Annotated in this window: 55 protein-coding genes (2 of these 55 running past the window's edge); 22 read left to right on the top strand and 33 right to left on the bottom strand. The window is 62.1% G+C overall.

From position 1 onward, the window contains the following. Positions 1 to 282: the final stretch of a DUF2332 family protein gene (locus WI754_RS01625; protein WP_349435879.1), read on the top strand. 789 nt of this gene lie to the left of the window's left edge; 282 of the gene's 1,071 nt are visible here — the last part of the coding sequence; its start codon lies off the left edge, out of view; it ends in the stop codon at positions 280 to 282. Between the two features lie 19 nt (positions 283 to 301). On the opposite strand, the gene WI754_RS01630 is transcribed toward WI754_RS01625, so the two are convergent. Genes WI754_RS01630 through WI754_RS01645 form a run of 4 tightly spaced genes read right to left on the bottom strand, consistent with a single transcriptional unit; the run spans position 302 to position 5,443 of the window. Then, a complete protein-coding gene (locus tag WI754_RS01630; protein ID WP_349435881.1) occupies positions 302 to 850 on the bottom strand; it encodes a sarcosine oxidase subunit gamma in 549 nt (182 codons plus the stop codon). Then, positions 843 to 3,836, bottom strand: a complete 2,994-nt coding sequence (locus WI754_RS01635; RefSeq protein WP_349435882.1) for a sarcosine oxidase subunit alpha — start codon at positions 3,834 to 3,836, stop codon at positions 843 to 845. The genes WI754_RS01630 and WI754_RS01635 overlap by 8 nt, the downstream gene beginning before the upstream one ends. Then, on the bottom strand, positions 3,833 to 4,177 hold the full coding sequence (locus tag WI754_RS01640; protein WP_349435883.1) for a sarcosine oxidase subunit delta: 345 nt from the start codon (positions 4,175 to 4,177) through the stop codon (positions 3,833 to 3,835). The genes WI754_RS01635 and WI754_RS01640 overlap by 4 nt, the downstream gene beginning before the upstream one ends. A 12-nt stretch (positions 4,178 to 4,189) precedes the next feature. Continuing rightward, on the bottom strand, positions 4,190 to 5,443 hold the full coding sequence (locus WI754_RS01645; protein WP_349435884.1) for a sarcosine oxidase subunit beta: 1,254 nt from the start codon (positions 5,441 to 5,443) through the stop codon (positions 4,190 to 4,192). Positions 5,444 to 5,859: 416 nt separating this feature from the next. Here WI754_RS01645 and rpsU point away from each other — a divergent pair, with 416 nt between their 5' ends. From rpsU to WI754_RS01660, 3 genes are all read left to right on the top strand, one after another. After that, a complete protein-coding gene (rpsU, locus tag WI754_RS01650; RefSeq protein WP_037120916.1) occupies positions 5,860 to 6,096 on the top strand; it encodes a 30S ribosomal protein S21 in 237 nt (78 codons plus the stop codon). Between the two features lie 254 nt (positions 6,097 to 6,350). Then, positions 6,351 to 7,277, top strand: coding sequence for a tetratricopeptide repeat protein (locus WI754_RS01655; protein WP_349435885.1), 927 nt, complete (start codon positions 6,351 to 6,353; stop codon positions 7,275 to 7,277). A 78-nt stretch (positions 7,278 to 7,355) separates the two neighbouring features. Next, positions 7,356 to 8,417, top strand: a complete 1,062-nt coding sequence (locus WI754_RS01660) for an FAD-binding oxidoreductase (RefSeq protein WP_349435887.1) — start codon at positions 7,356 to 7,358, stop codon at positions 8,415 to 8,417. Between the two features lie 89 nt (positions 8,418 to 8,506). On the opposite strand, the gene WI754_RS01665 is transcribed toward WI754_RS01660, so the two are convergent. From WI754_RS01665 to WI754_RS01680, 4 genes are all read right to left on the bottom strand, one after another. Beyond that, positions 8,507 to 9,907 carry an NAD(P)(+) transhydrogenase (Re/Si-specific) subunit beta gene (locus tag WI754_RS01665; RefSeq protein WP_349435889.1) on the bottom strand — a complete coding sequence of 467 codons (1,401 nt, stop codon included), beginning with the start codon at positions 9,905 to 9,907 and terminating at the stop codon, positions 8,507 to 8,509. Positions 9,908 to 9,917: 10 nt separating this feature from the next. Further along, on the bottom strand, positions 9,918 to 10,328 hold the full coding sequence (locus WI754_RS01670) for a proton-translocating transhydrogenase family protein (RefSeq protein WP_349435890.1): 411 nt from the start codon (positions 10,326 to 10,328) through the stop codon (positions 9,918 to 9,920). Between the two features lie 61 nt (positions 10,329 to 10,389). Further along, positions 10,390 to 11,547 (bottom strand): Re/Si-specific NAD(P)(+) transhydrogenase subunit alpha, encoded by a 1,158-nt coding sequence (locus tag WI754_RS01675; protein ID WP_349435892.1) that lies wholly within the window; start codon positions 11,545 to 11,547, stop codon positions 10,390 to 10,392. A gap of 194 nt (positions 11,548 to 11,741) precedes the next feature. Then, positions 11,742 to 11,966: an aa3-type cytochrome c oxidase subunit IV gene (locus WI754_RS01680; RefSeq protein WP_349435893.1), complete on the bottom strand. Its 225-nt coding sequence runs from the start codon at positions 11,964 to 11,966 to the stop codon at positions 11,742 to 11,744. Positions 11,967 to 12,513: 547 nt separating this feature from the next. Here WI754_RS01680 and WI754_RS01685 point away from each other — a divergent pair. The 3 genes from WI754_RS01685 to WI754_RS01695 all read left to right on the top strand — a co-directional run bounded on the left by WI754_RS01685 (position 12,514) and on the right by WI754_RS01695 (position 14,752). Then, positions 12,514 to 12,933: a hypothetical protein gene (locus WI754_RS01685; protein WP_349435894.1), complete on the top strand. Its 420-nt coding sequence runs from the start codon at positions 12,514 to 12,516 to the stop codon at positions 12,931 to 12,933. Continuing rightward, the gene (locus WI754_RS01690) at positions 12,930 to 13,616 is read left to right on the top strand and encodes a hypothetical protein (RefSeq protein WP_349435895.1); all 687 of its coding nucleotides are present in this window, start codon (positions 12,930 to 12,932) and stop codon (positions 13,614 to 13,616) included. The genes WI754_RS01685 and WI754_RS01690 overlap by 4 nt, the downstream gene beginning before the upstream one ends. A 377-nt stretch (positions 13,617 to 13,993) precedes the next feature. After that, the gene (locus tag WI754_RS01695; protein WP_349435897.1) at positions 13,994 to 14,752 is read left to right on the top strand and encodes a gamma-glutamyl-gamma-aminobutyrate hydrolase family protein; all 759 of its coding nucleotides are present in this window, start codon (positions 13,994 to 13,996) and stop codon (positions 14,750 to 14,752) included. Positions 14,753 to 14,765: 13 nt separating this feature from the next. Here WI754_RS01695 and WI754_RS01700 read toward each other — a convergent pair whose 3' ends face one another. From WI754_RS01700 to WI754_RS01710, 3 genes are all read right to left on the bottom strand, one after another. Next, entirely contained in the window at positions 14,766 to 15,737 is a 972-nt protein-coding gene (locus WI754_RS01700) for a 2-hydroxyacid dehydrogenase (protein WP_349435898.1), read from the bottom strand. A gap of 28 nt (positions 15,738 to 15,765) precedes the next feature. Next, the gene (locus WI754_RS01705) at positions 15,766 to 16,794 is read right to left on the bottom strand and encodes a LacI family DNA-binding transcriptional regulator (RefSeq protein WP_349435900.1); all 1,029 of its coding nucleotides are present in this window, start codon (positions 16,792 to 16,794) and stop codon (positions 15,766 to 15,768) included. A gap of 103 nt (positions 16,795 to 16,897) precedes the next feature. Beyond that, complete coding sequence (locus tag WI754_RS01710) at positions 16,898 to 17,398, bottom strand: MarR family transcriptional regulator (protein WP_349435903.1); 501 nt, start codon at positions 17,396 to 17,398, stop codon at positions 16,898 to 16,900. Positions 17,399 to 17,493: 95 nt separating this feature from the next. Here WI754_RS01710 and WI754_RS01715 point away from each other — a divergent pair, with 95 nt between their 5' ends. From WI754_RS01715 to WI754_RS01725, 3 genes are all read left to right on the top strand, one after another. Continuing rightward, positions 17,494 to 18,285, top strand: a complete 792-nt coding sequence (locus WI754_RS01715) for a creatininase family protein (protein WP_349435904.1) — start codon at positions 17,494 to 17,496, stop codon at positions 18,283 to 18,285. Positions 18,286 to 18,428: 143 nt separating this feature from the next. Next, positions 18,429 to 19,535 carry a GTP-binding protein gene (locus WI754_RS01720; protein ID WP_349435906.1) on the top strand — a complete coding sequence of 369 codons (1,107 nt, stop codon included), beginning with the start codon at positions 18,429 to 18,431 and terminating at the stop codon, positions 19,533 to 19,535. Next, positions 19,535 to 20,524: a WD40 repeat domain-containing protein gene (locus WI754_RS01725; protein WP_349435907.1), complete on the top strand. Its 990-nt coding sequence runs from the start codon at positions 19,535 to 19,537 to the stop codon at positions 20,522 to 20,524. The genes WI754_RS01720 and WI754_RS01725 overlap by 1 nt, the downstream gene beginning before the upstream one ends. A 46-nt stretch (positions 20,525 to 20,570) precedes the next feature. Here the strand turns inward: WI754_RS01725 and WI754_RS01730 are convergent, their stop codons facing one another. The 3 genes from WI754_RS01730 to odc2 form a co-directional block, all read right to left on the bottom strand. Next, a complete protein-coding gene (locus WI754_RS01730; protein WP_349435909.1) occupies positions 20,571 to 21,014 on the bottom strand; it encodes a glyoxalase superfamily protein in 444 nt (147 codons plus the stop codon). Between the two features lie 438 nt (positions 21,015 to 21,452). After that, positions 21,453 to 22,043, bottom strand: a complete 591-nt coding sequence (locus tag WI754_RS01735) for an N-acetyltransferase (protein ID WP_349435911.1) — start codon at positions 22,041 to 22,043, stop codon at positions 21,453 to 21,455. 90 nt (positions 22,044 to 22,133) lie between these two features. Further along, positions 22,134 to 23,267, bottom strand: coding sequence for an ornithine/lysine decarboxylase (gene odc2 / locus WI754_RS01740; RefSeq protein ID WP_349435913.1), 1,134 nt, complete (start codon positions 23,265 to 23,267; stop codon positions 22,134 to 22,136). Between the two features lie 696 nt (positions 23,268 to 23,963). Between odc2 and WI754_RS01745 the strand changes: the two genes are divergently transcribed. The 3 genes from WI754_RS01745 to WI754_RS01755 all read left to right on the top strand — a co-directional run bounded on the left by WI754_RS01745 (position 23,964) and on the right by WI754_RS01755 (position 26,652). Further along, positions 23,964 to 24,863, top strand: coding sequence for a LysR family transcriptional regulator (locus WI754_RS01745; protein WP_349435914.1), 900 nt, complete (start codon positions 23,964 to 23,966; stop codon positions 24,861 to 24,863). Positions 24,864 to 24,961: 98 nt separating this feature from the next. Next, the gene (locus WI754_RS01750) at positions 24,962 to 25,603 is read left to right on the top strand and encodes a DUF1007 family protein (RefSeq protein WP_349435915.1); all 642 of its coding nucleotides are present in this window, start codon (positions 24,962 to 24,964) and stop codon (positions 25,601 to 25,603) included. Between the two features lie 2 nt (positions 25,604 to 25,605). Continuing rightward, positions 25,606 to 26,652 carry a nickel/cobalt transporter gene (locus tag WI754_RS01755; protein ID WP_349437691.1) on the top strand — a complete coding sequence of 349 codons (1,047 nt, stop codon included), beginning with the start codon at positions 25,606 to 25,608 and terminating at the stop codon, positions 26,650 to 26,652. A 10-nt stretch (positions 26,653 to 26,662) separates the two neighbouring features. Here the strand turns inward: WI754_RS01755 and WI754_RS01760 are convergent, their stop codons facing one another. The 4 genes from WI754_RS01760 to WI754_RS01775 all read right to left on the bottom strand — a co-directional run bounded on the left by WI754_RS01760 (position 26,663) and on the right by WI754_RS01775 (position 29,231). Next, a complete protein-coding gene (locus tag WI754_RS01760; protein ID WP_349435916.1) occupies positions 26,663 to 26,878 on the bottom strand; it encodes a hypothetical protein in 216 nt (71 codons plus the stop codon). After that, positions 26,875 to 27,567: a GNAT family protein gene (locus tag WI754_RS01765; RefSeq protein WP_349435917.1), complete on the bottom strand. Its 693-nt coding sequence runs from the start codon at positions 27,565 to 27,567 to the stop codon at positions 26,875 to 26,877. The genes WI754_RS01760 and WI754_RS01765 overlap by 4 nt, the downstream gene beginning before the upstream one ends. A gap of 131 nt (positions 27,568 to 27,698) precedes the next feature. Next, entirely contained in the window at positions 27,699 to 28,463 is a 765-nt protein-coding gene (locus tag WI754_RS01770) for a tellurite resistance TerB family protein (RefSeq protein WP_349435918.1), read from the bottom strand. Between the two features lie 129 nt (positions 28,464 to 28,592). Then, entirely contained in the window at positions 28,593 to 29,231 is a 639-nt protein-coding gene (locus WI754_RS01775; protein ID WP_349435920.1) for a 2-dehydro-3-deoxy-phosphogluconate aldolase, read from the bottom strand. 235 nt (positions 29,232 to 29,466) lie between these two features. On the opposite strand from WI754_RS01775, the gene WI754_RS01780 reads away from it, so the two are divergent. The 5 genes from WI754_RS01780 (at position 29,467) to WI754_RS01800 (ending at position 33,132) form a co-directional block, all read left to right on the top strand. Further along, entirely contained in the window at positions 29,467 to 29,964 is a 498-nt protein-coding gene (locus WI754_RS01780) for a CYTH domain-containing protein (protein WP_349435921.1), read from the top strand. Further along, positions 29,939 to 30,844 carry a CHAD domain-containing protein gene (locus WI754_RS01785; RefSeq protein WP_349435922.1) on the top strand — a complete coding sequence of 302 codons (906 nt, stop codon included), beginning with the start codon at positions 29,939 to 29,941 and terminating at the stop codon, positions 30,842 to 30,844. Before WI754_RS01780 ends, WI754_RS01785 begins: the two co-directional genes overlap by 26 nt. A gap of 121 nt (positions 30,845 to 30,965) precedes the next feature. Continuing rightward, the gene (locus WI754_RS01790; protein WP_349435923.1) at positions 30,966 to 31,655 is read left to right on the top strand and encodes a YafY family protein; all 690 of its coding nucleotides are present in this window, start codon (positions 30,966 to 30,968) and stop codon (positions 31,653 to 31,655) included. 66 nt (positions 31,656 to 31,721) lie between these two features. Next, positions 31,722 to 32,090 carry a VOC family protein gene (locus WI754_RS01795; RefSeq protein ID WP_349435925.1) on the top strand — a complete coding sequence of 123 codons (369 nt, stop codon included), beginning with the start codon at positions 31,722 to 31,724 and terminating at the stop codon, positions 32,088 to 32,090. A gap of 82 nt (positions 32,091 to 32,172) precedes the next feature. Then, positions 32,173 to 33,132 (top strand): rhodanese-related sulfurtransferase, encoded by a 960-nt coding sequence (locus tag WI754_RS01800; RefSeq protein ID WP_349435926.1) that lies wholly within the window; start codon positions 32,173 to 32,175, stop codon positions 33,130 to 33,132. 7 nt (positions 33,133 to 33,139) lie between these two features. Here WI754_RS01800 and WI754_RS01805 read toward each other — a convergent pair whose 3' ends face one another. The 4 genes from WI754_RS01805 to WI754_RS01820 all read right to left on the bottom strand — a co-directional run bounded on the left by WI754_RS01805 (position 33,140) and on the right by WI754_RS01820 (position 38,526). Beyond that, complete coding sequence (locus tag WI754_RS01805; RefSeq protein WP_349435928.1) at positions 33,140 to 35,329, bottom strand: EAL domain-containing protein; 2,190 nt, start codon at positions 35,327 to 35,329, stop codon at positions 33,140 to 33,142. Between the two features lie 75 nt (positions 35,330 to 35,404). Next, positions 35,405 to 35,842 carry a DUF126 domain-containing protein gene (locus tag WI754_RS01810; protein ID WP_349435930.1) on the bottom strand — a complete coding sequence of 146 codons (438 nt, stop codon included), beginning with the start codon at positions 35,840 to 35,842 and terminating at the stop codon, positions 35,405 to 35,407. Further along, on the bottom strand, positions 35,839 to 37,083 hold the full coding sequence (locus WI754_RS01815) for an aconitase X catalytic domain-containing protein (protein WP_349435931.1): 1,245 nt from the start codon (positions 37,081 to 37,083) through the stop codon (positions 35,839 to 35,841). Before WI754_RS01815 ends, WI754_RS01810 begins: the two co-directional genes overlap by 4 nt. A gap of 69 nt (positions 37,084 to 37,152) precedes the next feature. Then, positions 37,153 to 38,526 carry a GH1 family beta-glucosidase gene (locus WI754_RS01820; protein ID WP_349435932.1) on the bottom strand — a complete coding sequence of 458 codons (1,374 nt, stop codon included), beginning with the start codon at positions 38,524 to 38,526 and terminating at the stop codon, positions 37,153 to 37,155. Between the two features lie 225 nt (positions 38,527 to 38,751). Here WI754_RS01820 and WI754_RS01825 point away from each other — a divergent pair, with 225 nt between their 5' ends. The 3 genes from WI754_RS01825 to WI754_RS01835 are packed head-to-tail and all read left to right on the top strand — an operon-like array spanning position 38,752 to position 40,098. Next, complete coding sequence (locus WI754_RS01825; protein WP_349435933.1) at positions 38,752 to 39,339, top strand: TetR/AcrR family transcriptional regulator; 588 nt, start codon at positions 38,752 to 38,754, stop codon at positions 39,337 to 39,339. After that, positions 39,329 to 39,694: a nuclear transport factor 2 family protein gene (locus tag WI754_RS01830; protein ID WP_349435935.1), complete on the top strand. Its 366-nt coding sequence runs from the start codon at positions 39,329 to 39,331 to the stop codon at positions 39,692 to 39,694. Before WI754_RS01825 ends, WI754_RS01830 begins: the two co-directional genes overlap by 11 nt. Then, positions 39,691 to 40,098 (top strand): TfoX/Sxy family protein, encoded by a 408-nt coding sequence (locus WI754_RS01835; RefSeq protein WP_349435936.1) that lies wholly within the window; start codon positions 39,691 to 39,693, stop codon positions 40,096 to 40,098. Before WI754_RS01830 ends, WI754_RS01835 begins: the two co-directional genes overlap by 4 nt. On the opposite strand, the gene WI754_RS01840 is transcribed toward WI754_RS01835, so the two are convergent. From WI754_RS01840 to WI754_RS01860, 5 genes are all read right to left on the bottom strand, one after another. Continuing rightward, positions 40,095 to 41,276, bottom strand: coding sequence for a Gfo/Idh/MocA family oxidoreductase (locus WI754_RS01840; protein ID WP_349435937.1), 1,182 nt, complete (start codon positions 41,274 to 41,276; stop codon positions 40,095 to 40,097). The two genes, WI754_RS01835 and WI754_RS01840, sit on opposite strands and share 4 nt — an antisense overlap. A gap of 228 nt (positions 41,277 to 41,504) precedes the next feature. Further along, complete coding sequence (locus tag WI754_RS01845) at positions 41,505 to 42,557, bottom strand: sugar phosphate isomerase/epimerase (protein ID WP_349435938.1); 1,053 nt, start codon at positions 42,555 to 42,557, stop codon at positions 41,505 to 41,507. A 255-nt stretch (positions 42,558 to 42,812) separates the two neighbouring features. Further along, complete coding sequence (locus WI754_RS01850; RefSeq protein WP_349435939.1) at positions 42,813 to 43,766, bottom strand: substrate-binding domain-containing protein; 954 nt, start codon at positions 43,764 to 43,766, stop codon at positions 42,813 to 42,815. Positions 43,767 to 43,834: 68 nt separating this feature from the next. Beyond that, on the bottom strand, positions 43,835 to 44,839 hold the full coding sequence (locus WI754_RS01855) for an ABC transporter permease (RefSeq protein WP_349435940.1): 1,005 nt from the start codon (positions 44,837 to 44,839) through the stop codon (positions 43,835 to 43,837). Between the two features lie 66 nt (positions 44,840 to 44,905). After that, complete coding sequence (locus tag WI754_RS01860; protein ID WP_349435943.1) at positions 44,906 to 46,432, bottom strand: sugar ABC transporter ATP-binding protein; 1,527 nt, start codon at positions 46,430 to 46,432, stop codon at positions 44,906 to 44,908. A gap of 162 nt (positions 46,433 to 46,594) precedes the next feature. Here WI754_RS01860 and WI754_RS01865 point away from each other — a divergent pair, with 162 nt between their 5' ends. Next, positions 46,595 to 47,626, top strand: coding sequence for a LacI family DNA-binding transcriptional regulator (locus WI754_RS01865; RefSeq protein ID WP_349435945.1), 1,032 nt, complete (start codon positions 46,595 to 46,597; stop codon positions 47,624 to 47,626). Between the two features lie 180 nt (positions 47,627 to 47,806). Here WI754_RS01865 and WI754_RS01870 read toward each other — a convergent pair whose 3' ends face one another. The 6 genes from WI754_RS01870 to WI754_RS01895 all read right to left on the bottom strand — a co-directional run. After that, positions 47,807 to 48,781 (bottom strand): HAD family hydrolase, encoded by a 975-nt coding sequence (locus WI754_RS01870; RefSeq protein WP_349437692.1) that lies wholly within the window; start codon positions 48,779 to 48,781, stop codon positions 47,807 to 47,809. Positions 48,782 to 48,988: 207 nt separating this feature from the next. Further along, the gene (locus WI754_RS01875) at positions 48,989 to 50,674 is read right to left on the bottom strand and encodes an arylsulfatase (RefSeq protein ID WP_349435947.1); all 1,686 of its coding nucleotides are present in this window, start codon (positions 50,672 to 50,674) and stop codon (positions 48,989 to 48,991) included. 625 nt (positions 50,675 to 51,299) lie between these two features. Further along, positions 51,300 to 52,610 (bottom strand): xylose isomerase, encoded by a 1,311-nt coding sequence (gene xylA, locus WI754_RS01880; RefSeq protein ID WP_349435949.1) that lies wholly within the window; start codon positions 52,608 to 52,610, stop codon positions 51,300 to 51,302. A gap of 34 nt (positions 52,611 to 52,644) precedes the next feature. After that, positions 52,645 to 54,096, bottom strand: coding sequence for a xylulokinase (gene xylB, locus WI754_RS01885; RefSeq protein WP_349435951.1), 1,452 nt, complete (start codon positions 54,094 to 54,096; stop codon positions 52,645 to 52,647). Positions 54,097 to 54,106: 10 nt separating this feature from the next. After that, positions 54,107 to 55,180: a LacI family DNA-binding transcriptional regulator gene (locus WI754_RS01890; protein WP_349435953.1), complete on the bottom strand. Its 1,074-nt coding sequence runs from the start codon at positions 55,178 to 55,180 to the stop codon at positions 54,107 to 54,109. A gap of 101 nt (positions 55,181 to 55,281) precedes the next feature. Beyond that, positions 55,282 to 56,270, bottom strand: partial view of a metallophosphoesterase gene (locus tag WI754_RS01895; protein ID WP_349435955.1) — the 3' portion only. It continues 145 nt past the right edge of the window; 989 of the gene's 1,134 nt are visible here — the last part of the coding sequence; its start codon lies beyond the right edge, outside the window; the stop codon is at positions 55,282 to 55,284.

Below are 56,270 nucleotides of genomic sequence, written 5' to 3' on the forward strand. Positions count from 1 at the left end.
GGCACCGTTCAGGAGGATCAGGTGCACGTGATCTACCACACGATCGCCTGGCAATACCTGCCGAAATCGTCACAGCAAAAGGGTGAAGCGCTGATCGCCGCAGCCGGCGAGCGAGCGACGGAGAGAGCACCACTCGCACGCCTGCAGATGGAAGCGGATGGCCAGAAGAACGGCGCCGCGCTGACGCTGCAGATTTGGCCTTCAGGTGAAAAACACCTGATCGGCCGCGCCGATTTTCATGGCCGCTGGGTGGATTGGATCGGCTGGCCCGGCCTGCATTGAGGCCGGGCGTATTGCAAGGTCAGTTGCCCGCATCCTCGGCAGCCTCATTCAGAAGCCCCGAAACGTAAGGTGCGAACGAGCGCCAGCACTCGACCCGGAATGTATCCTCGGCGGTGCGCAGAAGCACGACTTCCGCCTTGCCGAGAACGGTGCGCGAGCAGGCGCCGACCGGGAAGACGCCGAGCGACAGATCCTGCGGGCAGCCGCCATTGACCGCCACGGCCGCGCCGCGGCCCTTGACGAGAATGGCGGTGTTGCGGTGGGAAATATCGGTCGCCGAATGCAGCACGCCGCTCGATGCGACGGCCGCCATCAGGTCGGCCCCGTTCTCGTCGATGATCAGCCACTCATCGGGACCGAGCCACAGCGCATGGCGGCCGTTCGTCGAGGCCGAGGTCTTGGCCTTGGTGGGCAGCGTAACCCCGAGAACGCCCGAAAGCGCCGAGACGGCATCCGGCTTCGCCCGCAGCGAAAGCCGGGTTGCCGGTGCGGCGACCGAGAGCGCGGCGGCGCCGGAGCCGCCATGGAAGCCGGAGAGCGGCAGAGTGCGGGTTGCCAGATCAGCCATTGATGCGGCCTCCTTCCTTGTCAAAGAACACCATGTCGCTCACCTCGACGGCAATCGTCCTGTCGGGCATCGGCACATAAAGCGTCTGCCCGATCTTTTCTTTGCCGCCGGCTACCAGAGCCAGCGCGATCGACCGGCCGCAGTTTTCCGACCAGTAGGACGAGGTCACATGCCCGATCATCGTCATCGGCAGTGCCTGGTTCGGATCGGCAACGATCTGCGCGCCCTCTTCCAGCACGACCTTCGGATCCTTGGTGAGCACACCGACGAGCTGCTTGCGGCCATCGGCCACCAGGTCGGGACGGCGCAGGCCGCGGATACCGACAAAGTCCGGCTTCTTCTTGCCGACCGCCCAGCTGAGCGACGCATCATCCGGCGTCACCGTGCCGTCGGTGTCCTGGCCGACGATGATGTAGCCCTTCTCGGCGCGCAGGATGTGCATCGCCTCGGTGCCGTAGGCGCAAGCGCCCATCGGCTCTGCCTGTGCCCAGATCGCCGCCCAGACGGCCGGGCCGAAATCGGCGGGGACGTTGACTTCGAAGCCGGTTTCGCCGGTGAACGACATGCGGAACAGCCGGGTCGGCACGCCGCAGATCTTGCCCTCGCGAACGCTCATATGCGGAAACGCTTCGTTCGACAGATCGATGCCTTCCACCAGCGGCGCGATGATCTCGCGCGCCTTCGGACCCTGAACCGCGATGACGGCCCACTGTTCGGTGGCAGAGGTCAGCCAGACGTTCAGATGCGGGAACTCGGTCTGGAGATAGTCCTCCATGTGGTTCATGACACGGGCAGCACCGCCCGTCGTCGTCGTCACATGGAAGCGGTCCTCCGCCATGCGGCCGACGACGCCGTCGTCATAGATGAAGCCGTCTTCGCGCAGCATGATGCCGTAGCGGCAACGGCCGGGTTTCAGCGTGTCCCAGCTGTTGGTGTAGATGAGGTTCAGGAACTGCGCCGCATCCGGGCCGACGACCTCGATCTTGCCGAGCGTCGAGGCATCGAAGATGCCGGCAACATCACGCACCGTCTTGCATTCGCGGTTGACCGCCTGATGCATGTCTTCGCCGGCGCGCGGATAGTACCAGGCGCGTTTCCACTGGCCGACATCCTCGAACACCGCGCCCTGGGCTTCTTCCAAAGCATGCATCGGCGTCTTGCGGGTCGGGTCGAACAGTTCGCCGCGCGAGTGGTTGATCAGCGTTCCAAACGTGACTGGCGTATAGGGGGCGCGGAAGGTGGTGAGGCCGACCTTCGGGATTTCGCGGCCAAGCGTTTCGGCAGCAATCGCCAGACCATGGATGTTGGACAGCTTGCCCTGATCGGTTGCCATGCCATTGGTCGTGAAGCGCTTGATATGCTCGATCGAGTGCATGCCTTCGCGCACGGCAAGGCGAATGTCCTTGGCGCAGACGTCGTTCTGGAAATCGATGAAGGCCTTGACGGTCGTGTCCGGTCCGGCTCCTTCAGCCGCCCCTGCCATGCCGCCGGTCCAGGCAAAGGCATTGCCGCCATGAACGTCGATCTTCTGCGCGGCGGTAAAGCCGGATGCATTCGACATCAGTTCGCCGGCCGCCAGCGATTCCTCGATGGTCGCCTGCAGATCGTTGGTCCCGTTGCAGGCGCCGACGGACAGGCAATCCTGCGCGTAGGTGCCGGGCAGGAAGCGCTGGCTTTCGAAGTCGTAGGACACCTTGCCGCGCGACTGAGAGAACATATGGACGGATGGCGTCCAGCCGGCCGAGACCAGGAGGGCGTCGATGGCTATCGAACGGGCACGTCCGCCGCCATTGCGCGCAACGGACATCGACGAGACGCGCAGCTTGCCGGCGGTATCGACGACGGCGTGGCCGGCGAGAACCTCGATGCCGAGCTTGCGCGCCTCGGCCAGAACCGCCTCGCCCGGCTTCTCGCGACTGTCGACGATGGCAGCGACGGTGATGCCGGCACGCTTCAGATCGAAGGCAGCCTCATAGGCGCTGTCGTTCGCCGTATAAACGCCGATCTTCTTGCCGACGGCGACGCCGAAGTGATTGAGGAAGGTGCGGGCGGCAGACGCCAGCATGATGCCGGGACGATCATTGTTGGCGAACACCATGTGGCGCTCGATGGCACCGGTGGCGATGATGACGCGTTTCGCCCGAACCTGCCAGAGACGCTCGCGCGGCAGCTTGCGGTCCGGCTTTGCCAGATGCTCGGTGACACGTTCGCTTAGCGCCACGAAATTCTGGGCGTAGTAACCGAAGGCGGTCGTGCGCGGCAGAACGGTGACGTTCTCCATCTGCGCCAGATCAGCGGCGGTCGCTTGAGCCCAGGTGAAGCCCTCAAGCCCGTTGACGGTAACGCTCCTGTCGTAATGCAGCGCACCGCCGACTTCCGCTTGTTCGTCGCAGATGATGACCCGTGCACCGGTCTTGGCGGCAGCCAGCGCTGCCGAGAGGCCGGCAACACCGGCGCCTATCACGAGCACGTCGCAGTGGGCGTAGCGGCTCGAATAATGGTCGGTATCGTCCTCGGTCGGCGAGACGCCCAGACCGGCAGCGGCGCGGATCCGCGGCTCGTAGACATGCTTCCAGGCCTGCTTCGGCCACATGAAGGTCTTGTAGTAGAATCCGGCGGCAAAGAAAGGCGACAACAGGTTGTTGACCGCGCCGACATCGAAAACGAGCGACGGCCAGCGGTTCTGCGAAATCACTTTCATGCCGTCGAAGACTTCCTGAACCGTGGCGCGCACGTTCGGCTGCTTGCGGGCGGCATCGCGCTCGACGCCGATCAGGGCATTCGGCTCCTCTGCGCCGGCCGAGACGATGCCGCGCGGACGATGATACTTGAACGAACGGCCAACGAGATGGACGCCGTTGGCGAGAAGTGCGGAGGCGACGGTGTCGCCTTCGAGCGCAGCGTAGCTCTTGCCGTCGAAGAAGAAACGCGCGGTCTTTGCAGGGGTGAGACGGCCTGCACCGGGGATACGATTGGCGCCGCTCATTTCGCGTTCGACTCCGTGGCTTCATAGGTTTCGACTATCGCTTCCGTCGCCGGGCGCTGCGTGCTGATATCGGGCTTCGGCTGACCCGCCTTGTAGGTCGTCACGAACTTGTCGCTGACCGTGTCGCGAGCCGCGTTGAAGAAGCGGCCGCAGCCATTCAGGTGCCGCCAGCGCTCGAAGGTCAGGCCCTTCACATTGTCGCGCAGGAAGAAGAATGCCTCGAATTCCTCGTCGGTCATCTCAGTCATGTTGGTCGGCCGGGCGATATGGGCGTCGCCGGCCTGGCGGAATTCGAGCTCGGAACGCTCTTCCTCGCAATAGGGGCAATAGATCAGAAGCATGGTGTTTTCCCCTTAGTGCGCAACGGCCGCGGCGGCCGCTTCGTCGATCAGGCGGCCGGTGCGGAAACGTTCCAGCGTGAACGGCGCGTTGATCTTGTGCGGCGCGTCGTTGGCGATGGTGTGGGCAAAGACATTGGCCGAGCCCGGCGTTGCCTTGAAGCCGCCGGTGCCCCAGCCGCAGTTGACGTAGAGGCCGGGAACCGGCGTCTTGGCCAGGATCGGCGAACGGTCCGGCGTCACGTCGACGATGCCGCCCCAGGAGCGCATCATCTTCATCCGGCGGAAGATCGGGAAGAGTTCGCAGATCGCGTCCAGCGTATGGGTGATGATCTGCAGGCCGCCGGTCTGGGAATAGGAGGAATACTGGTCGGTGCCGGCGCCGATGACCAGTTCGCCCTTGTCGGACTGCGAGATATAGGCGTGAACCGTGTTCGACATGACGACACAGGGGAAGATCGGCTTGACCGGTTCAGACACCAGCGCCTGCAGCGGATAGCTGACCAGCGGCATGCGCACATCGGCCATTTCCATCAGCACCGAGGTATGGCCGGCGGCAACGACGCCGACCTTCTTCGCACCGATATAACCGCGATTGGTCTCGACCCCGGCGATCGCGCCATTGGCGTGGCGGCGAAGGCCGGTAACTTCGCAATTCTGGATGATGTGCACGCCGCGGTCGGCGGCAGCGCGGGCATAGCCCCAGGCGACGGCATCGTGGCGGGCGGTACCGCCGCGGCGCTGCAGGGCGGCACCGTTGATGGGGTAGCGGGCGGTGCGGGAAATATCGAGCGGCGGGCAGAATTCCTTGGCCTGCTCCGGCGTCAGCCATTCATTGTCGATGCCGTTCAGCCGGTTGGCGTGAATGTGGCGCTTGAACACCTGCTGGTCATGGATGTTGTGCGACAGCATCATCACGCCGCGCGCCGAATACATGACGTTGTAGTTCAGGTCCTGGCTGAGGCCATCCCAGAGCTTCAGCGCATGGTCATAGATGCCGGCACTTTCGTCATAGAGATAGTTGGAGCGGATGATGGTAGTGTTGCGCCCGGTATTGCCGCCGCCGAGCCAGCCCTTTTCGAGCACGGCGATATTGGTGATGCCGTGCTCCTTGGCAAGGTAATAGGCGGTGCCGAGGCCATGGCCGCCGGCGCCGATGATGATGACATCATACTCCTTGCGCGGCTCGGGCGAGGTCCACTGCGCCTCCCATCCCCTGTGGCCGCGCATCGCTTCGCGAGCGACAGCAAAAACCGAATATTTGCGCATCCGCCTTCACACTCCGTAGGTCCCGCCAAAAGGCCGGTGAATTTCCTTGGTCGACGCTAGAAATCGCAAATCCCGAACTTCCGCAACGTTTCTTTTGCGACGCGAGACGGCGCGAGTCGCACGAGTTGCGACATGCCGCAATTTGATTTCCGATCACACGATCCTATCGCTCCGACGGACCGTACCAGACACGAGGTGAATGGCACCGCTGTGACCAAAGAGCGGGCTTTGCCGGAAAAGCACGGTCTTTCCCGCAAAATTCATAGGCCGGCGCAACTCGTGTCTGGACTTTGACGGATCGATCTGGTATCCGCTCTTTTCAATCGTAGGGCCTTCTGGCTCAGCGAACCTATTTTTTTGCCTCGTTGACCTGACTTCATGAGGCGATCACTCGAAACCAAAGGAACGGGATTAACGTGCAGGTACTAGTCCGCGACAACAACGTCGATCAAGCGCTTCGCGCACTCAAGAAGAAGATGCAGCGCGAAGGCATTTTCCGCGAAATGAAGATGCGCGATTACTACGAGAAGCCGTCCCAGAAGCGCGCCCGCGAAAAGGCTGAAGCCGTTCGCCGCGTTCGCAAGCTGGCTCGCAAGCGCGCACAGCGCGAAGGCTTGGTTTCGGGCGGCCGCACTGCGGCTCCGGCACGCTGATCCGCGCTTCCCGCGCATCAGACGCGTAGTTCCGGCGGGGGCGACATGGTCGCCGCCGCCTTTTCTGTTTGAACCGCCGCTTCAGGCAGCCCGTTCGAACCTTGTGTGTCCGGAATATCCGGACACATGCCGCGAGTGCGCCTGGCGCGCTAAAATGTCTGCGGACATGGAGCCGGCATCCACGGAGATGCATTTGAGTTGCTCCTCGTTGAAACTGCGCATGGCGATCCGGGAAGCCACTGCAGGCTCGGACCATGCGCCCGAGGCTTCGCTTAACTGAGGGATCACGCTTGACATTGACTGCCAAGACTGCGGATTTTTCCGATCATTCCGGCCCGCGCGCCGCGCCTGCCAACCGTAGCGGCTTTGCTCTTGCCTCCATGCTGACCGTTGCCGCGGCGCTGACGCTCTCCGGCTGCACGACGGCGGATACATCCGGCGACATGATGCGCGTCGAGCGGGCTCAGGGATCCGAGGAAAACATCGCCTCCCTGTCCGGCGTAATCTCGGCCAATCCGAGCGATCCGGAAGGCTACAATGTCCGCGGCTCGGCCTATGGCCGCGCGGGTGAATTCCGCCGGGCTCTCGCCGACTTCAACAAGGCGATCGAACTCAATCCGCGATTCTACCAAGCCTACGCCAACCGGGCGCTGGTCGAACGCAACATGGGCGACCAGGCGGCAGCGCAGGCGGACTACAACGCGGCCCTGCAGATCAATCCGCGCTACGACGTCGCCTTCATCGGCCGCGGCAATCTGTATCGCCAGGCCGGCCAGCTCGATCAGGCCTTCAACGATTTCAACAAGGCGATCGAGCTCGACACCACCGATCCCCGCGCCTACCACAATCGCGGCCTGATCTACCAGGCACGCAAGCAGCATGCGCAGGCGATCGAGGATTTCTCGACCGCGATCTCGCTAGCGCCGAATTCGCCGGAGCCCTATAACGGCCGCGGCATCTCCTATGTCGCCATGAACGATGACGACAACGCGTTCTCGGACTTCAACACCGCAATCACGCTAAACGGCAAGATCGCCGAATCCTGGGCCAACCAGGGGTTGGTCTACGAGCGCCGCGGCGACAAGGCGAAGGCGGCGAAGTCCTACTCGTACGCGCTGTCGCTCGACACCAAATACGAACCGGCCCGCGCCGGTCTCGCCCGCGTCAAGGCCGGGGGCTGACCTCCTCCCGGTTTGACTTGCTACAGGCCGGCTGAATATCGTCCCGGAGTGTGATTCATTCTCCGGGATTTTTGTATCATGGCCTCAGAACCCGTCATCGTCGTCGGCGCCGGAATCATCGGAGCTTCGATTGCCTGGCATCTGACCGAGGCGGGCGCCAGTGTCGTGGCTCTCAGCAGCAAGCAGGGCGGCGTCGCGACACCGTCTTCCTTCGGCTGGATCAACGCGAGTTGGGGCAATCCCGAATTCTACTGTCGCTTTCGCATCCACGCGATGAATGAGTGGGGTCGTTTGGCGCAGGCCGTTCCAGGCGTCCAGTTTTCACGATGCGGCGGCATCTGCTGGGATTTGCCGCCGCCGAAGCTGGAGGACTATGCCCGTGAGCACAGCGCGTGGGGCTACAACATCAGGAGAATCGATCGGGAGGAAATCGCCCGCCTGGAACCAAACCTTACCGGTCTGCCGGACTTCGCGCTGCACGCAGTCGAGGAAGGAGCCGCCGAGCCTATGGCCGCCGCCATCGCACTGATCGCCGATGCCGAACGCAGGGGTGCGACGATCCTGACTGGCGTTCACGCAACCGCCCTTGTCAGCAAGGGCGGCCGCATGGCTGGCGTCGTCACCACGGCGGGCGAGATCGCCGCCAGTCGCGTCGTGCTTGCTGCCGGCACGGACACCGCACGGCTCGCTTCCTCCGTTGGAATAGACATCCCGCTTGAAGCGCCCCCGGGCCTGCTCGTCCACTCCCGCCCGGCACCAAAGGCGCTAAACGGCCTCGTCATGGCGGACAAGGCGCATATCCGGCAGACACGGGAGGGGCGCATCGTCGCCGGCAGCGACTTTGGCGGCACAGATCCGGGAGGGGAGGCGAACAAGGCAGCGGCGGAACTGTTTGCTGCCGTCCAGGCATTGCTGCCGAATGTCTACCTTGAAATGGACTTCCACACTGTTGGTTACCGACCCACACCCAAGGACGGCTTCCCCATCGTCGGTCCGACGGACTGCGCCGGGCTCTACGTTGCCGCGCTGCATTCCGGCGTGACGCTTGCACCGCTCGTGGGACGCCTTGCGGCTGCGGAAATCCTCACTGGTGAAAGTGAGCTGATGCTTGATCCCTACCGGCTCTCGCGCTTCGCCTGAGGACTGCGGTCTGCGTCAAACCGGCCCCCCAACAAAAATGCCCGCTCGCCGGCGGGCATTTTTTGTTCCTCAACGCGTCGTTCGAGGCCTCAGTGGTTCATGGCCTTGACGATATCGTCGGTCATTTTCTTGGCGTCGCCGAGCAGCATCATGGTGCCGTCCTTGTAGAACAGGGTGTTGTCGATGCCGGCATAGCCGGAGCCGAGCGAGCGCTTGACGAACAGGCAGGTCTTGGCCTTGTCGACGTCAAGGATCGGCATGCCGTAGATCGGCGAGGTCTTGTCGTCGCGGGCGGCCGGGTTGGTGACGTCGTTGGCGCCGATGACGTAGGCGACGTCGGCCTGGGCGAACTGCGAGTTGATGTCCTCGAGCTCGAACACCTCGTCATAGGGCACGTTGGCCTCGGCCAGCAGCACGTTCATGTGGCCGGGCATGCGGCCGGCGACCGGATGGATGGCGTAGGTCACCTCGACGCCGGCAGCCTTCAGCGCGTCGGCCAGCTCGCGCACCGCATGCTGCGCCTGGGCGACGGCCATGCCGTAACCCGGCACGATGATCACCTTGGAGGCATTGGCCATCAGGAAGGCGGCATCGTCGGCCGAGCCCTGCTTGACCGTGCGGCTGACGCCGTCATCGCTGGCGACCGCGCCGTTGTCGCCGCCGAAGCCGCCGAGAATGACCGAGACGAACGAGCGGTTCATGCCCTTGCACATGATGTAGGAGAGGATCGCACCCGACGAGCCGACCAGCGCGCCGGTGACGATCAGCGCCAGGTTGCCGAGCGTGAAGCCGATGCCGGCGGCGGCCCAGCCGGAATAGGAGTTGAGCATCGACACGACCACAGGCATATCGGCGCCGCCGATCGGCACGATCAACAGCACGCCGAGCGCCAGCGACAACGCGACGATCGCCCAGAAGTCGAAACGGCTTTCGGACGCGGCGAGGCCGACGATGAAGAAGACGATCAGCACCAAAAGCGCGATGTTGATGAGATGCCGATAGGGCAGCAGGATCGGCTTGCCCGACATGCGGCCATCGAGCTTCAGGAAGGCGATGATCGAGCCAGTGAAGGTGATGGCGCCGATGGCGACGCCGAGCGCCATTTCGACCAGCGCCTGGGCATGGATATGGCCGATCTCGCCGATGCCGAAGGAGGACGGCGTATAGAGCGCCGAGGCGGCGACCAGGACGGCGGCAAGCCCGACCAGCGAATGGAAGCCGGCGACCAGCTGCGGCATCGAGGTCATGGCGATCGAGCGGGCGATATAGGCGCCGGCGCCGCCGCCGATGGCCAGGCCGACGACGATCAGGACAAAACCACCGAGCGACGGCGTCGCCAGCAAAAGCGTCGTCAGAATGGCGATGGCCATGCCGGTCATGCCGAGGATATTGCCGCGGCGCGAGGTGGTCGGGTGCGACAGGCCGCGCAGCGCCATGATGAACAGCACGCCGGAGACGAGGTAGAGGAAGGCTGCGATATTGGGTGACATCAGGGCCGCCTCACTTGTCTTTGCGTCTGTACATGGCGAGCATGCGCTGGGTGACCAGGAAGCCGCCGAAGATGTTGACCGAGGCGAGGATCAGCGCCACGAAGCCGAAGCCGGTGGCAAGGCCGGAGGCCGAGATGCCGACCGCCAGCAGCGCGCCGACGACGATGACCGAGGAAATCGCGTTGGTGACGGCCATCAGCGGCGTGTGCAGGGCCGGCGTCACCGACCAGACGACGTAATAGCCGACGAAGATCGACAGCACGAAGATCGCCAGCTGGAAGACGAACGGGTCGATCGCGCCGCCGCTCAATCCGTGGGCGGCAGCCCCCGCCGCATCCGGCACGTATTCGGCTGCCGTGCGCACCGCTTCGACCGCCCGGTCGAGGTCGCCGATCGCCTTGTCGAGAAGGTCATTGGCCATCAAACATCTCCCTGGGACGGCCGCACTTCCCCCGAAGCGCCAGAGCCGTCCTCTCCAATCTTCAAGCTGTTGCGGTGACTGCGGCCGCAGCCGGGGCAAAATGCGGATGCACGATCGCGCCGTCATGCGTCAGCATCGTCGCCTTGACGAGTTCATCCTCGACATTCAGCGCCAGCGCCTTCGTCTCCTTACCGACCATGGTCTCGAGGAAGGTGACGAGGTTCTTGGCGTAGAGCGCCGAGGCCGAGGCGGCGATGCGGCCGGGCACGTTCAGATAACCGACGACCTTGACGCCCTCGACCTCGACCACCTGGTCGGCCACCGCACCCTCGACATTGCCGCCGCGCTCGACGGCGAGATCGACGGCGACCGAGCCGGGCTTCATGCTTTTAAGCATCTCGCGGCTGATCAGCCGCGGCGCCGGGCGGCCGGGGATCAGCGCCGTGGTGATGACGATGTCCTGCTTGGCGAGATGCTCGGCGGTCAGCGCCGCCTGCTTGGCCTTGTACTCCGCCGACATTTCCTTGGCATAACCGCCTGATGTTTCGGCCGCCTTGAATTCCTCGTCCTCGACGGCGATGAACTTGGCGCCGAGCGAGGCAACCTGTTCCTTCGAGGCGGGACGCACGTCGGTGGCCGAGACCACCGCGCCGAGACGCCGCGCCGTGGCGATCGCCTGCAGGCCGGCGACACCGGCGCCCATGACGAACACCTTGGCCGCCGGCACCGTGCCCGCCGCCGTCATCATCATCGGCATCGCCCGGTCGAATTCGCAGGCCGCGTCGATCACCGCCTGGTAGCCGGCAAGATTGGCCTGGCTCGACAAGACGTCCATCGACTGCGCCCTTGTGATGCGCGGCATCAGCTCCATCGCAAAGGCGGAAATGCCGGCCCGCGCCATCTCGGCCAGCGCCTCACCGTTGCCATAGGGATCCATGATCGCCAGCACGATGGCGCCGGGCTTGTAGGCGGCAATCTCGAACGACGTCGGCCGGCGCACCTTCAAGACCACATCGGCGCCGCCCGCATCCGCAGCAGAGCCGATCCGCGCGCCGGCCTTCTCGAACTCGCCATCCGGAATCCGCGACAAGGCCCCGGCACCCGCTTGAACGACAACCTCGAAACCAAGCGCCTTCAGCTTCTTGACGCTCTCAGGCGACCCGCCGACACGCCCTTCGCCACCCACGGTTTCCAACGGTATGAATACGGTATCTGCCACAGGTTCCTCCCTGAAACGGGTTTTCAGGTGCCTGGCAATCGCCAGACCTCCAATCCCGTACACTCGATGTCCGCGCGCCGATCGCGTTTGGCGGCTGGCGCGCATGCTCTTCCGGGCCGGAAACTCGCCGGGCCACGGGAAAACAGGCACCTCACTCCCAAGTGCCCGTCTTCGTCAAAACTTTGGAAAGCCGATCAGCGCAGAAGCACGAAGCCGGCGACGTTGAGGAGGATGAACAGCACGAGCGCGGTGAAGAAGCCAGCCGTGGTGAAGAAAGCGGCCGCCATGGCGATCAGCAGCGCCGCACAGAAAAGCGTTCCAAATTTCGCTGCTTCGAGGAAGAACGTGTAGGTCTTCTCGTGTTCGGAGTAATCCATCGGAGCGCCCGTTTCGACCGGTCCGGAATGATGTTCAGCCATGATGCATGTCTCCCTGGATACCATGGCGCCGCACCTAACAGGCCCGCGGGCACCATGCCTCGTCTCAAAATTCATTGCATGCGCATCTACGCGCCGCAAGCTGCCAATTACGCATAGCTGCCCTTACACAATGTGACGGCTGAGCGCAACGGAAACCGAGAACCGAGCCTGTGGGCCAGGGGTGGAGCGAGAGCAGGGATAGGGTTAAGCTTCAAACCCGACAAGGGAGAACCATCGCAGCAGGCGCCACGGAAACGCGGCGAACTCGGCAACCGGATCCCTCCCCTACATGGCGCGGCGTACCAAGCGTTGCGCTCGCGCAGCCCCCCGCTCGAAGAGTTATTGCCGAAGGCACAAGGATAGATCCACGGACCGATCGGAAAAAACGCCGCTATATTGCGCACGACAGACGAAATTCGACCTGTTGGAAGCTTTAAACTCGGCAACGAAGCATATCTTAAAACGCTGCTGAGTATTGATTGTTATTACAAATCGTAATTAGGTGTCGCAACAACGTTCATATGGATCTCAATGTGGGAGAACCACAATGCTGACGGCAGCCGAGCTTAGTTTTTTTGCCCGAAACGGCTTCCTTCATGTCAAAAACTTTGTCGATCCTGTCACCTGCGAGAAGCTCGTTGATCATACATGGACACGCTTCCCGCCGGAGTGGTCTCGAGATGATTCGGCGACGTGGAGTGGCGACCTGGCAGATTCCTGCCATATCGCAGACTTGAAGGCGCGTCGCGGTTTAACGCAGTTCCAAAAGGGGGACCTTCTCGATCATCCAGTCGTCGACGGCTTCTTTTCGTCTGATGGTCCCGGCGGCCAGCTGGCGAAGGAGCTTATCGGCTCTCCCTTGTCTAAGTTTCATGTTCGCGGCCTCTACGCGATCGTGCCATTGCCGTCATCCATAACCTACAAGGTTGGCGGCAGGCCGCATATTGAGGCCACCCCGCGCAATTGATTTCCCTGCACTATCTGGAGGATGTCGTGCCCGGCGGCGGCGGTCTGCACGTATGGCCGGGAAGCCATCGGGAGATTTATCCCAATATGGGTTCGAAGCTCGAACATGTGACGACACCCGAGTACGAAGAGATTTTCAACCGATGGGTTCGATTGCAGCCGCTTGAACTCCATGGCGAACGCGGCGATGTCGTGATCATCCATCATCGGCTGCTTTTGTGCGACTATCAAAGAAGCGACTGTAAGACGCTAATTGCACAAAGACCTTCTCCTGATGTGTGGGAAGACTGGCCAGCCATCGCCGCATTGCCCGCGCACCTGAGAGATGCACCCTCGGACTACACTTTGAGCCCGCTTCCTGACGACCAGCTCGTGCCCGCATCATGGAGCGCAAAAGACCGCCTGTCCGGCGCAAATTCGAGTACGGGCGACCCGTCCAGCATAAGGAAATCCGACGCGTCGATACTTGCGCGGGGTCGACAAGTTGGTGATGTCTGGATCGCGCTGTCTGATGACCCGAAGACTGCTAACGCATCGAGTTGTTTCCGCGAGGTTCGGACTTGGACGCACAGGGCGTTAGGGTCAGCGTCAATGGCGAGAGGATTTCTTCTCTATGCCGCTTTGACATTATTTCCAGACTCCCAAACGAGCCGGGCGAATACGAGATCGAAGTCCAAGGCGTAACGCGCGAAACCTGGATCCGGGTGCTTCGCATCCAACTGCCGTTTCAAAACACAGAGTTTCTCCTGAGCGGTACCCTCACACCCGGAAAGAATAGCCTACGCTTCAGCGCATCATGAAAATCCTTGCAACAAGCCGTTGGAGCACGACGCAATGGTTCAGCGGTACCATGCCTGCGACACGTCGTCTCCTTGCGCGGCCTGCCAAGTCGTCTCCACATAGCTGAGAGGGCTCGATCCCCCATTCCCAATCCGCATATTGCTCGCCACCCGACGAGCAGAGTTGACTTTGCCCGGCGCCTGAGAGCAATGGCAAGAGGACGCAAAACGAGGCTTCGAGTCGGCGAGACCACGGACCGAAGCCGCAGATGGAGACCCGCAATGCGCAAACCCGTTGTTGCCATACCGGCCGATTTCAGGGCCTTCGACGGCAATGTCTGGCATGCCACGCCGCATCAATATGTCCGCGCCGCCGTCGAAGGCTCCGGTGTGATGACATTCCTGGTGCCGGCGCTCGAGACCGGCAACGACGCCGATGATATTCTCGACCGTGTGGACGGCGTGCTCGTCAGTGGGTCGCGCACCAATGTGCATCCGTCGCTCTACGGCAAGCAAGCCACCGAAGCGGACGGGCCGTTCGATCCGGGCCGCGACGCAACGAGCCTTCCGCTGATCCGGCGGGCGCTGGAGCGCGGCGTGCCGTTGCTGGCCATCTGCCGCGGCATACAGGAACTGAATGTCGCGCTGGGCGGCACGCTGGCGAGCGAAATCCAGGACAGGCCCGGCATCTGGGATCACCGCAAGCCGGACGTGCAGGAACTCGATATCGCCTACGGCATCCGCCAGATGGTCATCGTCAAGGAAGGAAGCTGCCTTGCTTCCGTTCTCGGTACCGGCGAGGTGCAGGTGAATTCGCTGCATCGGCAGGCGATCTCTGAGGCGGCACCGCGTCTCGCCGTCGAGGCCGTCGCCGAAGACGGAACGATCGAGGCCGTGTCGGTGATCGACGCGAAGGCCTTTGCCGTCGGCGTGCAATGGCACCCGGAATACTGGGTCGGCCAGGACGGTCCGTCATCGACCCTGTTTCAGGCTTTCGGCGACGCGGTTCGTGCCTACGCGGCCTCGAAGGCGAAGGCCTGACAGATCTGGCCCGTTAAGCGGTCCTGCGCTTGAACGGCGTCTCGTCCACCGGCGTCAGCGCAGCGCCCGTCTCGAACCAGGCGATGAGATTGTCGACGACGAGGTCGGCCATGGCGTTGCGTGTCGCCTGCGAGGCAGAGCCGACATGCGGCAGCAGCGACACGTTCGGCAGCGTCAACAGAGCGTCTGGAACATGGGGTTCGTATTCGAACACATCGAGGCCAGCGGCGGCGATGACACCGCGCTGCAGCGCGTCGGCAAGGGCGGCCTCATCCACGGTCGCGCCTCGCCCGACATTGATCAGGACACCTTGCGGCCCCAAGGCCTGCAGAACCTCCGCATTGACGGTTCTGCGGGTGCTCTCGGTGCCCGGCACGATGACGATGATCGTATCGACGGCCTCGGCCATTCCCTTCAGCGTCGGATAGTGCCCATACGCAAGCCCCTCGCGCGGCGTGCGGGTGTGATAGGCGATGGACACCCCGAAGCTTTCGAGGCGCCTGGCTATTGCCAGGCCGATGCGCCCGAGCCCATAGAGACCAACCGTGCGGCCACGCAGCGTCAGCGGCGACAGGGCAAAGGCGCCCTCCTTGGCCCAGCGGCCCTGGCGCAGCCACTGCTCCGCGGCAGGAAGCTGGCGCACCGTATTGATAAGCAGGCCGATCGCCGTATCCGCCACTTCTTCCGTCAGCACATCCGGAGTGTTGGTGACGACGACGCCGCGCTTCGCCGCATGTCCGGCATCGACGCCGTCATAGCCGACGCCGAAATTGGCGACGATTTCGAGGTTCGGCAGGGCATCGATGAAATCGGTAGGGATTTTTCCCTGCACGGCAACTCCGGAGACACCGGCAGCCATGTCGGCGGTGACCAGCGCGGGATCAGCCGCCGAGACAAAGACCGGCTCGAAGTGATCCGGCAGACGATCGAGCACACGCTTGCTCATCCTTCCGGGCACAAGAATACGGGGACGGCCTTGCGGCATCTTTCGCTCCTTCCGGGATCGGATCGGATTATTCGGTTGAAGGCGACCGAAGCGGGCCGGTCGACTGACGGATCCGCATTTCGGGCTTGATGAGGTGGATGCCGTCCGGCTCGTGGCTGCCGTTGAGCTTGTCGAGCAGGGCGCGCGCAGCACTTCGGCCCACGTCCGATTGCCCGTTCCAGACGGTGGTCAATGCGGGCGTGGAGATCGACGCTTCCTCGAGATCATCGTAGCCGGTGACCGACACATCGCGGCCGGGAACGAGGCCCGCGCGCGCGATGCCGTTCATCATGCCGATGGCGACGAGATCGTTCCAGCAGACGACCGCGGTTGGTTTTTGCGGCAGGGACAGCAGATGCACCGCCGCCTCGAAACCGCCCTGCATGGAGCGGGGGCCGGGAATGCGCAGGTCGGGGTCGACATCGATATTGGCCTTGCGCAATGCCGTCACATAACCCTGGTAGCGGTCCCGTCCGGTCGACGTCTGGTCCGTGCCGCCGACCATGGCAATGACGCGGTGTCCAAGGCTGATCAGGTGATTGGTGGCGAGCGAAATGCCATAGGCGTCGTCGCCGCGGAAGATCGGCACGTCGACGCCTTCGATCGAGCGGGCGATCAGGATCGCCGGCATGCCGTTGTCTTCGGCAAGCTGGATATCTTCCGGCGGCGTACCGATGGCCGGCGACATGATGACGCCGTCGCCGCCCAATTGCAGCAGGGTCTCGATGAAGGCGCGTTGCTTTTCGACGGAATCATAGTGATTGGAAAGAATGAACGTCTGCCGGTCGCGATCGAGTTCTGCCTCGATGGCCTTGAGGATTTCGCCGTAGAAGGGGTTCATGATGTCGTGCACGACGACGCCGATGATGCCGGAGCGGGATGTGCGCAGGCTGGCGGCGCGGCGGTTGTAGATATAGCCGAGCGCCCGCGCCTGGTCCTTGATCTTGTCGCGGGTGATGGCGGCAACGAGCGGGCTGTCGCGCAATGCCAGTGAAACGGTCGCCGTGGAGACCCCAAGCGTTTCGGCAATGGTTGAGAGCTTGATCTTCTGCGCCACGTTTCCCCCTTCAGTTGCCCGGTTAGACACCGGTATTTTTAAATCCTCTTTAAACTGTTTAAATTAGCACTGCAATCGCCAAATTGTGGCGCGTTCTTCAGAATTATTCCGCCGCGTCGGAGCTCTGGAGATTGCCGTCGACGGCGCGCAGCAGCTTCATCAGCGTCTTGATCTGCTTTTCGCTGAGGCCCTTGGTGGCGATTTCTTCGGAGGTTTTGCCCGCGGCAGCGATGGTCTGGAGCCGGTCGCGGCCGCTTGTGGTGAGGTAGACCTTGGTCAGCCGCGCATCCTCGTCATCAGCCCGCCGTTCCAGAAAGCCCTGGGCCTCCATCCGGCCGATCGTGCGGGTCATGGTCGGGGCCTTGACGCCAAGCTTCATTGCCAGCACGCCTGCCGTCAGCCCATCGGTTTCGGCGAGCGCCAGCATCACGCCGTCCTGGCCCGCATAAAGGCCGCTTTCGAGTAGATTACGCGACAGCACGGTGCGCATCGAGCGCGCCGCCTGCACCAGCACGGATGCAAGATCCTGCGCCTCGACGGCGACGTCGTGGTTCTTCTTCTTGCCGCCCTTGGTTTTCTTCTCGGCCTTGCTCTTCTTTCCCATCGGTCCTCCACCAAATTTCTTGCACGGCCACTCTTCCACTGTATGACTCGAATAACACCCCCGCCGCAAGTACAACCGAAAGGCATAAACAAAGCATGACGTTCCCGGCACCCCGTTGGAAAGACAATGTTTCCGATCTTCCGCCCGTTGCCCGGGAAGACTGGATCGCTGTGCTTCCGCTGGGCGCACACGAACAGCATGGGCCGCACCTGCCCTTCGACACCGACACGCTGATTGCACAGGGACTGGTCGAGCGATTGATCTCGCGATTGCCGCCCGCTTTGCCCGTGACTTTCCTGCCCGCGGAACCGGTCGGCTATTCGATCGAGCACATGGATGTGAACGGTACGCAGTCGCTTTCCTACGACGAAGCCGTGGGGCGATGGCTCGCGATCGCGCAAGGCCTCCACGGCCAGGGCATTCGCAAATTCGTCATGCTGAACGCCCATGGCGGCAACGCGTCGCTCATGACCATCGTCGCAACGGAAGCGCGGGTGCGGTTCAACATGCTGGCGGTCGCAACGAGCTGGACGCGCTTCGGGCAGCCCGACGGCTGGATCAGGCCGGAAGACAAGGCGATCGATATTCACGGCGGCGATATCGAGACGTCGGTGATGCTGGCGCTCCATCCAGAGAGGGTGGACATGGCGAAAGCGGCGCGATTCGGCTCCCGCCAGAGCGATTTTGCCCAACGCTACAAACACCTGCGCGCCTATGGTCCGCATGCTTTCGGCTGGAAGATGTCGGATCTCAACGAAATGGGCGTGGCCGGCGACGCTGCAGCGGCAACGGCCGAGCGAGGCGAGCAATTGATCGCCCACGCCGTTTCCGGGATCATCGAACTGTTGGAGGATGTCGCGGCTTTCGATCCGTCGAGCCTTCGGTAGCAACGGGCGTGCGTTCAACACAAACTATCGATGCGGCAAAACAGCCTGAAGAATCCGGGTCTGGTATTTGCGCTGGCGCGTTCGATCTCCTATATCAGCACGAACCCGATGCCGAACGCATCCGAATTTCTCGAGGTTTTCCCATGACCGAAGCATCCACAGCCAAGCCGATTCCCGTTACCGTGCTCACCGGCTATCTCGGCGCCGGCAAGACGACGCTGCTCAATCGCATTCTTTCCGAAAACCATGGCCGGAAATACGCCGTCATCGTCAACGAATTCGGCGAGATCGGCATCGACAACGACCTGATCGTCGAGTCCGACGAAGAAATCTACGAGATGAACAATGGCTGTGTCTGTTGCACCGTGCGCGGCGACCTGATCCGCGTCGTCGAAGGCCTGATGCGCCGCCCGGGCCGCTTCGATGCGATCATCGTCGAAACCACTGGCCTTGCCGACCCGGTGCCCGTCGCCCAGACCTTCTTCATGGACGACGACGTGCGCGCCAAGACCGAGCTCGATGCCGTCGTCGCCCTGGTCGACGCCAAGCACCTGCCGCTGCGCCTGAAGGACTCGCGCGAAGCCGAAGACCAGATCGCCTTTGCCGACGTCGTACTCTTGAACAAGACCGACCTGGTGACGCCGGAAGAACTGGCGAAGATCGAAGCGACCGTCCGCGTCATCAACCCGTCGGCCCGCATCCACCGGACCGTGCGCTCCGAGATCGACCTGACGAAGGTTCTCGACCAGGGCGCCTTCAATCTGGAACGGGCGCTGGAAAACGATCCGCATTTCCTCGATCAGGATGATCACGACCATGATCACGAGTGCGGCCCGGATTGCGACCACGATCACCACCACCATGATCACGACCATCATCATCACGATCATGATCACCATCACCACGACCATGCCCCCTCGCCGATCCATGATGTCACGGTGCAGTCCGTTTCGCTGCGGGGCGGCGAGATGAACCCGGACCGCTTCTTCCCCTGGATCCAGAAGATCACCCAGACGGAGGGCCCGAACATCCTGCGGCTCAAGGGCATCATCGCCTTCAAGGGCGACGAGGAGCGTTATGTCGTCCAGGGCGTGCACATGATCATCGAAGGCGACCATCAGCGTCCGTGGAAGGACGGCGAGAAGCGTGAAAGCCGCCTCGTCTTCATCGGCCGCGAGCTTGACCGCGAAAAGCTGGAACGCACCTTCAAGGCCTGCGAGGCCGCTCCGGCCGAGGCCGCAGCACACTGATGCCGACAGTTGCTCCTCTTGATCTCGAAGGCCACGTCGCAGGCGTGGCCTTTTTGGGTGACGTGCCGTTCTTCGCCGAATCGTCCGGCCTCGTCCACCGCCTCGATCATGGCCACAAGACTGTGGAAGCGCATGAGGGTCTTCTCTCCTGCGTGCGTGACGACGCCACCGACACGCTGCTGACCGGTGGCGAGGACGGCAAGGTGCTGCGCGTTCAGCTCGACGGGACGACGACGGAAATCGCCAGCGTTCCCCGCAAATGGATCTCGCAGGTTGCCGCCGGCCCGCAAGGCGCCGTCGGTTATGCCTATGGCAAGACGGCGCATGTCCGGCTCGCCGACGGCACCGTCAAGGATTTTACCGAGGAGCGGACGGTGGAAGGCATCGCCTTTGCACCGAAGGGAATGCGCATCGCCCTTGCCCGCTACAACGGCGTGTCGCTCCACTGGGTGGCGATGGCCGGACAGCCGACGGAGCTTGAATGGAAGGGCGCCCATACCGGCGTGACCTTCTCGCCCGACGGCCGCTTCGTCGTCACCACCATGCAGGAAAATGCCCTGCACGGCTGGAAGCTCGACACCAAGCCCGGCGCCGAGACGCGCCACATGCGCATGACCGGCTATCCCGCCAAGGTGAAATCCATATCCTGGTCCGCCAAGGGCAAATGGCTCGCCTCCTCCGGCGCGCCCGCCGCCATCGTCTGGCCCTTCCAGGCCAAGGACGGCCCGATGGGCAAGGCGCCGCTCGAACTCGGCACCCGCGCCAATATCATGGTCACCCAGGTCTCATGCCATCCGATCGAGGAGATCGCCGCGATCGGCTATGCCGACGGCATGATCCTCGTCGTGCGCTTCGCCGATGCCAAGGAAGTGCTGCTGCGCCGCCCCGGCAAGGGCGCGATCACCGCCATGGCCTGGAACAGGAACGGCCGCCAATTGGCCTTCGGTAGTGAAGCGGGCGATTGCGGCGTGGTTGATATTACCGCTTGATCTTCGTCTGCGGCGAGTAGGCATCGCGGGCCAGGGCCCGCGATGATCACCACATCAATTCGACATGCGGCCTGCCGTTCGACGTCTTTTCGACCGTTCGGCCGGTTTCGTCGATCGTGCAATGGACGCGCTTTCGGAACGCCGAGAAGCTGTCGAAGGTGACGACATCGACGGCCTCGTCGAGATCGAGTGTCAACCGGTAGCGGCCGGGCTGGGCGGTGACGGCCTGGACGCCGAGGATTTTTGCCTCGAAGGGCTGGCCGAGATAGTGGCCCTTGACGCGGGAGCCGAGCATCCAGGGATTGAGCGGCGGGCGGTTGCCGGCCATCGCGTGAAGGGTGTTCCAGTCGCGAAAGCCGTATTGCGCGGCCAGAAGTTCCAGCGATTTCGAGTGGGTGATATCCTGCCCTTCGGCGGCGAGGCCGGCGCGCAGCCGTTTCGCCTGGTCTTTCAGGGCATCGAGGGACGGGAGCGGGATTGATCCGCGCATAGGGGTCTCCAACAGGAGCGTGCAGTCTTTCGGAGGGAGCCCGCCTTGCCACCGTTCGCACGCCACAATGATGGACGACCGAATTGGGAACGAGAGACTTCACCAAAAGCTTAAAAGCTTGCGGACGGCCGGGGCTCTCACCCGTTACCGTGGCGTGTAGTTCATCCGGGCGGCGCTGTCAATTTCAGGCATGCCGAAACCCCGCTCCGGAGACAGTCGGGCCTCCGGAGCGGCACTGCTTGGGTTGGTTGGTATGCATGTCAGGCTTTGCTGCCTGCCCGGCACCGGATTGCAGAGTATTTTCCCAGCCTCCGGCACCGCCTTCAGGACCGGACCACGCCGGGTGGCAAGGCCGGTTCGCGAACCCGGTTTCCCGCCCTGAAGACCATCAAAGAATGACACGGTTTTTCAGCGCGGGGATCAGCGGGGATGAAAACGTCAGGCGGCGCGGCGCAGCCGCGGCATGGCGAGTTTGCGGCCGCTGGCGACCAGCATGCCGGCAGCGCCTTCCAGCCAGCCGTCCTTCAGTTCCAGCGCCAGGAACCGGTTGCGCTCGAACGGACCGGGCATGACGAGATGCTGCGCCTTGGTGGCGAAGAAGCCGAAGCGCTCGTAGTAGGGCGCATCGCCGACAAGCAGGATGGCGCCATGACCACGGGTCTTCGCCTCGCCGATCGCAGCCCGCATCAGGGCACCGCCGATACCCTTGCCCTCATGGGCAGCATCGACCGCGAGCGGGCCGAGCAACAGGGCATCGACCGGCGTACCATCGCGGCTGACGCCGGCTTCGACGTTCCACAGGCGCACCGTGCCGATGACATGGCCGTGCGGATCGCGAGCAACAAGCGCCAAACCTTCGGCCGGCACGCGGTCGCGGCGCAGCGCTTCCGACGACTTGCGGCGGCGGTTCGGCCCCATGGCGCGATCGAGCAGGTTTTCCCGCGCGACGACGTCGCCGGGGTTTTCCATGTCGATGGTGAAGGCATTCTGCGCGAAGAACGCGCGGACAGAATCAAGAACAGCGGCCATTTTGGCCTCCCGTACCCAATACCGTGATAAGCGGCGATGAACAAAAATTGTGAACTTGCTGCTCCGGCTTTAAAAACCGGAGCAGGCTTGTCAGATGACGTAGGACTTCAGCGGCTCGAAACCGTTGAAGGCGACGGCCGAATAGGTCGTCGTGTAGGCGCCTGTGCCCTCGATCAGAACTTCGTCACCGATCGTCAACGAAATCGGCAGCGGATACATGTTCTTCTCGTACATCACATCGGCCGAATCGCAGGTCGGGCCGGCGAGAACGCAAGGCTCCATTTCGTCGGCGTCATGGGCGGTGCGGATCGGGTAGCGGATCGCCTCGTCCATGGTTTCGGCGAGACCGCCGAACTTGCCGATGTCGAGGAAGACCCAGCGGTGGTTGTCGTTGTCCGACTTCTTCGAAATCAGGACGACTTCCGACTTGATCACACCGGCATTGCCGACCATGCCGCGGCCCGGCTCGATGATGGTTTCCGGGATGTTGTTGCCGAAGTGCTTGCGCAGCGCACCGAAGATGGCCTTGCCGTAGGCTTCGGCGGAGGGCACGTCGCGCAGGTACTTGGTCGGGAAACCACCGCCCATGTTGACCATCTTGAGCTCGATGCCCTGCTTTGCCAGCTGCACGAAGACGCGCTTGGCATCGGCAAGGGCCGAATCCCAGGCATCGACCTTGGTCATCTGCGAGCCGACATGGAACGAGACGCCGTGCGAGGCAAGGCCGAGCTGATGGGCATAGACGAGAACGTCGACGGCCATCTGCGGGACGCAGCCGAACTTGCGCGACAGCGGCCATTCGGCACCTTCGCCATCGGTCAGGACGCGGCAGAACACCCGTGCGCCCGGAGCCGCGCGGGAAACCTTTTCGACTTCCTCGTGGCTGTCGACGGCAAAGAGCGAAACGCCGAGCGCATGCGCCTTGGCGACGTCGCGTTCCTTCTTGATCGTGTTACCGAACGAGATGCGCTGGGCTGTCGCGCCGGCATCAAGCGCCATTTCGATTTCAGCGACGGACGCGCAATCGAAGTTGGAACCCATGCTGGCGAGAAGGCGCAGGATTTCCGGCGCCGGGTTGGCCTTGACGGCATAGTAGATGGAGCTGTCCGGCAGGGCATGGCGGAAAGCCTTGAAATTGTCGCGCACGACATCGAGGTCAACTACAAGGCACGGGCCTTCGGGACGTCGGGTGTTCAAGAAGTCGATGATGCGTGCAGTCGTCATGGTATTCCCCAATCTGTTAGGCTCCGGAAAGCCGGAGGACAAAGGGCATACGCGAACACGTCCTGGTACCAGCCGGTGGAGACCCCGGGACCAGACATGCGCACGATGCGCGGATGGTGAACAACGCCCCGCCAAGAGCTTTGTTCGGCTTTGTCTGCCATTGATTGGAGGGAGAACCCTACCGCACTTCCGGCAATGAAGGTGTGCCTCTTCAGTAACCCCCGCTGATGGAAAGCAGGGAGAGAACAAAAAGGCCCGCACCGTCGTTGCTTCAGATGTCCTCGCATTTTCCGGTTGGCCGGAATAGCGACTGGAGGGGTTAATTCCAGGTACCTTACCGATTTCCTCACCAATTCGAGGGTTCGGCGGACACCCATGGGCACGTGCGACTTTGGGCTGCAGCGGAGATAAGAAAAAACCTTGTCGTAATCAAGAGTTTTTTCGATTTGGCGGTTGAATTTTTTCCAGAGACGGAAACAATTATTCCGTTCATATTTATTGAACAATGAAATGTCTCGGTTTTCCCGGGCCAAGCCATTGATTCCAATTGACTTCCTTTTGGAAATTTTGCCCGTTCTTTTCAGCTTGCTGCAGGGCACGAGAAGGGCATGTGAGAGATGAAGACGCCGGACTGTCGGCTGCGCGAATCGAATACGGATCGCCGCGGCCACAGATGAAAAAGGGAATGATGGACCTATGGATACCTTGACCCGCATTCGCGCCTTTATCGATGTCGTCGATGCCGAGGGCTTCTCCGCCGCCGCCCGGCGCGTCGGGCGCTCGAAGGCGCTGCTCTCCAAATATGTGCGCGAACTCGAGGACGAACTCGGCGCACTGCTGCTCAACCGCACCACCCGGCAATTCTCGCTGACGGAGGCCGGGCACACCTATTATCGGACGGCGTCGGAAATCCTCAAGGAGATCGACAACCTCGCCGACCTCGTCCGCGCCAGCAATTCGGACCTCAAGGGCCGGCTGCGCATTTCCGCGCCCCGCACCTTCGTCGATGCCGAGATCGGCCAGTCGCTGATCGATTTCGGCAAGGCGCATCCGGAACTGTCGCTGGAAATCGTCTCCGATGACCGCTTCGTCGACCTGGTCGAGGAGGGTTTCGACGTCGCGATCCGCATCACGAAACTGGAGGATTCGACGCTGATCGCCCGCAAGCTGGACGACTTCCAGGTGCAGATCTGCGCATCGCCGGAGTTTCTCGAAAAGACCGGGCCGATCAACCACCCGTCCGAACTGTCACGGCACGCCTGCATCATCGATACCAACGGCCGCTCCTACAGCAACTGGCGCTTCGTCGAACCGGACGGCACCACGTTCAGCGTGCCTGTCGGCGGGCCGATCGAGGTCAACAGCCCGCTTGCCGCCGTGCGCGCGGCCGAATCGGGCATCGGCATATCCGGCGTTCCGGAATTCATCGCCCGGCCGAAGATTGCTGCCGGCACGCTGGTTCCGATCCTGGAGACCTATCTTCCCAAGGACCGCGGCATCTATGCGATCTATCCGCATCGGCGCTACCTGCCGACGAAGGTGCGGACCTTCGTCGATTTCCTGTACAACTGGTTCCGCAAGAACACGGGAAATTGACGACTTTGCCGCAGGCGGAAAGTCCCAATTCCGTCCCATTTGGCATACATTGCATGATGTATCGGCTGCGCCGGTATTGCGAAGGGAAGCACGACACCATGAAACCATTGTCCCTGATCCTGGCGGTCGCGGCCTGTCTTGCCCCCTGCGCTGCGCTAGCCCACCCGCATATCTTTGCGGAAGCGCGGCTGGAGATCGTTGCGGACGGCTCGAATCAGATCACCGAACTGCGCAACGTCTGGCGGTTCGACGAGCTGTTTTCATCCAGTGTCGTGATGGATTTCGACAAGAACTCCAACGCGCAGCTCGATCCTGACGAGCTGCAGGAGGTCGGCCAGACCGTTCTCGATTCGCTGGCAGAATACAATTACTACACGACGATCAGCGACAACGGCAAAACCATCAAGGTCGACAAACCTGATGCGATCACCGCCGACTACAAGGACGGCCAGCTGCTTTTGATGTTCGCCGTCAAGCCGGCCGAGGCGATGCCGCTCAAGGGCACCCTGTCGTTCGGGGTCTACGATCCGACTATGTATACGGCGATGGACTTCCCGACCGATGAGGACCTTGTCCCGGTCGGCGATCAGCTGAAGGCCTGCGAACACAAGGTGGTCCGCCCCGACCCCGATGAGGTGCTGGCTCAGAATCAGGCGAGCCTGACGGACGCCTTCTTCAACGACCCGACGGGGACCGACATGTCGAAGATGTTTGCGACGAGGATCGAATTCAAATGCTGACGATGCGTAGAACCGTGCACCTGCTGGGCCTGGCGCTGACGCTGTCGGTCGCTTGCGCCGCTCTGGCCCATGCCCAGTCGCCGCTCGGCATCGGCACGGCCGAGCCGGCCTTCAAGACGACGGGCATCTTCGGCGGTTTCTTCGCCTTCGTGAACATGGAGCAGCAGCGCTTCTATCATACGCTGACGGAAGCGATCAAAGGCATGCGGGAGAACCCCTGGCAGCTCTGGTCGCTGATCGGGCTCTCCTTCGCCTATGGTGTTTTTCACGCCGCCGGCCCCGGCCACGGCAAGGCGGTGATCTCCTCCTACATGATTGCCAATGAGACCGAGCTGAAGCGCGGCGTGCTCCTGTCGTTTCTCTCCTCGATGATGCAAGGCGGCGTTGCCATCCTGCTGGTCGGCGCCGCCTATCTCGTGCTGCGTGGTTCCTCGATCTCGATGACGCAGGCGACGCATTTTCTTGAAATAGTCAGCTACGCCCTGATCGCAGCGTTCGGCGGCTGGCTGCTGTTCCGCAAGCTGCGTGGGCTGCGGCAGCGTCGACCAGCACCGGCATTGGCGCAGGATGCCCATCATGGTCACAGCGCCCATGAGCACGATCATGGACACCACCACGACCACGCGCATCATTCCCACGACCATCACGGCCACAGCCATCGGCCGGGCGAGGTCTGCGACACCTGCGGCCATGCGCATGCGCCCGATCCGTCGATGCTGAAGGGCGATCGCTTCGCGCTGCGGGAAGCCTGGTCGGCGATCATCGCCGTCGGCTTGCGGCCCTGCTCCGGCGCGCTGATCGTCCTGAGCTTCGCGCTTTTGAACGGGCTTTATCTCGGCGGCGTGCTGTCGGTCTTCGCCATGTCGATCGGCACTGCCATCACCGTCTCGGCGCTGGCAACGTTGGCTGTAACCGCCAAGGACCTGGCCGTGCGCTATGCCTCAGGCGGAAACGCGGCGATGCGGATCAGCAACGGCATCGAAATCTCGGGCGCGCTGCTGGTGCTGGTGCTGGGCGTCGTGCTGCTCGGGGCGTCGCTACAGGGCTAGGCTCGAACTTTTAAAGCCCGCGCCGGCGCTGATGACGGGCACGCAGCCAGAAGATCAGGAAGAAGCCGAGCACGAACAGTGCGCCGACGACGGCCGCCAGCCACGGCGAGATATCACCGAGCGAAAGCATGATCTTCGGCAGGATGAAGAAACCGAAACCGACGACGATGAGGATGATGGCGGCGGCAATGGCCGGCGAGCGGTCTTTCTTTTCCGGCGCGGTCATGCCGTCTCCTTCTGCGCGATCGCCGCGCGAATATCTTCGAGTCTACGTTTCTGTGTTCCGTCGGCCGCAAAATTATCCGGCGACAGCCAAGCCTCGAAGGCGGACTTGAGCACCGGCCATTCACCGTCGATCATCGAAAACCAGGCTGTGTCACGGTTTGCCCGCTTGGAAATCATATGCTGGCGGAAAACCCCTTCGAAGGTGAAGCCGAGGCGGTTGGCCGTCTTCTTGCTCGCTTCGTTGCGGTTGTCGCATTTCCACTCGTAGCGGCGATAGCCGAGATCCTCGAAGGCATGCCTGGCCATCAGGTAATGCACTTCGGTGGAGAGCGGCGAGCGAGCCATCGTGAAGGAATGCGCGACGCCGCCGACTTCGACCACCCCGTTTGCCGGATCAGGCCGCATGTAATTGGCCATGCCGACGACATCGCCGCTTGCCTTGTCTTGGAAGACTTCGGTGATCCAGCCGGATTTCTGGACAGTGGTCAGCCAGGCATCGAAATCCTCGACGCCGCGAAAATCGTCCTGCGAGAAATACTGGAGGCGCGCGTTGATATCGAGCCCGCCAAAGGCCTGCCACAGCGCGGCCAGATGTTTTGCGCGGTCATAAGGCTCGATGCGGACATAGCGGCCGTCGAGTGTCACCGGCTTTGGGGCCGGGCAGCCGGTCCAATTCGTCAAATCGCGCATCTGCTGCTCCAGAGTGGCCACACTACCAACCTTGGGACCGGTCCGGAGATTATCCGGACCGCGTTCCCGAAGGCCCTGCTGGCATAGGACAGCTCAGGCATCCGCACAAATGCAAAGTGGTGATGGATGGATCACCAGGGCGATTTGATCGGCGGCTCGCCGGTCTGAGGAACTGAGGTTTTGGGTTCGGCAGCAGGTGTTTTGGCGGCCGATACCGTCGCCTCGATATGATCGACCAGCGCATCGGCAAGGCCGAGGCGGCCGGCGAGAAGATCGAGATAACCGCGCTCGGCACGGCTGTCCGGCTCGATGGCGAGGCGCGAGGCGGTGTAGAGCTCGACGCGCTCTTCTTCCGTCTTCGCGGCCGCGACGATCGCGTCGAGATCGACCGGATTGCTGAGTTCGTCATTGAGGAATTGTTCCGCTTCCGAATCGAGGCCGGAGAGCTTGACCTTGTCCATGATGCGGGCGCGCTCGGCATCGTCGATATGGCCATCGGCGCGGGCAGCGGCGATCATGGCGCGGACAAGGACGAGCACGAAATCGTTGCGGATGGCGGCGGGTTCGGTGCTGAAACCGGAATCAGCCGGCGGCGGCAGGAGTTCCGGCTGGGCCTGGGCCTCCGGCTGCGCTGCCGGCTCCTTGCCGGCCTGGTAATTCTTGTAGGCCTGATAGCCGAGACCGGCGATGGCAGCGAGACCGCCGAGCTTCAATGCGGCGCCCGTCACCTCGCGGCCCGTTCCAGTGCCGAGCAGGACGGCGGCGATGGCACCGGCGGCAAGCGGATTGTCCTTGGCGAGCTGCGTCACTTGTCCGGCGCGATCGCGCACGGTGCCGCCGGCGCCCGGGATCTGCGAGCCCAAGAACTGATCCAGCAATTTCTTCGCGTCAAACATACGGTCACACTCCCTTGGCCGATCGAAGTCGGATTGAGACATAGGAATGCGACGAAAGAAATACAAACGCGAAGACGAAAAAGGCCGCGCCCAAGGGCGCGGCCACTCCAGTGCGTCTATGCGCAGCAATCAGCCCTTCAAAGCAAAAGCTTCGGCGGCGAGCTTGGTGATGCCGGCCCAGTCGCCCTTGGCGACCAGGTCCTTCGGCGCGACCCAGGAACCGCCGACGCAGACGACGTTCGGCAGCGACAGATAATCCTTCGCATTCGACAGCGAGATGCCGCCGGTCGGGCAGAACAGCGTGCCGGCAAGCGGCGACGACAGCGACTTCAGGTAAGCCGCGCCGCCAGCCTGTTCGGCCGGGAAAAATTTCATGACGTCGTAGCCTTCCTCGCGCAGACCCATGACTTCGCTGGCGGTGGCAGCGCCGGGCAAAAGCGGGATATCGGAATCGTTGGCGGCGTCGATCAGTTCCTGCGTCGTGCCGGGGCTGACGATGAACCGAGAGCCGGCTTCGACCGCGGCCTGATATTGGGCCGCATTGAGGATGGTGCCCGCACCAGCAACCGCGCCTTCGACTTCATTGGCAACGGCGCGGATCGCTTCGAGCGCGGCCGTCGTGCGCAAGGTGATCTCGATTGCCTTCAACCCGCCGGCGACCAGGGCGCGCGCCAGCGGCACCGCGGTTGCGACGTCGTCGATGATCAGCACCGGAACCACCGGCTGCAATTTCAGGACGGAAAGAAGTGTGTCGGTTTTCTTGCTCATGCCGGCCGCCTTTGCTTTAAAACGATTGAAATCGCAGTTCGAATACCCTTCCCATCCGCTTTTGTCGAGACCAAACGGGTGTTTTCGAACCTATTCGAACATGGTGACGCCGGCTTGACAACACGCCTCGGGACGCCTGGCCGAAGCTGCGGCTAGTCCGAAGTGCTCGCTTGTTCCATCGCCACAAATATGTAGTCTATCTAAAATCAACCTCGGCGAAGCGGCGAGCAATGCGATGGCCAAGGAAATAGAGCGCAAGTTTCTGGTGGCGTCCGAGAGGTGGCGAGGTGCGGCAGATCGCGGCACGCGCCTGCTGCAGGCCTATGTCGTAACCATGGACGACCGGTCGGCCCGCGTCCGGTTGATGAACGACGAGCGCGCCAAGTTGACCATCAAGATCAGCAACGGCTCCATGACGCGAGACGAATTCGAATATGACATTCCGGTTGCCGATGCGAAGGAGATGATGTCGAAAGCCATCGGCCTCGTCATCGAGAAGACGCGCTATGAAGTGAAGCATGGCGGCTTTGTCTGGGAAGTCGACGTCTACGGCGGCGCGCACGAAGCGCTCGTCATCGCCGAAGTCGAACTGAACGCAGAAGGCGATACGCCGGAGCTTCCAAGCTGGCTCGGCGCCGAAGTGACCGGCGACCCACGCTATTCGAACCAGTTTCTGGCCACCAACCCGCTGGCTTCGAGAGACGATCATGAGCTATCATATTCACCCTTCTGAGAACTTCCTGCAGGAGTTCAAGGCGGTCGGCACCGAGCAGTTGAACCTTGCCATCTCCGCGTTGACGGAGCGCCCGGACGGGCTGCTGGAAGCGATCCATGACGCGCGCAAACACTTCAAGCGGCTGCGTTCCCTTTACCGCCTCGCCGCCACCGATGCGCCGGCGTTCGGGCCGGCCGAAAACGCCCGCATCCGCGACATGGCGAAAACACTTTCGACGTTTCGCGATGCGACGGCTCTTGTCGAGGTCAGCGAATTTCTTCAGCGTCATGCCGAAAACCGCGAGGAACGCGCAGCATTGAAGCGGATCGGCAAGATGCTGGCTGCCCGGCGCGACAGGCTTGCCGCCCACGAGAAACCGCTTGAAGAAAGCGTAGCGAAAGCGATTGCGACCTGCGGCCAGGCGCTCGAAGCGCTTTCGCATGTCACGTTCGAAGATGACGGCGACAGGAGCGCCAAACACCTCGCCAAGGGTTGGCGCCGGATGCTGAAGCGTGCGACTGCGGCACGCGATGCCTGCAGGGAGACGACGGACGCGCATCTGTTTCACGAACTGCGCAAGCGCTGCCAGGATTACCGCTACTACCTCGATCTGCTGCAGCCGCTCTGGCCGTCGGCAATGCATGCAAAGAGGGTCGAGGTAACCGAGGTCGTCGATCTGCTCGGCCATTACAACGATCTCGCTCTGCTCTCGTCGCTCGTCAACGAGCAGCCGGACCTTTTCGGCAAGAGCGAGGACCTCGCCCATCTCCTGTCGGCGGTCATCACGCAGCAGGAGGCTCTGCGGAAAGCAATCCTTCTGGCCGCAGAGTCCGTTTTCCGGGATGATCCAATGAACGAAAGCCGGAAAATCCGACTGTTGTGGCAGGACGCCGCCTGACAGCAGTTCAAAGTTACAGCGACCTTTGCGCGTCTCAAAAGACGCGCGGCGCTGTAAAGTGACAAACACGCCTGTTCGCTTGGGGGATTGATGCTGCCATTTCGTGGCAGTACGGTGCGGCATGTCCCGCTCCGCCCGCTTGCTCGACCTCATCCAGCTTCTGCGCACCTACCGTCGGCCGGTGAGCGGCGCAGCTCTTGCGCAGCGCCTGGGCATCAGCATCCGCACGCTCTATCGCGACATCGCCACGCTGCAGGCACAAGGTGCGGATATCCAGGGCGCGCCCGGCTTCGGCTATGTGCTGAAACCCGGCTTCCTGATGCCGCCGATGATGCTCAGCGAAGAGGAGATCGAGGCGCTGGTGCTGGGAGCCCGGTGGGTCGCGGCGCGAACCGATGACGAACTGAAAGACGCCGCCCGCAACGCGCTGGCGAAGATCGCAGCCGTGCTGCCGACCGATCTCCGCCATGAGCTGGAAACGAATTCCCTGCTCGTCTCCGCCAGAAGACCCAATGTGGGAACCACGGATTTGTCGGTGGTTCGAGAGGCGATCCGGCAGGGCCTGAAGCTCGATATCAGCTATGCGGACATAAACGGCAGACCGACGACCCGGCGCATCTGGCCGTTTGCGCTCGGCTATTTCGAAGAAACCCGCGTTCTCGCCGCCTGGTGCGAACTGCGAGAGGATTTCCGCCATTTTCGGGCCGAACGCATCGCGTCGATGACCGTCACCGATGTCCGTGTTCCCCGTAGGCGTCAGCACCTGCTGGCGGAGTGGCGCCGGGTCCACAACGTCAAAAACGACATGTGATCCTACTGCCAGAAACTGACAGCAGGCCCGAATAAGAAGGTCTTCGCAAACACGAAGGAGAACATCATGAAAGCCGATTACATCCTGCTTGCCGTCGACAGCCCGGCCGAAAGCGCCAATTTCTACCAGACAGTTTTCGGCGCGATGCCATTGGAACTTTCGCCGACCTTCGCGCTGTTCAAGATGAACGAAAGCACCAAGCTCGGCCTGTGGTCCAGGAAGACCATCGAACCCAAGGTCGTCGTCGATGCCGGCGGCAGCGAACTGGCGATCTCCGTCGACGGGCGCGACAGCGTCGATGCGCTGCACGCCGAATGGAGCAAAAAGGGCGTCACCATCCTGCAGGAGCCGGTGGCGCTGGACTTCGGCTATACCTTCACCGGCGCCGATCCTGACGGTCACCGCCTGCGCGTCTTCACGCCCGAAGGCATCTGACACCAACTATCGCGGCCCGGCCTGAACCACCGGGCCGCGATGCGGATTGCGCGAAAGAGCCGAAAGCTGTATTTCACGCCGCATGACAGACACGCTCCAAACCCCTCGCCCGGAAGCCCCCTTCCAGGAAACCCGCGGCCAGTTTCTGGTGGCAGCGCTTTATCATTTCGCTTCCTTCGAACGGTTCGCCCACTTTCGGCAGCCGCTGCAGAAGACATGCGACGACAATCAGGTGAAGGGGACGCTGCTGATCGCCCACGAAGGCGTCAACGGCACGATCGCCGGGCCACCGGACGGCATAAGAGCCGTTCTGGCCTTTCTTCGCAGCCAGCCGGAATTCAAAGATCTCGAGCACAAGGAAAGCTGGGCGTCGTCCATGCCCTTCCTGCGCATGAAGGTGCGGCTGAAGAAGGAGATCGTCACCATGGGCGTCGAGGATATCGACCCCAACAAGGTGGTCGGCACCTATGTGGCGGCGAAGGACTGGAATGCGCTGATTTCCGATCCGGACACCTTGGTGATCGACACCCGCAATGATTACGAGACCGCGATCGGCACCTTTCGTGGCGCCATCGACCCGAAGACCAAGAGTTTCCGCGATTTTCCGGACTGGGTGAAGAACAACACGGGCCTGCACAACAAGCCGAAGATCGCCATGTACTGCACCGGTGGCATCCGCTGCGAAAAGGCCACCGCCTTCATGAAAGAGCAGGGCTTCGAGGAGGTCTATCACCTCAAGGGCGGCATTCTGAAATATCTTGAGGAAATGCCGCAGGAAGACAGCCTTTGGGACGGCGCCTGCTTCGTCTTCGACGACCGGGTCTCGGTGACCCATGGCCTGAAAGAGGGCGAGCACACCCTCTGCCACGCCTGCCGCCAGCCGCTGACACCGGAAGACCTGACGTCGCCGCACCACGAGGAGGGCGTCGCCTGCGTGCATTGCCACGACACGCGCACGGAGGAAGACCGTATGCGCTACCGCCAGCGCCAGCAGCAGATCGCGCTCGCAAAGAAGCGCGGCGAGCGGCATCTGGGAAGCTGAGCGGCCGTCAAGCCGACAGCAACGCGGTTCCCGGTGCGGCTTTTCCCCCAAGAAGTGCCGGAAGGCCCGCTTCGGCGACGGCTCGCGAGAAGAAGTAGCCCTGCAATTGATCGCATCCGCTGTGATGGAGCAAGACCGCCTGTTCTTCCGTCTCGATGCCTTCTGCCGTCACCGGAATATCGAGGGCGGCAGCGAGTGCCAGGGTTGCCTGCAGCATTTCCCGTCCCCGAGGCATATCCTCCAATGCGCTGATCATCGAACGATCAAGCTTCAGGCGATCGAAACGGAACTGCCGGAGATAGCCGATACTGGAAAAGCCGGCGCCGAAATCGTCAAGCGCGATGCGCACGCCGAGCCCGTTGAGCGCCTCGATCATGCCCCGCGCATGGGCGGGATTGTGAACGAAATATCCCTCCGTCACTTCCAGTGTCACGGTCTGAGGGGGCACGCCACTCGCTTCGAGCAGTTGCGCGACGCTTGGGATAAAAAACGGATTGCGGAACTGTGCCGGAGAGACGTTGATCGAGATACTGATCTGCGGCCATGCCCGCGCCACCCTCAAGGCCTCCTTCATCACGAACAGACCGAGCTTGTCGATCACGCCAGAGGATTCCGCTAGCGGGATGAATATGTCCGGCGAGACCATGCCCATCTGCGGCGAATCCCATCGCAGCAGGGCTTCAAGCCCGACAATCGCCTGCGTCCGGGCATCGGCGACCGGCTGGTAGGCGACGAAAAACTCCTTCTTTCGTATGCCGGCGCGAAGGGCCACTTCCATGGACTTGCGCTCTGCAAGAGCAATATCCATCGCCGCGTCATAGGCGATCGCCCGGCCGCGTCCTTCCGCCTTTGCCTTGTACATGGCGATATCGGCGCGCCTCAGCAATTCATCGGCGTCGATCGAACCGAACGTGGATATCGCGGTCCCCACGCTGACGCCGACCACGGCGACACGCTCCCCAAGCACGAAAGGCTCGGAGAAGAAATCGAGAACCAGCGCCTCCAGCGACTGGGCCGTCTGTGTGCCGTGCTTGAGCGTGAGCGCAATCGCAAACTCATCACCACCGAGACGGGCGAGAACGGCGCCCTCGGGAATGAGATGCGTCAGCCCTGCCGCCACACTTTTGATCAGCCTATCACCGGTCGCATGGCCATAGACGTCGTTGACCTCCTTGAAGCCGTCCATATCCAGATAGAACAGCATCACGTCATCACCGTCGTGTTGCGCCCGGTCCAGCATGTCCTGCAAGCCGTTGAAGAGCCCCAGCCGATTTCCAAGGCCGCTCAAACGGTCCGTCACCGCCATCTTGCGGGCGGCAATCTCATCGCCACGCAGCTTACCGATGACGGAGGAGCCGGCCAGCACCAGCAGAACGACAAAGGCGCCGACGATCGCCATTGCGACGAAAACATAGGGCCGTACCCGCCGATAGCTGATGTCTCCTGGAGACTGTGCGGTCCAGGTCAGTCCTGCGATCACCCGGCCCGTTGGATCGGCAATCGCCGCGGCACCCGGAGGGACGGACGACGCGTCGACCAGACGCAGGTCGTGAACGAGATAGGTCTCGGCGATGCTGTCGATACGCGCCTGATCCAGATAGAGGACAAATACCAGCCGTTGCAGCCGATCCTGCGGCACCGAAACATCCGGCGACGCACCGCGAATGGTCGAAACGCCGACGACCGCAATGCCTTCAGGCGTATGGACGAAACCGGATGTTTCCGCACCGTCACCAACGCCAGCACCGCTGACAACGTTCAGCATGTCATCAAAGGCCGGCGACAAGAAATCGGACGGTGGCGTGGAGAAGGGCTTTCCGCGCTGGAACGCCATCAGGATCCCATCGTCCGGGCCAAGCAAATACGCCGCATCGAAAATCTTTGACTCGCCGTTGGCAAGATCGAAGTTCTCAAGAATCCAGTCCTCCGCGCCGGGCGAATAGACCGCCCGGGCCGCGGCGTCCCAGACCGTGTAGTCCACCATGGTCGCGGTCATCTGGCTTTTCAGGGTAGCCAATGCACCGGATACCGCTTGGCGCGAGCGGCTCTCGTCAAGCGCGTTGGTCGTCGACGCGACCGTCTGCAGCGCCGTCAGCACGACCGCCATGACGATCATTACCACCACGGCAAACGACACCAGCAGAAGCAGCACGACATGTTGCCGCTTCAGCCGGATCGAATTGACAAAGTGGGGCAACAGGTCGCGCATCTTAGGCGCACAATGTCAGCAAAAGCATTCCAAAATCTTTAAGCCGCGGTTAAAAACGCTCGTTTAAAGGACAGCGTCAAGGAGACGCAGCGTGGCCGTCGGATTTTCCGCCTCCAACGCAAGGCCCCAACTCCTGCTGATCAAGTCCCAATCGGCTTCCAACACCAGCACCACCGGACAGGTCGCACCATATAGCTCCACTGCGACCATCGAGCCGACTGTGACGATCGCGTCGCGCGTCATCAGCACGATGCCCGCCGGCCCCGTGCCCCGACGGATCGCCTCGGCAAGGACGGAGCTGCCGGAACTGGAACCCCGCCCCGCCTTCATGACGAGGACGCGGCCGGAGATGCACGCATTCTTCTGCGGATGCCATTGGTCGATGATCCTGCCGGTCAAGGAATCGAGTCCGCCCCAGAAGCTCAAGGGTTCGGTGAGCACGAAGGTCTGGCCTTCCGCCTTTCCTGGAACGAGCGTGATCGCTTCGACGGCGCGGGTCACTGCCGCACTACCTTTCCGGCACGGGCGGAGGCCATGCAGTCGGCAAGCGATCCGAAGGCGATGTCGACGCCGATATTGCCGGGGGCATAATAGGCCATCTTGCCGGAATTGGTCATGATCGCACCGGACATGTCGCGCATGATCGCCGTCAGATAGGTGCACGTGTCGATCACCAGCGTCACCCCTTGAGCTTCGAGCGCGGTGTCCCAGCCGCCGTTGCCGAGCTCTTCCAGGACACTGCGATTGGTGTTGATGTAGATATCGACGACCGGCCTTGAGCCTTGGAGCAGCGGCATCAGGCGGGCGAACTCTTCGAGTGAGAAATGCGGCGTCCCGAGGCTGACGCCGGCAAGCGGCGTGCCATCCGGTACGGTCGAAAGGTTGCGTACGGTGCGGCGCAGGTCGTCCGCGGTCAGCCGGATCGTTTCCACGGGTTGATGGCCTTGAAACGCCGCATCGACAGTCGGCGCCTCCGGTGTCAGGCCGACGGCATGGAACAGGGCGACGGCCCCGGACGAGGCGGCGACCGCGCCAAGCGCCTTCAGGTCATCTTCCTGCGTATTCCCCGGCAGTCCCGTGATCGCCGGGATCAGGCTGCCACAATGCTTGCCGATCGTATGGCCAACGGCGACACAGGCGGGGCCGGCGTCCGGCCATTCATCGGGAAGGCTCTCGACCTCCACCAGAACCTGGGCGCGGCGATTTTCAGGCATATGCAGCCCGTAATACGGCGCCCTGCCCGTCAGCGCGCAACAGAGATCGATGAAATCGCCATAGCGGTTGGTCCTGGCACCGATGACCGAATTGGCAAAGACGATGGCGTTGGATTCCGCCCAGGCGATCTGCGCGCCGAAACGCGGCCGGAACATCGTCTGATAGGGTGCGCAGGTAAAGGTCGGCATGCAGCCGAGTTCCTCATGCACCTTCATCAGCCGAGCACCGTTGGTGCCGATCTCCTCTTCACCACGGAAGAGTTCCGGGTGGATGAGATCGACCGAACCGACATTCAGCGTCGTCGGCACGCGGACGCGGCCCTTGAGTCGCACCAGGTGCTCGACGAAATCGAGGCTGACCTGGCCGAGATAGAGACAGCCGTCGATATGGGCGGCCTCGATATCGACAAAGCTCTCGGCGCCCACCGCCTCGGCAAAGCGGACGAGCAGCCGCATAGAGAAGGCTGCCGCCTCGCCATGCGTGCCGGCGAGGAGTTCGTCGTCAAAGGAGGTGAGTTGAAGTGCCATGATCCGGCTTAAGATGCCGGATCATTCGGTGTCAATCGTGGTTTGTTGCCCACAGCCAAGCGAACCTTGTCACCCGGCCTTGTGATTGCCCTTGGGAAACTGCCCGGCCAGCTCCTTGTACCAGTGACCGCTCTTCTTGATGGTGCGGACCTGGGTGTCGTAGTCGACATGAACGATGCCGAAGCGCATCCTGTAGCCTTCCGCCCATTCGAAATTGTCCATCAGGCTCCAGGCGAAATAGCCCTTCATCGGATAGCCCTCGGCGATCAGGTCGGCCGTGACGGAGAGGTGATCGGCGATATAGTCGAGCCGCGGTTGGTCATCGACCACGCCGTTTTCAACGTCCATATTGTAGCAGGCGCCGTTCTCGGTGATGTAGCAGTCCGGCAGCGCGTAGCGCGCGTTGACCGTCCGGATCAGGTCGCCGAGCGCCTGCGGGAAGACTTCCCAGCCGATATCGGTCTTGACGTCGCTGACCGGCTTGGCGCTGACCGTCGCCGGGAATTCGGCGCCTTCCGTCGGATCGTGGCTGACGCGCATCGGCGTGTAGTAGTTGACGCCCCACCAGTCGGTCTTCTGGCTGATCGTCGCCATGTCGCCATCCTCGATCTCCGGCATGCGGCTACCGAGCGCGGAGAGGAAGCTCTCCGGATATTCGCCCTTGAAGACCGGGCCGAAGAAGACGCCGTTGTGGAAATCGAAGGCACGGTCGGCCGCCGCCTTGTCTTCGGCGCTGTCGCTTCCGGCATAGACATGCATGGGGTTGATGACGATGCCGACCGGCAGTTTCGGCTGCTCCTCTCGGACGGTGGCGACGCCGAGGCCATGAGCGAGATTGGTGAAATGCAGCGCGCGAAGTGCTGCATCCATGTTGCGCTCGCCCGGCGCGTGGATGCCCCAGAGATGGCTGAGCCAGACCGAGCACCACGGCTCGTTGAAGGTGGCGACCGCATCCAACCGATCGCCGAGGCGGGAGATCACCGTCTTCGCATAGCGCTGGTAGGCATAGGCCGTCGAACGCGCCGTCCAGCCGCCGTCGCCCATGAGGGCCAGCGGCAGATCCCAATGATAGAGCGTCGCAAAGGCCTTGATATTGCGGGCCTTCAGGCCGTCGACGAGGCGGTCGTAGAAATCCAGCCCTTTCTCGTTGACCGGCCCTGTGCCCTCCGGAATGATGCGCGGCCAGGCAATCGAGAACCGATAGGCTTCGACGCCGAGGCTCTTGATCAGGTCGAGGTCTTCCTCCAGCCGATTATAGTGATCGCAGGCGATATCGCCGTTGTGGCCCTGGTAGACGCGACCCGGCATATTGGAGAAGGCATCCCAGATGGACGGCTTGCGGCCATCGGCCTTGGTGGCGCCCTCGATCTGGAAGGAAGCGGTCGCGACGCCGAAGAGGAAATCGCCGGGCAAGCGAGCGGCAAGGTTTTTTGGATCGATCATGAAAATCTCCGATCTACATTCGTCAGGGCTGCGGCACCTGAGTTCGGTAGCGGGTTTAGCCAAGTGAAATAGCCTTGTACAGAGCGTATATGGCAAGTCTGTAACGTTACAGATTTATGTCAGACACCTCCATTTGGCCATCGTAAGCGTTCCGCGCAAATACCGGATTGACAAGTAATTTTTGAATTTATATTCTAGAATAAGAATTCAAAAAAGAGGTTTGTTTTGTCCCGCCCCCGCTCCTACAACGAATCGTCCGTGCTAAAGGGCGCCATGCATGCTTTCCGCCGCGATGGATATCAGCGCGCCTCAATCCGGGATCTTGAGGATGCGACCGGCCTCAAGGCAGGCAGCATCTACAACAGCTTCGGCGACAAGGCGGGATTGTTCGATGCCGCTTTCGAGCACTACAACCAAGTTGTCCTCGGCGGCCGGATCGATCGGTTTGCTCCAGCCACCGCCGGCTTAGCGGGTTTGCGTGACCTTTTCACGTCGCTCATGCACGAGCCGAACGGCGAAAGCCACGGCTGCCTGATCACCAATTCGGCGGTGGAACTTGGCCGTAGCGAGGACGCTTACCGTCACGTGCACACAGGCCTGGACATGCTTTTCAAGGTCTTTGCCGAGCGACTGGTGGCAGCACGGCACGACGGCAGCCTGCGCGCCGACATCGACCCGGTGTTGGCGGCCACGAAGTTGCTGGCCCTTTATCAGGGTCTGCTGGTCCTTGTTCGCGCAGGACAAGACAAACCTGCGCTTGAGCGGCTCGTCGCCGCGGAATTTCATGAATTGGAGGCTCACTATGACATCTGAAGCACTGTGGAAACGATATGCGGCGGTTTGGTCGATGGAAGACGAAGAGCGCAAAACCGAGCTTGCAGCCTGCCTTGCCGGTGACGCAACCTATTGCGATCCGAATGGCCTCATCCACGGACCGGGGGAACTTTCGACATATATGGGCCATTTCCAGCAGAGCGCTCCGGGTGGACAGTTCCAGATTCGCTCGGTCCTCCACCATCACGGCCGATCACTGGCCCATTGGGCGCTGCACGGACCCGATGGCAGCATATTGCAGGCGGGCACAAGCTTTGCCACTATCACAGAGGATGGTCGCTTGCGCGATATCAGCGGCTTCTTTTACCCGGCGGAGCAACGTGTCCAAGCATGAGCATCGCCGCCGCGCTTGATCTGGCCCGCGAGGTTGCAGAGCGCATCCAAGGCATCGGGCCGGTTTCGGTCTCGCGTTTTTTCGGTGGTGCTGCACTGAAAGCAGACGGCGTCCAATTCGGTTTCGTCGTGAAGGGCTCTCTCTATCTGAGAGTCGACAGCGAAGGGCGCCCCGTCTTCGAAACAATGGGTGCGTTGCCGTTTCAATATTCGAGCAGTTCGAAGACGGTGACGGTGGCACGTTATTATGAAGCACCGGCTGAGATCATGGATGACCCCGATACACTTTCCCTCTGGGCCAGTCGCGCCCACGCAGCGGCTTTCGCGCAAAAACGAGGGACCGCTGAGCATGGCTATCGCAGGCGCAGCGTCCGCGATAGCCATGAAGCAATCAAAATCGCTTAGACCTTGATCCAGGCCCCGTTGCGCTTGGACGACTGGACGCAGGCATCGACGAACACCATGCCCTTCATGCCATCGTCGATTGTCGGATAGATGACAGCCGGATCGACGGTCTCGCCTTTGCGCCGGGCGAAGATGGCGCGGGCGGCCTCGGTGTAGATATTGGCGAAGCCTTCGAGATAGCCTTCCGGGTGGCCCGACGGGATGCGCGAGACGCGCGCGGCGGACGGGCCGGAACCGGCGCCGGCACGGGTGATCAGCCGCTTCGGCTCGCCGAACGGCGTGTACCAGAGGTAGTTCGGGTCCTTCTGCGTCCATTCGAGACCGCCCTTGGTGCCATAGACGCGGACCATCAGGCCGTTCTCGTGGCCGGGAGCAACCTGGCTGCACCAGAGCATGCCCTTGGCGCGCTGGCCGTCCGTTTCCTTGAAGCGCATCATCACATGGGCGTTATCATCCAGCGCCCGGCCTTCGACGAAACTGTCGAGATCGGCGGCAAGCTCTTCCAGTTCCAGACCGGAAACGAAGGCGCCGAGATTGTAGGCATGGGTGCCGATGTCGCCGGTCGAGCCGCCGGCCCCGGACTTGGACGGATCGGTTCGCCAGGCGGCCTGCTTCTGGCCAGACTGTTCGATGTTTTCCGTCAGCCAGTCCTGCGGATATTCCATCTGCACCAGCCGCACCGCGCCGATATCGCCATTCGCGACCATCGCGCGGGCCTGGCGGACCATCGGATAGCCGGTGTAGTTGTGGGTGAGCACGAACAGAGCGTCGCTCTCCTCGGCCAGCTTCTTCAGCTTCTTCGCGTCGGCAAGCGTCGAGGTCAGCGGCTTGTCGCAGATCACGTGGATGCCGCGCTTCAAAAATTCCTTGGCAGCTTCGTAGTGCACATGGTTCGGCGTGACGATGGCGACTGCCTCGATGCCGCTTTTCAGCTTGGCCTCGCGGATCGCCATTTCCTTGAAATCGGAATAGCTGCGCGACGGGTCGAGACCGAGTTCGGCGCCGGAAGCCTTGGCCTTTTCCGGGGTGGACGACAGGGCGCCGGCGACCAGCTCGAAATGATCGTCGAGGCGCGCCGCCATACGGTGAACCGCGCCGATGAACGCGCCCGATCCGCCGCCGACCATGCCGAGGCGAATGCGTTTTTCCCGAACCTCTGTGGTTCCTTCGATTGCCATGTTGTTCTCCTTGGATGTGTTTTGTGTTTGTGGAGAGTTTTACCCCCCCTCTGTCGGCAACGCCGACATTTCCCCCACAAGGGGGGAGATCGTTCGGGTTCCACCTCCCCCTTTGAGGTGGGAGGTCGCAGCGAAGCTGCGGGTGGGGGTGATCCATCAGACGTCGCGAAAGGTCACCCCACCCCGGCACTCTGCGCCGACCCTCCCCCTCAAGGGGAGGGTAGAAGATCACAGCCCCAGCATGCGCCGGTTGGCCGCTTCGTCGGTGCCGCTGTCGGCGAAGTCGTCGAAGGCCTTTTCGGTGACGCGGATGATGTGATGCTTGACGAATTCAGCGCCTTCCCGCGCGCCGTCTTCCGGATGCTTCAGGGCGCATTCCCATTCGACCACGGCCCAGCCGTCGAAATCGTTGGCTGCCATCTTGGAGAAGATCGCGCCGAAATCGACCTGGCCATCGCCGAGCGAACGGAAGCGACCGGCCCGGTTGACCCAGCCCTGATAGCCGCCATAGACGCCCTGCCGGCCGGTCGGATTGAACTCGGCATCCTTGACGTGGAACATCCGGATGCGGTCCTTGTAGATGTCGATGTTTTCGAGATAGTCGAGGCACTGCAGCACGTAGTGCGAGGGATCGTAGAGCATATTGGCGCGGGTATGGTTGCCGGTGCGCTCCAGGAACATCTCGTAGGTGATGCCGTCATGCAGGTCTTCGCCGGGGTGGATCTCGTAGCAGACGTCGACGCCGCAATCTTCGGCATGGTCGAGGATCGGCTTCCAGCGGCGGGCAAGCTCGTCAAAGGCGGTCTCCACCAGGCCGGCCGGGCGCTGTGGCCAGGGATAGACGAAGGGCCAGGCAAGCGCGCCGGAAAAGCTCGCCATCGCGTTGAGGCCGAGATTTTTCGACGCCGTCAGCGCCAGCTTGACCTGATCGACGGCCCACGCCTGCCGCGCCTTCGGATTGCCGCGGACTTCGGGCGCAGCAAAACCGTCGAAGGCTTCGTCATAGGCGGGGTGGACGGCAACGAGCTGCCCCTGAAGATGGGTCGAGAGTTCGGTCACCTCGATGCCGTTGTCGCGCGCAGTCCCGGCGAACTCGTCGCAATAGGTCTTCGATTCCGCCGCTCGTCTCAGGTCGATGAGCCGGCCGTCCCAGCTCGGCACCTGCACGCCCTTGTAGCCGCAATCGGCGGCCCATTTGGTGATCTCTCCCCACGAGTTGAACGGGGCGGCATCGCCGGCGAATTGAGCGAGAAAGAGCGCGGGGCCCTTGATGGTCTTCATCTGTCGTCTCCTCCGTCGAAAGAAGGGCCGCTCATCCCGGCCACATCGATCAAATCTTGAAAAACCTCTCCGTCGCACGCCAATATAGTAGCAACGGCTTAACCTGAAACGTTGCAGGACGCCCGGAAGCTATCATGTTTGCGTCACTGGGCAATCAGCTTCGACATAAAATTTCGAGAACGTCGGGCAATCACGGTGACAATGAAAAGCTGCCCGCCGCATCGCGCGACAGGCAGCCCAAGCGTCAGATCAGCATCAGAACGGCGAATCCGGGAAGTAGAAGTCCTTCGCATTATCCTTGGTGATCAGCGTCGCATCGATGGTGTAGACGCCGCGAACCGGGACCTGGCCGTAGAAATTGGCAACCGTCATCTCGAGCGCGGTACCGACCATTGCCGGCGGATAGAGCACGTCGACCGGGATCATCTTGTCGCCGTCCATGACCTTCTTGACCATATCCTTCGAGCCGGCGCCGGCCACGACATACTGGATGTCCGTGCGCTTGGCCTGCTCAATCGCCTGCAGCACGCCGACTGCCATGTCGTCGTCCTGGCACCAGACCACGTCGATCTTAGGGTACTTGGTCAGATAATCCTGCATGACCTTGAAGGCGTCGTCGCGGTTCCAGTTGCCGAACTGGCGATCGAGGACCTTGACGTTGGAGCCTTCGATGCCCTTGTCGAAACCGTCCTGGCGCTGCTGGTCGATCGGGATCGGCAGACCGCGGATGACGACGACTTCTGCTTCCGGCGTCGTTGCCTTGATATATTCGCCCGCCGTCTGGCCCATCGCCGGGTTGTTACCGGCGATGTAGAGGTCGCGAACGGAGTTGTCGTTGACGCTCGGCGCGCGGTCGACGAGCGTAACGAACGTGCCCTTGCCCTTGACTTCCTTGATGGCGTTGACCAGCGGATCCGGATCGGACGGCAGGATGACAAGGGCGTCGATGCCCTGAGTCTCGAGGTCCTGCACGGCATTGGCCTGACTTGCCGGGTCCGGCGACGTCTTGACGATGACGTTGAGGCCCGGATGCTGCTCCATCAGGAGCTTGGCGACCCGCTCGGCATGGAACACGACGCCAGCGGTCCAGCCATGGTCGGCGGCCGGGATCGAAACGCCGATCGTGACCTTCTTCTGCTCCTGCGCGTGGGCAACGCCGGTCAGCGCCATGATGGCGACGGCTGCAACGCCCATTAGTCCTTTACGCATGTTTCTCTCTCCCTGGTGAATGCGGGTCTTGCAGTCTTCTTGACCGGGCGACCCATGAACCCGGTTGTTCACGATTTCCGCACAAGCGAGCGCTGAACGAGCATCGCGATGATGATGATCGCACCCTGGATGGCGCCGATCAGATACTCGCTGATGAAATTGGAAAGCAGCATGATGTTGCCGACGAGTTCGAGGATGAAGGCGCCGCAGATCGTGCCCCAGACACGTCCCGCCCCGCCTTTGAGCGCCGTGCCGCCGACCACGACGGCGGTGATCGCCTGCAGCTCCCAGAGGATGCCGGTCGTCGCCGATGTCGACCCGAGCCGCGGTACGTAGAGAAGCACGGCGATCGCAACGCACAGCCCCTGGATGACGAAGGCGATGGTGCGCACGCGGTTGACCGGGATGCCGGAATAGCGGGCGACGTCGCTGTTGGAACCGACCGCCACAACATGCCGGCCATAGCGGGTGCGATAAAGAACGAATGCGGCAACGCCGGTGACCGCAAGAATGACCGCGATGGGAACCGGCATGCCGAGGATCGAGCCGAAATAGGCGGGACGGTACATTTCCTGAAGTTCCGGCTCGCGCAGCGTGATCGCCCCGCCCTGCGACAGCCAGGTCGTCAGGCCGCGGTAGATGCCCATCGTGCCAAGGGTCGCGATAAATGGCTCGATGCGGCCCACCGTTGTGATGAGGCCGTTTGCCAGCCCGCAGAGGGCGCCTGCAATCACCGTGAAGAGAACGGCCGCTGTCAGCATCAGGGCCGGATCGGCAATGACACCCGAATTCATGAACAGGATCATCAGGCTTGCGACAAAGGCAACCATCGAACCCACGGACAAATCCAGATCGCCCGAGGAGATGACGAAGGTCGCGCCGACCGCGATGATGGCGATGAAGGCGCTGCGGGTCGCGACATTGGCGAGGTTGGTGATGCCGATGAAATTCGGATTGACGATCGCGCCGAGAATGAGGAGCAGCACCAAGGCCGCGAAGGGTGCGACAGCCCGAAGGTCGATATCCCGCCAGGTCCGGCGCCGGATTTCCCGGGTTTCCTCGTTCACGCTCATATCCAAACCAACCTCCCGTCCCATTCTCTCTGGGATTTTCTTCTCTTGTCGCGTCTTCGCGCGCGGTCAGGCGACCGCCTTTTTCTTCAGTCCCGCCGCGTAGCGCATGATCTCCTGCTCGGAAATCTCGTCGCCTTCCAGCATGCCGACGATCCGCCCTTCGCGCATGACCGCGACACGCGTGCATAGACCGATCACCTCCGGCATTTCGGACGACACGACGATGATCGAGCGGCCGTCGCGGGCAAGTGCCGAGATGAAATGATAGATCTGCTGCTTGGTGCCGACATCGATGCCGCGGGTCGGCTCGTCGATGATGATGATGTCGGGCTCGGTTTCCATGACCTTGGCGAGAAGCAGCTTCTGCTGGTTGCCGCCCGACATGCGACCGGCGGGCACGTTTCCGTCGCGTACCCGGATATCGAAGCGACGGCGCGCCCGCTCCAGCGCGGATGCCTCGCTCGCGGGACTGAGATAGCCGAGCTTGCCGTGCTTCTCCAGCGACTGCAGCGTCAGGTTGGCGGTCATGCGCGAATTGAGGAGCAGCCCCTTGGACTTGCGGTCCTTGGTCATGTAGGCGAGGCCGCAACGGTTTGCCGCATGCACATCGCCGGACGGTACGGCCTCCCCCTTGATGATCACCTCGCCGGAGGAGCGCGACCTCAACCCCGCCACCGCCTCCATCAACTCCGTGCGACCCGAGCCGATCATGCCGGAAAAGCCGAGGATCTCGCCCTTGCGCACCTCGAAGCTCGCATTGCGGACATAGCCGGTCGTAAGGGCGTTGACGCTGAGCGTGATCTCCTCATCGACATCAGGCTCGCTCTTGGCCGGATAGAGTTTCGAAAGCTCGCGACCCACCATCAGCTGGGCGATCGATTCACCGTCGAGCATCGCCGTCGGCGACGTCTTGATCCATTGGCCGTCACGCAGGACCGTGACCCGGTCCGTCAGCTCCATGACCTCATCGAGCTTGTGCGACACGAAGACGAAGCTCGTGCCCTGATCGCGCAGCTTGCGCACCTGCCTGAACAGGAAATTGGTCTCCTCGCGCGAGAGCACCGCAGTCGGCTCATCCATGAACACCACCCGCGCATCGCGGCTGATGGCCTTGGCGATTTCCACCATCTGCTTGTCGGCGATGGAAAGCGTGCTGATCATCGCGTTTTCATCGACATGCGAGCCGAGGAGATCAAGGACGCGGCGCGCTTCGGAGCGCATGTACTTGCGGTCGAGCACACCGAAGCGGGTGACTTCGCGACCGAGAAACAGGCTCTCGGTGACGGTCAGGTGCTCGGCCAGATTGAATTCCTGATGGATGATGACGATGCCGAGCGCCTCGGCCGCACCGTTCGGCGGCAGCTTGACCGGATTGCCGTCGAGAATGATTTCGCCGGAGGTCGGCTGCTCGAAGCCGGACAGGATCTTGACGAGGGTCGACTTGCCGGCGCCGTTCTCGCCCATTAGCGCATGGATCTCGCCGGCGCGCAGGTCGAAATTGACGCTGAAGAGCACCTGCACGCCGCTGAACGACTTGCTTATTCGCCTCGCGGACAGCACCACCGTGCCGGCGTCGACGGTCTCCGAACCCATCACGTCCTCCCCTGCGGCTCCCATCCGCTTGAACGTTGTGTAAACCTTTACATAGATCATGTAAAGGTTTACATCTGGGCACAACACAGAATTTCTGAGGCCGCCCTTTGACCTCAGGGGAAGTCTGTGTAGTGTCCCGCCGAGCTAACAAGGCAGAGCGCAGTGTCGAATTCCACGCCGGCAACAATCGAGGACGTCGCCCGCATCGCCGAGGTTTCGATCGCGACGGTCTCGCGGGCCATCCACATGCCGGAGAAGGTGGCGAACTCGACGCGACTCAAGGTAAACCAGGCGATTGCCGTAACCGGCTACACCACCAATGCCATGGCGCGCAGCCTGAGGCTTGGCCGGTCGAACATGATCCTCGTCGTGGCGCCCGATATCGGCGACCCGAACTTCTCCAACATTCTGGTCGGGCTCGAGAACGAGGCGCGATCGCATGGCTACGGCGTGCTGATCGGCCATACGCAGAACGATGCCCAGCGCGGGTTGGAATATCTGAAGTTTCTCAACTCCAACCAGGCGGCCGGGCTCATCCTGTTCACCGGCATCCTGCCGTTCGGCCACCAAGCCATGACAGCGCGCCTGCCGCCCAGCGTCGGCGTCTTCGAACCGGTGTACAACGGCGGCATTCCCTATGTCGGCGTCGATGATACCGAAGGCGCGCGCAAGGCGGTCGACCTTCTGCTTGCCGAAGGCCATCGCAAGATCGCCTTTATCGGCGACTCGCGCACCCGGCTGGCCTATAGCCGGCGGCGCACGGGCTATGAGGCAGGACTGGACGCAGCCGGCGTCGGTGCCGATCTTCGCATCGTGCTCGAAGGCGACGGCACGATCGAAAGCGGGCGGCTGGCAGTCGAGCAGCTTTTCATGCGCGATACGCTGCCGACGGCCTTCATGTGCGTCAACGACCAGACCGCGATCGGCGTGATGATCGGCCTTGCCGCGCGCGGCTATGATATACCGCGGGACTTTTCGGTGACCGGCTTCGATGACGTGCCGCAGGCCGTCTTCATGTCCCCGGCGCTCACCACGATCCGCCAGCCACGGACGCTGATCGGCAAGCATGCGATGGCGCTGCTACTGGAACTTCTCTCCGACGGCCAGCCGGCCGAAACGGAAATCCTGTTGCGCCCCGATCTCGTCGTCCGGAACTCGGTTTCAGCGCCGTCGCGCCAATGGATGAAGCGGTGACCTCGAAGGCCACGCCGCGATCGGTCTTCAAGGCGAAGCGTCAGTATCTGTTCTGTTGGCTTGATTAAAGTCAAAGCCTTCATTGCGGCAGCGGCGGCATGCGGTTGCGTCGCGAATGACAGCCAGTGGCCGGCCCGCTGCGGACCTTGCTGACGCCGCGCGTGACGTCAAGGTAGAGTACTAATCCCGCTTGTCCCCGAATGGAAAGATCGTTTTCCAATCGTCCTTCATGTCGACGACAGTCCAGCCATTGTCCCTGGCGGCGTCGAGCGACTTGTCGAGATGGCCGATAGAGGAATTGCGGTCGTAGGCCCATTCGCGGATGTCATCGGTGTGATGCACGATGAGCGCCAACCGGCGTCCCCCTCCGCCTGACGCCCATTGCAGCATCTGGAGATCACCGTCCGAGTTGCCGAATGCAGCGATGGGACGACGGCCAATGTGTTCATGGATGCCAACGGGCTTGCCCGCCTTGTCGTCAATGAAATTGATCTCTGGCAGCCGCATCAGTACAGGCACGCCGCCACGCATCAGGAAATCTGTCTTGCCACTGCTGCCGACGACCTGCTCCGGCGGGATACCATAGACCGTCTCCGACCAAGGACGCATGAAGTCGATGCCGCCGCCGGAGACGATGAAGGTCTTGAAACCATTGTCCCGCAAATAGGTCAGCACCTCCAGCATCGGCTGGTAGACCATCTCCGTGTAGGGGCGCTTGGTCACCGGGTGCCTGGCGGTGCCAATCCAGTCGCGGACGATCTGGTCGAACTCATCGGTGGTCATGCCTGAATGTGTGGCCGCGACAATCTGCATGATCGCCGGCTCGCCACCCGAGAGCGCGGTCTTCATATCACCCTTCAGCAGCGAGGCGAAGGGGTCGTTCGTCTTCCACTCGGGATGCTGCGGGGCGAGTACCTTGACGCGGTCGAGAGCGAACAGAAGCTGGAAATACATGGGCTGCTCGGCCCATAGCGTTCCATCATTGTCAAAGGTAGCGATACGCTCGTCGACCGGAACAAAGTCCGGTGAACCTTCCTTTGTCACCGTCTCGACAAAGGCCACGATTGCCTGCTTGGCCGCCGTGTCATTCCAGGATGGCAATGGGTCCGCGCCGTTTGCCGTGGCAGGTGGCACCACTGCTGTTGCGGCCAGCATCAACAAGGCCGAGATTTTCAACATCAGCCGCCGTGAAATATCTGTCATCGTCCCCTCCCAATGTTTTCTGCCTGCCATGTTCTAATGCGTTAGACGTCGTATCTGGGTCAGCAAAGCTGTTACGCGGCTAGGACATCCACGGTTACAAACTCCAAAAGGACAAACGGGCAGCCCTTCCGGGCCGCCCGTCGTCTTGACCGTTCTCGACTAGTTGCCTGGCTTGTTCTTGACCGCCGCGTCGATCTGCCTCTTCACAGCATCCAGGTTGAAGGAGGCCGGGTCCTGCATCGGCGGGTAGTCAACCGCCGTGAGGGCAAGTTTGGCGACTTCCTCCTGAACACTGACGAAGCGCCAGAACTCGCGAGCAAAGAAGTCATTCATGTAGCCTCCACCGAGGTCATTGAGGTTTTGCTCGCCAATCGATGGTGTCCGCTCGAATGGATCCTGACGGATATTGACCATCGTGGGCATGTCCGTTGTTACCTTCGCACCAGGCCAACCCTGCGGCTGTTGATAGAACTGGAACTTGAAGTCACCGATGCGAACTGCACCCAGATGGGGGCCGCCGAAGTAGAAAAATTCATTGCGCGCGGACGGCCCTTTGCCCTGCAGCAGGTCCAGCTGGTTGTAGCCGTCGAGGTGGTTCTTGTAGGTCTGCTCACCCAGCTTCACGCCCTTGAGCAACTGGTCGGTGATGTCGGGGTTGCCGGCTGCGGCCACGAGCGTGGGGAACCAATCCAGGGCCGAGTAGATGCCGTTCTCGACCGTGCCCGGCTTGATCTTGCCCGGCCAGCGGATGATGGCCGGCGCACGGAAGCCGCCTTCCATCACGGTACCCTTGGTGCCCTTGAACGGGGTCATGCCGCCGTCGGGCCATGTAAACACCTCCGCCCCATTGTCGGTGGTGAAAACGACGATGGTGTTGTCAGTCTCGCCCGCATCCTCCACGCATTTCAGGATGGTGCCGACGCTGTCATCCAGCTGTGCCATGCCAGCTTCTTCGAGGCCGTAGTTGGTGTCGCTGTTCATCAGGGCCTGATATTTGGGCGACAGAAATGTCCAGACGTGCATGCGCGTCGTGTTGTGCCAGACAAAGAACGGTTTTCCGTCGGTTTTGGCTTTGTCCATGAAGTCGCACGAAGCCTTGACCAGCACTTCATCGAAGGTTCCCATGTCGTATTTGGCCTTGGGCATGATGTCATGCATGTTCGGCACGTTGGACATGTCGGGGAAAGGCGCCAGGGGACCCTCGTCCACGATCCTCTGCTTGCCGATCTTGCCCCAACGCGGCTGCTCGGTCGTGTCGTCCGTATCCGTTGCAAAGCTGTGCACTACATTGCGCGGCCCGACTTTGTCACGGTACGACTGGTCATTCGGGAACGAATACCAGTAGGGGTCTGACATCGCGTCGAGGTGATAGAGGTACCCGAAGAACTCATCAAAGCCATGCAGTGTCGGCAGAAACTTGTTCAAATCGCCGAGATGATTCTTGCCGAACTGGCCGGTGGCGTAGCCCTCGGTTTTGAGGACTGCGGCGAGGGTCACCGCCTTATCCGGCATGCCGACGTCCGCGCCAGCCTGACCGACGGTCGTCAGGCCTGTGCGCAATGGGATCTCACCGGTGATGAAACTCGCCCGGCCCGCCGTGCAACTCGCCTCGGCATAATAGTCGGTGAACATCATGCCCTCGGCGGCGAGCCTGTCGAGGTTGGGCGTCTTCCCGGACATTATGCCCCGGTGATACGCACCGATATTGAACCAACCAACGTCATCACCCATGATGACAACGATGTTGGGTTTTGGCTGCTGTTCCTGCGCGACTGCCGGTGCACCTATTGCGGTTGCGATGGCGGAAGCCAGCATACCAAAGCAAAGGTTTCTCGTGGTACTCATGGTTTACATCCTCCGTTTGCGTTTGCCCATGGCTCGGCACGATCGGGATTGCCCTCTTAGAGCAGAAGGATCTCCCCATCCTCTCGGTCGGGACGATTTGATGTTGTGACACTACGCGGCGCGGCGCCGCAGGAAGATCGGGTATTTTGGGTTTGTGAATGCCGCTCTGATTACTCGCCCAAAGGCTGGCGACAGGCGTAACCGCCATCGAGCGTCGATGGCCAGCAATGAGATATTTGCTATGGCGTCTGCCTGATTGTCAGCAGTCGTCCTGGGTGCGAGTATTGCACATCTTCGCCTTCGCCACCAGATTGAAGGCCCGCGTTGCAACACTTCGGTGCATCGGTGCCCTGGTGTATGACGTGTCCTACAATGCCAGCTCCAAGGGACTACGGCCACGCAACCCTTTTTCCATGCGATCGGAGTGTCTGCATCTGGCGAAGCGTTGCACTCTGGTTGTCAGAACATTACCCGACGGGCGTTACCTAGCCCGCATCATGTCCGAATTGCGGCACAAAAGCTGCCGCAGCTTCTCGCAATCGCTGGCCCGCAGCATTGCCACATCAGGTCGCAAAAGAGCCGGGAAGCTTCCGCTACCCGGTTCTTCTCGAAAATCAAGCCTGCATCAGACGTAGCGGTTGACGACGTTTTCCAAGAGTTCCTGCTTGCCGGATTTCGGCTGCGGATTGATGTCCCTGGTCTCGACATAGTCGGCGATTTCTGCCAGCGAATATTCGCCGCGCAGCATCTTCTGGCTTTCGGCCGAGTCCCAGCCGGCATAGCGATCGGCGAGCGGCTGCGACAGAGCCTTGTCCTCGATCATCTTCGCGGCAGCCTTCAGACCACGGGCACAGCAATCCATGCCGCCGATATGGCCGATCAAAAGATCCGCCGGATCGAGCGACTGGCGGCGCAGCTTACTGTCGAAGTTGGTGCCGCCGGTCTTGAAACCGCCGCCTGCCAGCACATGGTAGTAGGCGAGCGCCATTTCCGGAACGTTGTTCGGGAACTGGTCGGTATCCCAGCCGGACTGGTAGTCGTTGCGGTTCATGTCGATCGAGCCGAAGATGCCGAGCGCGTTGGCGAGCGCCAGTTCATGCTCGAAGGAATGGCCGGCAAGGATCGCATGCCCCTGCTCGATATTGACCTTCACTTCGTTTTCGAGCCCGTTCTTCTTCAGGAAGCCGTAGACCGTCGCGACGTCGTAGTCATACTGGTGCTTGGTCGGCTCCTGTGGCTTCGGCTCGATCAGGATCGTCCCCTTGAAGCCGATCTTGTGCTTATATTCGACGACGAGGTTGAGGAAGCGGCCGAGCTGGTCGAGTTCGCGCTTCAGGTCGGTGTTGAGCAGGGTTTCATAGCCTTCGCGACCGCCCCAGAGAACGTAGTTCTCGCCGCCGAGCTTTTGCGTCGCGTCCATGCAGGTCTTCACCGTCGCAGCCGAGAACGCGAAGACGTCCGGATCCGGATTGGTGGCGGCACCCGACATGAAGCGGCGGTTGGAAAACAGGTTCGCCGTACCCCAAAGCAGCTTGACGCCGGTCGCGGCCTGCTTCTCAGCGAAATAGTCAACGATCTCATTGAGATTTTTCGTGTTCTCGGCGAAGTTCTTGCCTTCCGGGCGCACGTCGGCGTCGTGGAAGCAGTAGTAAGGCGAGCCAAGCAGCGAGAAGAATTCGAAGGCGACATCGGCCTTCAGCTTCGCGGCCTGCATCGTGTCCTCGAACCAGGGGCGCAGGAAGGTCTGGCCACCGAAGGGGTCGCCACCCGGCCAGGTGAAGGTGTGCCAGTAGGCAACGGCAAAGCGCAGGTGATCTTCCATACGTTTGCCGAGAACGATCTCGTCCGGCTGGTAGTGGCGGAAAGCCAGCGGATTGGTGCTGTCGGGCCCTTCATATTTGATCTTGGCGATATCGCCGAAGAAACCGGTACTCATGGGAATATCCTCTCTGTCTTTTATTTGAACGGTGTCAGTAGGCGTCGCGGATCGCGGGATAAAGCCGCCGATAACGCTGATAGGCATCTTCGTACGCCCCCCGCAGCGAGGCGTCGGGCTGTACGGTTTCGGCGGTTGCGGGTGCTGTGAAAACCGACAGCGGATCGGCCTTGGTCGCGGCAACGAGGCCGAGGCGGGCGGCACCGAAGGCCGCGCCGAAATCGCCGTCAGCCGGCACATCGACGGGAATGCCGAGCGCGGTTGCAATCGACTTCAGCCAGTAGCGCGAACGCGAACCGCCGCCGATGGCAGTGACGCGGGAAAGATTGGTGCCGGCTGCCCGCAGGGCTTCCAGGCTATCCCGCAGCGCAAAGGAAACACCTTCGAGCACGGCCTGAGTGAGGACCATACGACTGCTTTCATGGCCGAGCCCGGCGAAGACGCCGCGGATGGCAGCATCGTTGTGCGGCGTGCGTTCGCCGGAAAGGTAAGGCAGGAAGGTCACGCCGGAAGGCGCCTTGAGCGTGTCGCCCAGTTCCGCGGCTAGCTCGCCGGCACTCTTGCCGGTGACGCCGGAATGCCAGTTGAGCGCATCGGTGGCCGACAGGATGACGCCCATCTGGTGCCATGTATTGGGAAGCGCGTGGCAAAAGGCGTGCACGGCGCTTGCAGGATTGGGCAGGTAGCTGGAATTGGCGGCGAACAGCACGCCGGAGGTACCGAGCGAGACGAAGGCATGGCCCTCGCCGACGGTACCCATGCCGCAGGCGGACGCCGCATTATCACCAGCACCGCCGGCAACGACGACACCCGAGCCCATGCCCCACTGCGCGGCGAGGCCGCTTTTCAGCGCGCCCCCTGCCTCGGTGCCCTCGACGAGGCTCGGCATCTGCCGCTCCTTGAGGCCGGTTGCCGAAAGCAGGCTTTCCGACCAGGCGCGCCTGCCGGTATCAAGCCAGGCGGTGCCGGCGGAATCCGACATTTCGGAAATATGCTCGCCGGTGAGCCACAGACGCAGGTAATCCTTGGGCAAAAGGACCCAGCGGACTTTGGCGAAGATTTCCGGCTCGTTCTCGGCGACCCAGACCAGCTTCGGGGCGGTAAACCCGGGAAAGACGATGTTGCCTGTCTGGGCACGGAACTGCGGATCGGCATCAAGCGCGGCGGCCTGCTTGAAGCTGCGCGTATCGTTCCAGAGGATGCAGGGGCGCAGCACCTTGTCCTCGGCATCGAGCAGCGTCGCGCCATGCATGTGGCCGGAGAGGCCGATACCCTTGACGGCCGCAAGTGCCGCCGGATGGGACGCCTTAAGCCCGGCGATCGCCTCCCCCGTTGCCCGGATCCAGTCTGCCGGATCCTGCTCCGACCAGCCGGGATGCGGACGCGAGACGTCCATGGCAGCGGATGCCGAACCGACGACCCGCTGGCTGTCATCAATCAACAGCGCCTTTACCCCGGACGTGCCGAGGTCGATCCCCAGATACATGAAGGTCTCCCTAAACTTCTTCGCCCTGTTCGGGCTTGTGGTTTTCGTCGCCCTCGTCGAAGGGCAGGTTGTCCTTGAGGAAAATGTCGATGTAGATGCGCTCCTGCGCGCCAATGACCGGGACGCCATCGGCCTTGGCCTTCAACACCCGCACGGCGCTGCGCACCTCATGGCCGGCATCCTGATTGAGAACGGCGTCGATCAGCCCCTCGTTCAGCGCCGCGCGCGTATGCCGGGTCAGTTCATGGGCAATGACGCAGACACGTGGGGCGTTCTTTCGCTGCTTCAAGGCGGCGATCAGGCCGCGATTGCCGGCACCGAGGCTGTAGATACCGATGGTCCCGGGCGCCGCGGCAAGCGCCGCGCTGACCAGCTGTTCCGTCAACACGGGATCATCCTGTCCCTCGATAACCGGCAGCAGCATGTGGCCGGGAAAGTCCTCGCCCATGACCGCGCGAAATCCGTCGAGGCGTTCGCGATGGTCGCGCACCAGCATCGAACCGGCAAGCACTGCGACCGGACCGGGCCGGCGGCCGAGAAAGCGACCCATCAGGCTTGCCGCCGTTCGCCCTGCCGCGACGTTGTCCACGCCGGCGAAATGATCGCGCGCCGAACCGGCCAGATCGGAAACCAGCGTCACCACCGGAATGCGGTCAGCCCGCAAGCGGTTTACGGCAGCGATCACATCCGGGGATTCGACGGCCACCACCGCCACGCCCGCCGGTGCCGTCGCACGGACCTCGTCGAGCGCAGCAGCCAGGGCCTGGGCGTTGAACGCAGGGACCTTGACGATGGAAATGACCGTCCGCTCCAGCGGTGCGCGGCTCATCTCCGCGCGCACCTCCTCTTCAAGGCCGCGCATGAAGGAGTTATCGCCCGAGGGCAGAATGAAGACGAAGGGGTAGACACGGCTTTTGGCGAGGTTCGCCGCGGCGACGTCGCGGACGTAGCCGATGCGCTCGATCGCTTGCTCGACCCTTTCGCGCGTCACGTTGCGGACGCCTGCGCGCTGGTTCAAGACCCTATCGACGGTCGCAAGACTGACTCCTGCCGCAGCGGCAATATCGTGAACTGTCGGGCGCATGTTTCCTCCGCAAGAACCCTTAATGGAAAATCTGAGGTACGTAAATCAGAAAATTATCCTACGCATTTGAAAGCGCTTTGGGTTTGACACTTCGCGCCGCGCTAGGCAAGACGTTTACTAAAGGCGTTCGTGAAGGCAACACCGCTGCCATTTCGCCCTGCCTGCGCGAGCGCCACATCCATATAGTGATTTGTGATATGGACGAGCGCAAAGCCGCCCATGAATGTCGCAACCGGCTTGAACAGATCGAGGCCTGCGTGCCTGTAGATCATCGGTGTTTCGTGCTCATGCCCGTGAAACAGGCCAACGACATTGTAGCCCTTCAGCACGGCGAGCAAGGCGGCGCGTTCGTCGTCGGTCCACCAATGGGGATTGCCCGCCCCTTCGCCGTCAAAGGTCATTTTCGCCGGATCCCATTTCTCCAGTGAAAACCCGTCCCAGCCATAATGCTGGAACAGCATCACCGGCCGGCCGTCGGCCGCGAAATCGGCGAGATCCTGCTTCAGCCAGTCCAACCCGCTGACAGCGCCCTTGTTCGTGTCACCGCCAAAGCGCTGCAGCTGCACCAGATGCAGGCCGCCCCAGTCCCAGGAGTAGTTGTCGGAATCAATGTCGTAGTTCGCGACCGGCACCGGCGGCTTGTAGAACACGGTCTGGCGATGATTGAGCTCGACATAGTCGCGCAGTTCGCGCCGGTACCAGTCGACATGCGGCGGCGCGCCGTCCTGGTCGAGGTCATGATTGCCAAGGCCGTTGTAGACCGGATAGTGCACGCGGTCCGGGCCGGTGCCCTGCTGATAGCGGCTGGAAAACTGCAACAGCTGGTGGCCCTCGCCGGGCACCCTCACCTGCCCGCCGCCATCATCGGTCATGTCGCCGCCGATGACGATGCCGAGCGGCGCGGCGATCTTCTGGCCCCCGCCAGCGAGCCCGGTCGCAACACCACCGATTTCCGTTGGCCAGCTATAGTCCGTGATGCGATTGAGCGCCGCCACATGCCGCAAAAGATTGGCATCCGTCTTCCCCTCCTTTTCACAGTGGGGGCTGAGCGCGTCGGTAGAAACAAGGCAGGCATGGACATCCGCGGTGA

The sequence above is a fragment of the Pararhizobium sp. A13 genome (genome assembly GCF_040126305.1).
Taxonomy (GTDB): Bacteria; Pseudomonadota; Alphaproteobacteria; order Rhizobiales; family Rhizobiaceae; genus Pararhizobium.

Bases quoted from the DNA above. Each gene is read 5' to 3' on its own strand.
- WI754_RS01635 (WP_349435882.1), bottom strand. From the start codon at position 3,836: ATGAGCGGCGCCAATCGTATCCCCGGTGCAGGCCGTCTCACCCCTGCA.
- WI754_RS01725 (WP_349435907.1), top strand. From the start codon at position 19,535: ATGCCGACAGTTGCTCCTCTTGATCTCGAAGGCCACGTCGCAGGCGTG.
- WI754_RS01735 (WP_349435911.1), bottom strand. From the start codon at position 22,043: ATGGCCGCTGTTCTTGATTCTGTCCGCGCGTTCTTCGCGCAGAATGCC.
- WI754_RS01800 (WP_349435926.1), top strand. From the start codon at position 32,173: ATGACAGACACGCTCCAAACCCCTCGCCCGGAAGCCCCCTTCCAGGAA.
- WI754_RS01795 (WP_349435925.1), top strand. From the start codon at position 31,722: ATGAAAGCCGATTACATCCTGCTTGCCGTCGACAGCCCGGCCGAAAGC.
- WI754_RS01780 (WP_349435921.1), top strand. From the start codon at position 29,467: ATGGCCAAGGAAATAGAGCGCAAGTTTCTGGTGGCGTCCGAGAGGTGG.
- WI754_RS01890 (WP_349435953.1), bottom strand. From the start codon at position 55,180: ATGCGCCCGACAGTTCACGATATTGCCGCTGCGGCAGGAGTCAGTCTT.
- WI754_RS01720 (WP_349435906.1), top strand. From the start codon at position 18,429: ATGACCGAAGCATCCACAGCCAAGCCGATTCCCGTTACCGTGCTCACC.
- WI754_RS01770 (WP_349435918.1), bottom strand. From the start codon at position 28,463: ATGTTTGACGCGAAGAAATTGCTGGATCAGTTCTTGGGCTCGCAGATC.
- WI754_RS01640 (WP_349435883.1), bottom strand. From the start codon at position 4,177: ATGCTTCTGATCTATTGCCCCTATTGCGAGGAAGAGCGTTCCGAGCTC.
- WI754_RS01785 (WP_349435922.1), top strand. From the start codon at position 29,939: ATGAGCTATCATATTCACCCTTCTGAGAACTTCCTGCAGGAGTTCAAG.
- WI754_RS01820 (WP_349435932.1), bottom strand. From the start codon at position 38,526: ATGATCGATCCAAAAAACCTTGCCGCTCGCTTGCCCGGCGATTTCCTC.
- xylB (WP_349435951.1), bottom strand. From the start codon at position 54,096: ATGTATCTGGGGATCGACCTCGGCACGTCCGGGGTAAAGGCGCTGTTG.
- WI754_RS01685 (WP_349435894.1), top strand. From the start codon at position 12,514: ATGCTGACGGCAGCCGAGCTTAGTTTTTTTGCCCGAAACGGCTTCCTT.
- WI754_RS01710 (WP_349435903.1), bottom strand. From the start codon at position 17,398: ATGGGAAAGAAGAGCAAGGCCGAGAAGAAAACCAAGGGCGGCAAGAAG.
- WI754_RS01660 (WP_349435887.1), top strand. From the start codon at position 7,356: ATGGCCTCAGAACCCGTCATCGTCGTCGGCGCCGGAATCATCGGAGCT.
- odc2 (WP_349435913.1), bottom strand. From the start codon at position 23,267: ATGACGACTGCACGCATCATCGACTTCTTGAACACCCGACGTCCCGAA.
- WI754_RS01730 (WP_349435909.1), bottom strand. From the start codon at position 21,014: ATGCGCGGATCAATCCCGCTCCCGTCCCTCGATGCCCTGAAAGACCAG.
- WI754_RS01830 (WP_349435935.1), top strand. From the start codon at position 39,329: ATGACATCTGAAGCACTGTGGAAACGATATGCGGCGGTTTGGTCGATG.
- WI754_RS01750 (WP_349435915.1), top strand. From the start codon at position 24,962: ATGAAACCATTGTCCCTGATCCTGGCGGTCGCGGCCTGTCTTGCCCCC.
- WI754_RS01840 (WP_349435937.1), bottom strand. From the start codon at position 41,276: ATGGCAATCGAAGGAACCACAGAGGTTCGGGAAAAACGCATTCGCCTC.
- WI754_RS01775 (WP_349435920.1), bottom strand. From the start codon at position 29,231: ATGAGCAAGAAAACCGACACACTTCTTTCCGTCCTGAAATTGCAGCCG.
- WI754_RS01700 (WP_349435898.1), bottom strand. From the start codon at position 15,737: ATGCCGCAAGGCCGTCCCCGTATTCTTGTGCCCGGAAGGATGAGCAAG.
- WI754_RS01645 (WP_349435884.1), bottom strand. From the start codon at position 5,443: ATGCGCAAATATTCGGTTTTTGCTGTCGCTCGCGAAGCGATGCGCGGC.
- xylA (WP_349435949.1), bottom strand. From the start codon at position 52,610: ATGAGTACCGGTTTCTTCGGCGATATCGCCAAGATCAAATATGAAGGG.
- WI754_RS01695 (WP_349435897.1), top strand. From the start codon at position 13,994: ATGCGCAAACCCGTTGTTGCCATACCGGCCGATTTCAGGGCCTTCGAC.
- WI754_RS01850 (WP_349435939.1), bottom strand. From the start codon at position 43,766: ATGCGTAAAGGACTAATGGGCGTTGCAGCCGTCGCCATCATGGCGCTG.
- WI754_RS01680 (WP_349435893.1), bottom strand. From the start codon at position 11,966: ATGGCTGAACATCATTCCGGACCGGTCGAAACGGGCGCTCCGATGGAT.
- WI754_RS01855 (WP_349435940.1), bottom strand. From the start codon at position 44,839: ATGAGCGTGAACGAGGAAACCCGGGAAATCCGGCGCCGGACCTGGCGG.
- WI754_RS01755 (WP_349437691.1), top strand. From the start codon at position 25,606: ATGCGTAGAACCGTGCACCTGCTGGGCCTGGCGCTGACGCTGTCGGTC.
- WI754_RS01790 (WP_349435923.1), top strand. From the start codon at position 30,966: ATGTCCCGCTCCGCCCGCTTGCTCGACCTCATCCAGCTTCTGCGCACC.
- WI754_RS01845 (WP_349435938.1), bottom strand. From the start codon at position 42,557: ATGAAGACCATCAAGGGCCCCGCGCTCTTTCTCGCTCAATTCGCCGGC.
- WI754_RS01835 (WP_349435936.1), top strand. From the start codon at position 39,691: ATGAGCATCGCCGCCGCGCTTGATCTGGCCCGCGAGGTTGCAGAGCGC.
- WI754_RS01760 (WP_349435916.1), bottom strand. From the start codon at position 26,878: ATGACCGCGCCGGAAAAGAAAGACCGCTCGCCGGCCATTGCCGCCGCC.
- WI754_RS01870 (WP_349437692.1), bottom strand. From the start codon at position 48,781: ATGCTGGCCGCAACAGCAGTGGTGCCACCTGCCACGGCAAACGGCGCG.
- WI754_RS01745 (WP_349435914.1), top strand. From the start codon at position 23,964: ATGGATACCTTGACCCGCATTCGCGCCTTTATCGATGTCGTCGATGCC.
- WI754_RS01655 (WP_349435885.1), top strand. From the start codon at position 6,351: ATGCGCCCGAGGCTTCGCTTAACTGAGGGATCACGCTTGACATTGACT.
- WI754_RS01875 (WP_349435947.1), bottom strand. From the start codon at position 50,674: ATGAGTACCACGAGAAACCTTTGCTTTGGTATGCTGGCTTCCGCCATC.
- WI754_RS01860 (WP_349435943.1), bottom strand. From the start codon at position 46,432: ATGGGTTCGGAGACCGTCGACGCCGGCACGGTGGTGCTGTCCGCGAGG.
- WI754_RS01670 (WP_349435890.1), bottom strand. From the start codon at position 10,328: ATGGCCAATGACCTTCTCGACAAGGCGATCGGCGACCTCGACCGGGCG.
- WI754_RS01815 (WP_349435931.1), bottom strand. From the start codon at position 37,083: ATGGCACTTCAACTCACCTCCTTTGACGACGAACTCCTCGCCGGCACG.
- WI754_RS01665 (WP_349435889.1), bottom strand. From the start codon at position 9,907: ATGTCACCCAATATCGCAGCCTTCCTCTACCTCGTCTCCGGCGTGCTG.
- WI754_RS01765 (WP_349435917.1), bottom strand. From the start codon at position 27,567: ATGCGCGATTTGACGAATTGGACCGGCTGCCCGGCCCCAAAGCCGGTG.
- WI754_RS01715 (WP_349435904.1), top strand. From the start codon at position 17,494: ATGACGTTCCCGGCACCCCGTTGGAAAGACAATGTTTCCGATCTTCCG.
- WI754_RS01630 (WP_349435881.1), bottom strand. From the start codon at position 850: ATGGCTGATCTGGCAACCCGCACTCTGCCGCTCTCCGGCTTCCATGGC.